The sequence below is a fragment of the Phormidesmis sp. 146-12 genome, assembly GCF_052939495.1.
The window spans coordinates 1-40696 of sequence record NZ_JBJPHS010000058.1 but is presented as its reverse complement, the minus strand read 5'-3'; the positions used below and the strand labels follow the sequence as shown (position 1 = coordinate 40696).

Genomic DNA, 40696 nt, shown 5'->3' with positions numbered 1-40696 from the left:
CCGCGTTTCTGCTTGCTTCTAGAATGACTGGGAGTTTATTTCTCCGCAAGCCCCTAATGGCTTCTACTTTTCCGTTCGGTATCAGCCGTTCTGATTCATAGCGATCGTGTAGAATAGCAAGAACCTGATTATTCACTGTCTCATGCAGAATCAAGAGCAATCAATTGTCTCTGACGAAGCGCGTGCTTCGACCTACGACACGAGAGCCGCTACTGTCTTTGACGAAGCGCGTGTTTCGACCTACGACACGAGAGCCGCTAAAGTAGCTCCACTGCGCGACACGCTTCATTTACTAACCCGCCTGGTTCTTTCTGAACTTCCTGCAAACGCGCGAGTCCTCTGTGTTGGGGTCGGAACTGGATTGGAATTGATTTATCTGGCTCAAGAATTTCCACAGTGGCAATTCACAGCGATCGAGCCTGCTACTGCGATGCTTAATACTTGTCGTCGGAAAGCGGAAGCCTGTGGAGTTGCATCCCGTTGCACCTGGCACGAAGGCTACCTCGATTCATTGCCTGCATCAGAGCCATTCGATGCAGCGACTTCCCTACTAGTTTCTCACTTCTTCATGCAGCAAGCCCAGAGACGAGAATTTTTCAGTCAAATTGCTGCACGACTTCGCCCTCAAGGGTATTTGGTGAGCGCGGATTTGGCTTCCGATATGTTTACTTCAGACTATCAAAGCTTGCGCGAGATGTGGACTCGGATGCTGAAGTATGCCGAATATCCAGATAAGGATATTCAACAATTCCTCGACTCTCATGGTCGGAATGCTGCTGTACTCCCTCCTCACGAAGTCGCGTCTATCATCGAATCTGGCGGTTTTGATTCCCCTGTATTGTTCTTTCAGACTCTTTTCTTTCATGCTTGGTATGCAAGGCGAACAGTCCTAGATTAGAAGTCTTTAACAATCGCCTAAGCGCATCTTGACTCCACGGGCTGGGGTCAGGGTGACTCCTCGACGGCGCATTAATTCGGGCTGAGAATCTACTAACTCCAATTCAGCCTGAGAAACCAGGGTGGCTAAAACCAGCTTCAACTCCAACATGGCTAGCGCATCCCCGACACAACGGCGGGCACCACTCCCAAATGCTAGAAATTCATAAGGGGAAAAGGATCGATCAAGAAACCGCTCTGGCTTAAATGCTTTCGGATCGGGATACAACTCTGGACGCTGATGCAAGAGATAAATACACCCCATGACGATCGTGTCCACCTCTAACTCATATCCGAGCAGTTCGAGGGGTTCTTGGACGACTCTGGGAAACGTGAGCATTGCAACCGGGGTAATTCTCAAGGTTTCAGAGCAGACCGCATTGAGATAGGGCAATCGGGCAATTTCAAGCGGATTTGCATTCTCGTCGAGGCTATGCAGTTCGTACCGCAGTTTTTCTCGCACCCCTGGCGTTTTATGAATCCAATAGAGTCCCCAAGCGAGAGCAGAAGCCGTGGTTTCGTGACCTGCAAGTAACAGGGTCATGAGCGCATCACGTAGGGCGCGATCGCTCATCGGCTGTCCCGTTTCGTCCTGGGTCAGCAGGAGCATTGAGAGAATATCGGTGCGATCGGGATTGGGATGGGCGCGACGATCGGCAATTTCAGCAAACAGCAAGGCATCAATTTGCTGACGGGTCTGGATAAATCGCCCCCAAGGTGTCCAGGTTCCAAAATCTTTTTGAAAGCTAGGGATAAACAGAAAGCTCGCCGTCGCAGGAGAACGGAAGAAATCCGTCAGTGCAGTCAGCGATTGTTTGAGATGGTGATATTGATCGCCGTGGGACAGTCCAAAGACGACTTGAATGATAATTTCTAAGGTGAGTTGGTGCATTAGCGTCCGGGCGAGGAAAGGTTGCTGAGGCGAGAGTTGGCTCAGTAGGGTTTGAGTTAAGCTGCAAATTTGCTGTGCGTAGGTTTGAAGCCGATTGCCGTGAAAGGGGGGGACGAGGAGTTGTCGCTGCTGTCGATGGTCTTGCCCTTCTAAAAGGAACAAAGACTGTTCTCCAACCAACGGTTGCAGGAGAGCATTGTCTTTGCCGCTTGCAAAAAACTTTGTATGGTCTTGAGTGAGAATGGCTTGAATGGCTTCGGGGTGCTGCACAAATACAAAGGTGTCTCCGAATCCAACAATTTGCGCGGTGAATAAATCGGGATACTGCTGTGCTGCGGATTCCATGTACTGAACAGGGTCAAGTATCCATTGTAGTTTTTGCAACAAAGGCGACGTTTTGAGAACGTTGGGGAGGGGCATCTGAGGGAATCTCCTACGCTTAAATAATGGCTTCAAACTCTACCAACTCATGGGTGGCGGTTGCTGATCGCCCGTCCAGTGACACAGGAATTCTCGAAATCGAACGATCGCGTGATCCTGCACATCAAACACATGCGCCCAACGGTTTTGGAAGGGAATGCCAGACTGTCGGGAGCTTCGCTGTTGCCGAAGGCAGCCGCATCCAGATTCTTCGCCTAGCACCGCTACAATTGAACCCTCCTGAATGAACTGACGCGGCTCAAAAAGATTGAATTGCCAAGTGAGCGCTAGAATGTCGAGAAAGTCTTGAACGCCCGCTCTGCCGTAAAAGGTTTGGCATTTTTTGAGCTAGATGGGACCGTTGACACACCATTCAATGTCCTCAGAACACAGGTTGGGAAACTGTTGGAGATCGTCATCTGCAAATGTCTGGTAGAGTCCTAAAATTTTAGACTGATTTGTGCTAGTAGCGTGAGCGAGAATATTAATAAACGAACAAGTAAACAGGTAGAGCGAATGTTCGGGCGAAGTTTGCGTCTACAACAGGGTAGCAACCTCGACCCATGTGGGGATGTTACTCATCAAACTTCAATGTGATAGTTCATTCGGAAGTAGACATTCAAAAAGTATTGTGATAGATGGAGGTCGCATGAGCCATTTTACCACCACCAACATTCAGCAACAGCCGCCACAGTGTTCTGCCTCGCGTCGAAATGTTCTCATTGTCGGAGGTGGACCCGCAGGACTCGCAACTGCGCTCATGTTAGCAAAAAGAGGCTGGACTGAAATCACGGTTTTAGAAAGACGAAGGGCAGCAAATGACTATGAGCCAGACAAGTCATTTAACTACTTAATTGATGCTCGCGGTCAGCAACTTACAGATTTGCTCGGTTTGACTGAGCCGCTCTCGAAGATTGGTGTTCTAGCGTCAGAATTTCAGATCACTCGCATCCAGCCAAATGGCGATCGCAAAACAATCAAGCAGTCTTTCAATGATCCAAAACCTGCCTACTGGTTATTCCGCAGCGCTTTTTTACAGTTGCTGTATCAAGAAATCGAACACCATTGGGCGCATCAGATTACAGTGTTATTCAATCGCCGCTGTGTTGCGATTAACAAAACAATCGAAGACACTGTAGAAACGCTAGAAGTCATTGTTGAATCCGAAAATTCTTCTGTGCTAGAACGATTTCAGCCAACGCTTCTGATTGGATGTGATGGGATTCAATCGATCGTTCGTTCAACCCTGAATACTTGGGATGATTCTGGCAAATTTGAAGTTCAGCAACTCCCTTCACCCAGTTCTGGCTTACGATACAAAGCATTACGCCTACCGCCAAACTTTCCCCTAGATGCGGAAGCAAAAAATCACGCCGTGTCTACTCAATCCTATGGCATTCGTGGGAAGTTTCGAGAGCGCAGACGTGCTCTGTCACTGGGATTACTGCCAATTAAAGATCAAGATGTGCCCCGACCTGCCATGTTGATCAATTGGGCAGATCACCAACTTTGGCAGTTGAAAACAGGCGAAGAAGTCCTGAATTTTCTCGAATCTGCTTTTCCTCAACTCCCACTCCGTCAATTCATTCCGCTCCAAGAAGCTGATCGGTTTGCCGAAAGCGAAGGGGGAGCGTTCCCAATCCCTCAGTTTTGTTCGGGACTCCATTATCTTCTACCTTGCCCGCCAAAACCGAATGATAGGTCTGTGTCAGGCGTTCTACTTCTAGGGGATGCGGCTCACTGCTTTCCGCCTGATATTGGACAGGGTGTCAATTCTGCCTTGGAAGATGTGTATGTTTTGCATCAAGTCCTGTCGGAACACGAGGACGATTTGGCGCGATCGCTCCCGGTCTACGAAACCGAGCGATCGCCGGATGTTGAAGGGCTGGTTCGCCTAGTTCAAATTGCGGCTCCTTGGCAATATAATCAGGCTCCACTGCGAACAAAACTTTGGTTCATGGGTTCTATGATCCGCTTCGGGTTGAGCAAAGTGTTGCCCTTTATCAGTCCCCCGATCGCGTTTTCGGTTCGCGATCCTCAATATTCGTACCGAGAGCTGTGGTTGAGCGAGCAGCGCACGTCCCGCATTCTCTCTGGAATGAGTTGGATGGGTTTCATTGGGCTTTTGGGAATTGTAGTGCAGCTTCTACAGCGCTGATTTGAGACGGCTAATCGCGATCGCTTTCTACAAAGTAACTAAGATGGTGCATTATGCTGTCACACATCCTACGAGATCAGCGATCGCTATAAATGCCTTACCTCGGCTGGAAGTGCATCCCAGTTGTTGTTACGACCATCAGTAAATCGAACGAGTGCTTCAGCGATTTCCGCTGGATCGGCATTGTCAAGGACAGACAACTGGACGGTAATGTAGTCTCCGCCAATCTGTTCAAGATGCCCGCGTGCAAATGAGCGCACGCCGCAGTGTTTGCAAAAAAGATGATGTCCGATCTTTGACCCGAACTGGTAGTCACTTAAGTCACTCTCACCGGATAGCAGTCGGAAAGCACTAGGCTTAATGAGGGCGTTCCAATTCCGCGTTTTCGTGCAAATCGAGCAGTTACATTTGTTTGTACCCAAACTCAGGTCGATGTCGGCTTCGAATCGAACCGCGCCGCAATGGCAGCTTCCGATAAAGGTTTTGATCATCACAAGCTCTCAAGAAGTTATCTCTGAAAAGTTTACAGGTTCTAACGGCGATCTTGTGTAAAACAAGTCCGAATACCGATTCTCTCTGTAGCATCTAACGACAAGTTCAACGGCTGTAGATCAAGACGGGAAGACCCTCAACAGACCGTTGCATCGATTTATGCGGTGATCGTGCCTGTTACCCAAAGCCTTATTGAAAGCACTGCTTCTCTAACATTTAAGCAAGCGTTAAGATCTCTACGCCTTCCTCTGTAACGGCGACTGTATGTTCAAACTGAGCAGAGAGTTTTTTGTCTTTCGTAATCACAGTCCAATGATCCGCGAGAAATCTAAGCTCATCAGTCCCTTCGTTTAGCATCGGTTCAACCGTAAAAACCTTTCCTAGATGCAGCTTCAACCCACTCTCTCATTTGCCATAATGAGGACTTGAAGTTATGGATTGCACCTTACCGATAACCTGAGCGGCATAACAGCAGGGACGTGTAGAACTGCATCATCTTTTTCCGTTTGCCTGCAATTTCAGCAAGGCATGATTTCTAAAATCAATCGTTTGGGCTTGCTCAGTCTCTTGCCAATTCTGTTCGATCGAGTGTCCACTCACATATTCCATGACGATCAGCGGCTGAAGGTATCTTGCTTCTGCCAGCACAGGCTTCGCCTTCTCGATGAGAGAGCGTCGCTCCAGTGAAATTAACGCATCCTGTAGGGCAACTAGAGACACAGAGGGTAACAAATTACTTTGTAGCTGTTTTGCAGTCATAGGTTCACGATGGATTGCAAGCCAATACATCACCTGCCGTTCGAGCAAAGTCAGGCGATCGAACTGTGGTTTGAGTAATCGACTAATGTCGTTAAATAACAGCGTCTCTTGAGCGAGAAAAGCCTCAATGTCGCCCCCGAATAAGTCTTTGAGCGGCGTTGCGATCACTTCAAGCATCAGTGGATTTCCATGATACCGCTCAATTAATTTCTGCATCGACTGTTCTAGACCCTCTAGCCCTTTCGCTGCCAAAATGGTTTGTCCTGCTTCAGCGCATAGCGGCTTTAATCGAAGTAATCGAATCGGGGCTGTAATCCCTTCATGCACGGCAATCTCGGTTGGAATTTCGCGACTGGTCAGCAGGACACAACTCTGATGCTGCACTTTTCCGAGCTGCCGAAACAACTCGCTATACTCTTCGTACCCAGGTCGGTAAGTGCCTACGAATTCATTGCTTGCTAGAACGGTCTCAATGTTATCCAGGATCAGCAGACAGCGTGACGATCGCAGCTTTTCCAGCAAGGGTCGTAATGCTACATTAAGTCGAGTGGGTTGTTCGGGTACAAGAGTCTGGAGTAATTCGGTTAGAAAATCAGCAGGCGGGGGCGCATGACGCAGCGATCGCCACACCACAATCTCAAATTGATCGGCGAGTTGCTGTGCCAACTGCGTCACCAGCATTGTTTTGCCCATGCCGCCCATGCCAGCGATCACAATCAATCGGCAACGTTCTTGCGTCACCCACTGTTCCAAAGTCGTGAGTTCACCCTGCCGTCCAAAAAATTGAGACACATCTACCGCTTCACCCCAATGTACTCGCCTAGCGTGTGGGATTTGTCTCTGTTGCAGAATCTGAGTCAGCGTTTCCTGCAAATTTAGCTTTGTGACTTTAGTCCCTAGCGTTTGCGAAAGTAGTTTCCATAGTTCTGCACCGACATCTTTAATATAGCTATGTTCATGATTTGATTCCCGCGCAATTTTTTGATACGACTGCTGATTCCAGGTTCTGCGGAAAATATCAATCTGTAATTCACTGAGAATTGCGGGGGATAACGCTAACTTAATCTTCTCTAAGGCTTCTTCCTGAGTCATATTACCTTCCTAGGAATAGAGCAGGGTTAAAGTACCCTATTAATCAGATGGGCGCGTTGTTAAGCAGGTTATGCAATGACTTTTGAAAAAGAATAAAAACTTTAATCTGGAGCATCAAAAAGGCTAAGAAGTCCTGCAGAATCAACGGTATAGCTCTGCACTTCGTACCCTCGAAGGAAGTATGAAAATCTGCTAACAATGTTCGTGTCTTCTTCGGACGAAGGTTCGGAAACTGTTTGGGAGCTTTATTGCTGCACTTCGTTGTTTGACAATAGACAAATTTAAGCGGCTATAGTATTGCAAGACACTAACCTCTCTTATCAAGAGAGAATTCAATCGAAGTAGCCTTCAACACTCTAATTAGGTAAGTTTCAATTACTACACAATGACTCGCTATGAATTTTGAGGCTGCATTCACAACTGAATAACGCCAAACTGAAACAATAAAGTCGGCTCATCGAATTGGGACTGAGACATTGGGACTGAGACATTGGGACTGAGACAATAACGTAAGTGCGATCGCAGATTCTTAAAGTTAAGATAAAGCACTTTTTGGGCGGTCAAGTCAGGTCAGTACGGACGTGAATTAGGCTGGAGACATAGCCTGACTGCTGATATTCAGGGCGATCAACCCCTTTATTCTCTATGAATTTTTCAACAGTTCTGTTCAAAAATTAGGGATTATTACGGTCATGCCACTAGATTAACTGGTATCTGAATCAGTTAGGGAAACGTATGGTCGGTCTTTCTACCGAAGGTGCCAGCAAAACTCGAAATCTGCTGCATGGGTGGCTATCTCAGCGCCTAACTTCCGAAGCTTTTGAGGCGCTCAGTTCTACGATCGCACAGTCTCGCCAAAATTTTTCGGAACGCACTTTTTTGACGGCGTTTAGTACCCTTCCCCGTCGAGTTGGCAAACGGGATCTGCTGTTAAACGAGGCGGAACTGCAAACCGCAAGCTTGCTGTGTCCGGGCTGGTCTCCTGGGCAATGGAGTGTGGATCAGGCAGCCCGATCGCTGCTGTTGCTCAGTCTTCCCCAAGCAGAAGAGGGTTTGCTGAGTCCCCTATTAGAAAAGCTTTACCCCACGGCAGGCATTCCAGAAGCGGTCGCCCTTCATCAGACGTTGCCGCTGTTGCCCTATGGCGATCGCTATCAGTATTGGGCATTAGAAGGATTTCGCAGCCACATTACCGCAGTGTTTAATGCGATTGCGCTCTGGAATTCCTATCCGGCTCGACAGTTTGACGAAGCGACCTGGAATCAGTTAGTGCTGAAAGCCATCTTTGTCGGTAGTCCGCTCTATCCGATTTGGGAACTGGACGATCGAGCCAATGCTACCCTGTCGCGAATGTTGATGGACTATGTTCACGAGCGGTGGGCGGCTCATCGAAACGTGACTCCAGAATTGTGGCGGCTGGTTGTTCCCTTTGTGGATGGAACAATGGTTGCCGACTTAAAGCAGGCTCTCTGCACATCCAATCCGGTTCAACAACACGCGATCGGGTTAGCTTGCATTCAATCAGGGCACTCGATCGCGCTTGATCTACTAGCTCCCTACCCTGCACTGGAAGCGCTAGTTCGCTCAGGAACTTTGACCTGGAAAATTATCTACGAAAAGCAACTAGAACAGCAAGCCGCCCTTCGCTAATTTTTCAATGTTCACCCGTTCGTTTAACGGCTCGATCGCTTACCCTCAATCCGGTCATTCTATGTTAGATACTTCTCAACCTGCGCGCTCTACCCCAATGTGGATTGATCCTCACATTCACATGACTGCCCGCACGACCTACGATTACCTTGTGATGAAGCAGTACGGAGTGGTTGCAGTCATCGAACCCTCGTTTTGGATGGGACAACCGCGCACTAGTGCTGGCACCTTTCAGGACTACTTCAGCAGTTTAGTAGGGTGGGAGCGCTTTCGAGCGGGACAGTTTGGCATCCGACACTATTGCACCATTTCTCTCAATCCCAAAGAAGCTAACAATCCAGCGATCGCCGATGAGGTGATGAACCTACTGCCCTTGTACCTCTGCAAAGAAGGCGTGGTTGCGATCGGGGAGATTGGCTATGACTCAATGACTGCGGCAGAAGATAAGTACTTTCGACTCCAACTAGAAATGGCGAAAGAGTTCGATAAGCTAGTTCTGATTCATACGCCTCATCGCAACAAGAAAGAAGGGACGTTGCAAAGCCTGGAAGTCTGTCTGGAGCATGGTATCGATCCACAGCGCGTCATTGTTGATCACACTAACGAAGAGACGGTGCAAGACATTCTCGATCGCGGTTTCTGGGCAGCTTTTTCGATCTATCCACATACCAAAATGGGCAATGAGCGAATGACTGAAATTGTTCGCCAGTATGGGTCTGAAAAAATCATTGTAGACAGTGCCGCAGATTGGGGAATTAGCGATCCGTTAGCGGTGCCAAAGACGGCTCAACTGATGATCGAACGCGGAATTTCGGAAGCTCGTGTGCAGGCGGTTTGTTATGACAATGCGCTGGAAGCCTACAGTCAAAGCGGTGAGATGAGTGAAGCGGATTGGCTGAGTCCAGACCCTGTTGATCAACGACAGTTCTATGAGGACAACTCTGTGCTGCGAGGGCAAGAACCGATCGTCGAGGGAGCCGGGTCGATCGTGATTATTTAGGTCTTTTGCGGTTTAAGTCTTTTGCACAGCATTCAACCAGAGGTGAAGTCGTGATGGCGCAAAACACAGTGAATCGAGTGGTGGCGTATCTTCAAATGATGCGTCCTGCTAATATTGTCACGGCATGGGCCGATATTTTGGCAGGCTATGCGGCAGCAGGTTTAGCGATTCTGTCGGCTGATTGGATGCTTGACCTCGCCACCCTTCAGCCTTTACTTTGGCTGCTACTAGCAACGACGGGATTGTATGGCGGTGGCGTTGTCTTTAACGATGTGTTTGATGCCAAATTGGATGCGGTAGAGCGCCCCGAACGTCCGATTCCCAGTGGTCGCAGTTCGGTGCAGGAGGGTATTGCGTTGGGTGTTGGTTTGTTGGCGATCGGCATCATTGCAGCGGCTCAGGTGTCAGCGTTGAGTGCAGGGATTGCGGGTGCGATCGCATTGGCGGCGTTACTCTATGACTCTGTGAGCAAACATTCCGCCTGGATGGGGTCGCTCAACATGGGATTGTGTCGCGGGGGCAATTTGCTGTTGGGTATCAGTGCAATGCCGACCATTTTACAAGAACGCTGGTTGTTGGCGATCGTTCCCGTTCTATACATTGCGGCGATTACGCTCATTAGTCGCGGTGAAGTTAATGGTGGCAGTCGTACCGCCGGAAGTGTTTCTCTGGGTCTTCTAACCCTCGTGGGCGGTGGATTAGTTGGGTTAAATCTGGTGCCCAATTCTATGTTGCAAGACCATACAGCTCACTTGTGGTCAATGTTGCCGTTCGCCGGATTTTGGGGTGCTTCAGTAGTTCCAGCATTTGTGAAAGCGGCTCGTAATCCTAGTTCAGACTTGATTCGGATTGCAGTGCGATCGGGCGTGATTTCTCTGATTGCCCTGGATAGCGCGATCGCTGCCAGTTTTAGCCACTGGATCTATGGATTTGCCATTTTGAGTCTACTTCCCATTTCTCGATTATTAGCCAAACAGTTCGCGGTGACCTAAATGAATCTCAGCCTGACTAATCCACCCCAATCTTTAGACGCTACTTTGCAGCCGCTACAACAATCTGTGACGGTGCAGTTCAACTACGCGGTTCACTTTACGAGTGGGCTTTTTCGGTTACAAAATCCTCTATTTGCTGATGTGTTGCAGAGTGAAAAGCTTGATCACCCTGCGGCGACGATCGTCATTGTCGATAGTGGACTCCTCCCTTCACATCCCTATCTACTAGAACAGATCGTGGCGTATACCGATCGCTACCAGAACCAAGTTAGTCTCAAAGCTAACCCATTGGTGGTAGTTGGGGGAGAAGCGTCTAAGAATGATCCAGCATTAGTCAAACAGATTCAGCAATTGATCAGTGAGGTTGGGCTGTGTCGGCATTCTTATGTAGTGGCGATCGGCGGCGGTGCTGTTCTCGACCTAGTAGGATATGCGGCGGCAACTGCCCATCGCGGTGTGCGCCTGGTGCGGGTGCCAACCACGGTACTGGCTCAAGATGACTCTGGAGTTGGAGTCAAAAACAGCGTGAATGCCTTTGGCAAAAAGAACTTTCTTGGCACCTTCACACCACCTTATGCAGTGATTAACGACTCCGACTTTCTCCTGGCGTTGAGTCAGCGAGACTGGATCTCTGGGATTGTTGAAGCCGTTAAAGTTGCACTCATCAGAGATGTCCAATTTTTTAGATTCATTGAATCGAATGCTCGTGCGTTGGTTAACCGTGACCTGTCTGTAATGCAGCAAGTTATCTATCGATCGTGTCAGCATCACCTACAACACATCGGCGGCTATGGTGATCCGTTTGAGATGGGTTCCTCGCGTCCCCTTGACTTTGGACATTGGGCAGCGCATCGACTGGAGTACTTGACGCACTATCGCCTGCGGCATGGAGAAGCCGTTGCGATCGGGATTGCGCTCGATAGTACCTATGCCTACTTTGCCGGACTGCTGCCAGCCACCGATTGGACACGAATTCTCAACACGCTGCTGTCGCTAGGATTTGACCTATCTGTTCCCGAACTGGGCGCATTCTCAAACGAGCCAGAACATCCCCAGTCTGTGTTTCGAGGGTTAACTGAATTTCGAGAACATTTGGGTGGAGAGTTGACATTGATGCTATTAACTAGCCTTGGGTCTGGTATAGAAGTCCATCAAGTCGAGGTATCCGTTTACCAGCAAGCGATCGCTTATCTGACAGCATTGAGTGAGAAGCAAGTCAGCCAATAGGAAAGTTTATGCGTAGGGTGTGTTGAGCCTTGCGAAACGCACCAAATTCAAGCGGCCAACGATCGGAATCTGTGGGTTTGACGGTTGGAATTGGTGGGTTTCGCATCGGTGAGGTTTCGCGGTTGGAATTGGTGGGTTCAATAGTTGGAATTGGTGGATTCGATAGTTGGAATTGTGCGTTTGATGGTTGAAATTGGTGCGTTTCGCGAGGCTCAACACACCCTACAATTGTTGGTTTTATTCAATCAATAATTGTTGGTAGGAAAGGTTTTATTTAATCAACAATTGTTAATAGGAGATTTTATGCTAGTTGATCAACAGTTCCATCTTACTTACTGTACCAACATTCATCCCGGTGAAACCTGGGCAGAAGTCTGGGCTAATCTTCAGGACTACTTGCCTCGACTCAAACAAGCGATCGCTCCAGATCAACCGTTTGGGATTGGTTTACGGTTAGCAGATGTCGCGAGTCGAGAATTGTTGCAGGGCGATCGCTTGTCTCAATTTAAGTCCTGGTTAGCAGCAGAAGATCTTTATGTCTTTACGCTAAATGGCTTTCCCTATGGCAGTTTCCATCATCAGGTCGTCAAAGATCAGGTTTATGCGCCCGACTGGACGGTGAGCGATCGACTGGAGTACACCCAGCGGCTAGTGCAGATTCTCGCGGAGTTGTTGCCACCCGGAGTAGAAGGCAGCATTTCTACGTTGCCGCTCTCTTACAAACCCTGGTTTTTAGACAAGCCAGAGCAGAAGGAGCAGGCGTTTCGCTCAAGTACAATGGCGCTTTCGCTGCTAGTTGTTGATCTGTTCAAACTCTATGCTGAGACAGGTAAGCTAATTCATCTCGGACTAGAACCAGAGCCAGATGGACTATTAGAAAACACCCAAGAAGTGATTGATTTCTTTGATCGCTGGCTGCGTCCCCTCGGTAGTGCCGTTCTAAAGCAACAGTTGGGAATTGCCCGCGATGAAGCCGTTGAGCATCTTTGCAACCACATTCGGGTTTGCTACGACACCTGTCATTTTGCCGTGGAATATGAGGAACCTGCGATCGCCCTGCGTCAACTACAAACCGCTGGAATTAAAATCAGCAAAGTTCAACTGAGTTCAGCCGTGAGAATTCCCATTCCCGTTGAACTAACAGAACGTCAAGCGATCGCGCTACGGCTCTCCTCATTTGTCGAATCAACCTATCTACACCAGGTGATTGCTCGCCAACAGGATGGCACCCTCAAACAGTATCGCGACCTGGAGCAAGCCTTACCGGACTTCCTGACCACCACTGCAACCGAATGGCGTACTCATTTCCATGTCCCAATTTTTCTGCAAGACTATCCACGATTGCGATCGACCCAACCCCACCTCACCGAGACATTAAACTATCTGCAAACCTCTCCCATCTGTTCACATCTCGAAATCGAAACCTACACCTGGGACGTGTTGCCCGCGGACATCAAGCTTGATCTATCTGTCTCGATCCAACGAGAATACAACTGGGTTTTACAGCAACTAAAGACAGCGATCGCCGCCTAGTAAAGTTCACCAGAAGTACATTAACCCTTTCCTCCCTCCTCCCTCATGAAAAGAACCGCCGTCCTGAATGTCGTTGGACTAACTCCAACCTGCCTGGGTGCCAACATGCCGAAATTAACAGCCTGGGCAGACCGGGGACAGCGATCGTCCATTACGCCGATTTTGCCTGCTGTAACCTGTAGTGTTCAGGCGACTTATCTCACAGGCAAGCATCCCAGCGAACATGGCATCGTGGCAAACGGCTGGTACTTTCGAGACGAGTGTGAGGTCAAGTTTTGGCGGCAGTCTAATCAACTGGTGCAGGCTCCCAAAGTTTGGGACATGGCCAGAGAACTCGATCCGACTTTCACCTGCGCTAATTTGTTCTGGTGGTACAACATGTACTCCTCGGTTGATTATGCAGTCACGCCGCGCCCTATGTATCCCGCTGATGGACGCAAACTGCCTGACATTCACACTCATCCAGCCGCGCTTCGCCCCAAACTTCAGACTGAACTTGGACAGTTTCCCTTGTTCAAATTTTGGGGCCCGGCGACCACGATCAACTCCTCCCAGTGGATTGCAAATTCAGCAAAATGGGTCGAGACAAACTTTAGTCCTACGCTTTCGCTCGTCTATCTGCCTCATCTGGATTACTGCGCCCAAAAAATGGGTTCGAGTCCAGCCCAAGATCTGCAAGAAATCGATGCCGTTGTGGGTGATTTGATTGAATTCTACGAGGCACGAAACATCCAGCCAATCATTCTCTCTGAATATGGCATTACGCCCGTGTCTCAACCCGTACACCTCAATCGAGTGTTGCGATCGGCAGGACTGCTGCAAATTCGAGAAGAGCTAGGTCTAGAACTCCTCGATGCGGGTGCGAGTCAAGCGTTTGCGGTTGCAGATCATCAAATAGCCCATGTGTATGTCAACAATCCAGCAGTGCTATCTCAGGTCAAGACGCTACTAGAGCAAACACCCGGAGTCGAACGAGTCTTGGATGAACAAGGCAAACGAGACTACCACCTCGACCATGCGCGATCGGGCGAGTTAGTGGTCATTGCGAAACCGGAGGCATGGTTTACCTATTACTATTGGCTGGACGACCATAAAGCACCTGACTTTGCTCGCACAGTGGATATTCACCGCAAACCAGGCTATGACCCGGTAGAACTATTCGTTGATCCACAGATTCGGTTTCCCAAGCTCAAGGTTGCCAAAACATTATTCCAGCGCAAATTGGGGATGCGATCGTTGATGGATCTGACACCGCTAGAGGCAGAATTAGTGCGCGGATCGCATGGGCATTTACCGAATTCTGTCAGCGATCGCCCCCTGGTGATGACACAAAGTAACCTACTACAAGACTCTTCAATATCATCGCTTGAGATTTGTGCCCTTATCTTAAACCACTTATTAGCTTGACTTGAAACACAACGCTTTCAGGAGAGCCGTTTCAACCGGATTCTCACAACTCAAATAGGATTGCTATATCAATGAGAACATAGAAAAAGATTCCAAATGAGTTCCATAACGTGTTCATAGCTCTATTGCATTTCTATTTAGACGCACATTAGACGCACAACATGATTTGAGAGCCTTCTTGAGTTTTGGTGACTTCAATTCGAGCTTGAAAGGCTTCTTTGAAATAAGGCATGTGAGTCACGGTGAGAATGCAGGCAAAATCAGGCGCGATCGCATTAATGGCCGCCACCAAGCGATCGCAACCTTCCTGATCCTGAGTGCCAAACCCCTCATCTACAATTAGCATTTGTAACGCGGTGCCTGATCGCTGAGACAACAATCTCGCCAACGCCAATCGGATGGCAAAATTCACACGAAACGCTTCGCCACCGGAATACGTTTCATAAGCACGAGTCCCACGGGTATCGGCGATCAGAATATCTAGTGTCTCAGAGAGTTTTGAAGGTTGAGACTTGGTGGAATTGCGCCCGCGCTGAGTGACAAATTGGACATGAAGCTGATTGGCACTCAACCGAGAGAGAATTTGATTCGTCGTCGCTTCAAGCTGCGGCAGCACGTTCTCGATCATGAGTGCTTGAATTCCATTTTTGCCGAATGCTTGAGCTAACTCTTGATACACTCGCGTTTGTTGTCTGGAGATTTGTAATTGAGATTTGAGTTCTAAATTCTGTGTACTCAGTTGTTCTTGCTGCTGTTGTTGTTGTTGGAGACGACCCAATCGAGACAACTGACCATCCAGTTCTTGACGCTGTTGTAAAAGATGTTGTTCTAGCGTTTGGATTTGGATTGCACAATCAGGCATCTGTTCTAGACAGTGAATCAATTCTCGCATTTGTTGACTGACGATTTGTAGCTCATTCAGCCGAGCCTGAAGGGTTTGATCTAGCTCATGGAGCCGTTGATCGACTTGAGGAAATTGCTGCTGTGCCTGACAGAGTTCTTGATAGCGGAGTTGCCAGGGTTGTGCCTGACGCAAGGCTTGACGCAAAGCATCGTGCTGTTCTAAGTGATAGCCGATCGCGGCAATCTGACGATCGTACTCGCCCAGTCCAAAAGCTGTCTCTTGATTGATCCGCTCCATCTGTTGCTCAAGGTCTGCAAGCTGTGATTTGAGTTCGGGTTGACGCGCCTCGATTTGAGCCTGTCGCCGCTTTGCCTGCTTGACTTCTGCCTGTTTGATTTCTGCCCAACGCCAGCGATCGATGGCTCCCCGCGCCAGGGCGTGATCTTTTTCGTCATAGTTGATTTGTTGAAGACTGCGATCGAGTAGCTGCAATTCTTCTTGAAACTCGGTGGCATAGTCACCTGATTTAAGTTTTGCTTCAAGCTGTGCGGCCTCAGCGTTGAGTTGTTCCCAACTTTTTTGCACATCGGCCGTCACTTGAAGCTGTTCCTGTAGCTGGCCACGCCGTTCTAAAACAGTGCCGTACTGCGTCAGCTTTTCTTCTAGCTCGCGATACTCTCCCCGCAAAATCTGAATCTCTCGCTCAGAGACGGCCAGTTGCTCTCGAATCACCCAAATTTGATCGAGAACTTCTTGCTGTTGCTGCTGATGTTTTTCTAAAACGAGATTCCAGTGATGCTCATCCAGGGGACGATCGCACAGCGGACAAGGTGGATAAGACTCTTGAATCTTAGGTCTGTTTTGAAGGGTGACTGAACTTTTTTCTAAGCCAGCCTTCTGATCTTCTCGAAGATTCAAGGCTGAAAACTCATAGCTCTCTCCGCCACACACGCCTTGCCTCAACATGCGAATCTTTTGGTCGAGTTCGGCAAGTTGAGCTTCGTGATCGCGCTGGTGGGCCTGCAATCGTTCCATAAAGCTGCGTCGCTCTAATCCTTTCTCACGGACTTGTTCTTGATAAAGTCTGATTTTTTGCAGTTCTTCAATGCGAGTAGCAATCTCGACGGCCGCTTTTTGAAGTTTAGGCTGACGTTGTTGCTGAGTTTGGAGTTGATAGGCTGAAGAACGAACTTCATCCAAACGGGCACTCAAGCGAGTGGAAGCACGATCGACCTGACTTTGTAGCTGTTGTCTTCGCTGAATTAGAGGTGCTGCTTGCAGTTGCAGTTGATCTAATTGACTGAGATAAAGTCTTGCCTGGCGCAACTGTTCCATTCCCGCTTCGATATCGGCCGCCTTGCTCAACGTCCGCTGAATTTCTTGCGTTTGTTGAATGAGAGCAGCGTCTTGAGCCTGGATTTGCTGTTGACGATTGTGTAATTCGCTGAGGTTTTCAGTTTGCTGCTGCTGATATTTTTGGCGTTTGGTTTGAGCAACTTGATGAGACTGAAACTTGGTAGCTAGAATTTCCTCTTGCGATTGCAGCATTTGCCATTGCTGATATCCCAAAACAATCTGATTTTGTTGACCAAGAAGTGTCTCCAGCGTTTTTTTCTGGTGATCGGTCTGAGAAAATTCCTGTTGTAGACGTTGACAATCTTGGCTGAGATTGCGTTGTTGCTGTTGTTGCCAGGTTAGTTGTTGCTGCCAGGTTTGGCGTTGTTGTTGTCTTGCTTTTAGCGTTTGCAATTGGGCTGTTTTAGCAATCTGCTGCTGTTGCATGTGAGCTAGATTGAGTTCTAACTCGGCGCATTCTTGAGCGATCGCTTCTCGTCGTTGTAGCTGTGACTCATTGGTCGCCAGATTTCTCTCTAGCAGTTCCATTTGTCCTTTGAACTGGCGCGATTTATCTTTGGCTTGCTCTGCCAACTGATCGTATCGTTGTAGCTTGAGCAAGTCAGCGAGAATCTGCTTGCGCTCTGCCGGACGACGCAACATAAACTCATCGGCGCGTCCCTGTCTTAAATAAGCAGAGTTGACAAAGGTTTCATAATCAAGCTTCAAATGCTCCAAAATTAGCTGCTGAGTGGCGCGGATGCCTTTTTCGGTGAGCGATCGAAAGCGCGTTTGTTCCAATTCTGCCCGATTTTCTCCTTGAGCAATTTGAAACTCCAACACGACACCCTGTCCCCGTTGTCGCGTCCGAATCACTCGATAAGTCTGCTGGTGAATGCTAAAAATAAAATCAACTTGCGCTTCCTTAGTGCCGATGTGAATCACATCATCTTCGAGCGCAACGCGACTCTCTCCCCAAATCACCCAAGAAATGGCTTCTAACAATGACGACTTGCCCGCCCCATTTGACCCACAAACGCAAGCCGTGTGCAGCCCTCTAAAATCAAGCGTGGCCGCACGATAGCTCAAAAAATTCTTGAGAGTTAGCTGTTGAGGAATCATGACAATGCGATCGCGGGCAGCCGTTAAATTCGTTGCTCAAATCAACACGTCAGCCATAGGGCGGAGCGTAATTCAGTACAAATGCACGAAAGTACAGTCGCACTGTATTGTAGTCTAATCGCTAGAAGGGCTAATCTGTAAAGGACTTTCGATCAAACATGGGCTAACTGCCAAACTTCAGGGTGATTTGGGGCTTGATGCACACTCGCACTTACCAAAAATCATGAAAAAAGTCTTATTCATCCTGAGTGAGTTGATTGATGCTGATATTGATTGGATTGTGTCGATCGGAACCCGCCAATCCATTTCTCCCAAAACGGTTTTGATCCAGGAAGGGCAGCCTGTCAACACGCTCTACATTTTGCTAGAAGGCGAGTTATCGGTCTCAACGGGGGCGCTCGGAGGCCGCGAAATTGCCCGTCTCGGTCAGGGCGAAATCGTCGGTGAAATGTCGTTTGTCGATTCTCGTCCGCCGTCTGCCACGGTGAGAGCCGCCCAAGCTTCACAAGTCTTTGCAATTCCTCAAGTTGATCTCGCTGAGAAACTCAATCTCGATGTCGGGTTTGCTTCTCGGTTTTATCGAGCGATGGCCATGTTTTTGTCTAATCGGTTGCGATCGACGGTCGGCCAATTAGGAGATGTTGGAGAATCTGCATCCGAAGTCAGCGAGATTAACCAAACAGCCCAGGCTCGATTAACGATGCTGCTCAAACGCCTGCGAGAAAAGTGACGAAAAGCAGCCGTTCCTAACTGAATAGATGCTCTCAAGTAATTAAAACCGCAGTGATTCAAACAAACTGTGGACTCATTCAACAGACTGTCTTTTTAGCGTTAATGCAATGATTTTTTTCGCTTCGGTGTTCAGCGCCTCTGCCCCCAATCCCTCATTCTGACGGACTTTAAAGCAATTCCGGTTTCAAAGGCCCTGACTCGTGAGGGATTTAGGAGGCTGCCCGGATTAATCACCGTAGCAAAAGATTTCATCGAATCCATGTCTTTTTCCATGTCTTTTGAGGAGGCTCACCTTAGAGAGATAGCTCACGATCGCTCACTCAGTCCAAAGGTAGGTTTTGTAAGTTCAGGAACCTTGTTAAAAATTCTCTAGTCAATAAAGACATCGCTACTAGAACACGACCTGAAGGACAGACCCATGTTGAACTTAAAGAAATTTCAAGCAAGTACCGCGCTCGCACTGACTTTGGGCGTGACTTCGACGAGCATCGCCCCCATGATCATGATGGGAGCCGCTAACGCCAATCAAGCACCCCAAAAAGTTGCACAACTCTTCCCGTCTCAGCGCACTTCACCCAGCTATGGTGTGAGAATCCCTGCGGGTGCCAGCTTCCCCGTAGTCTATGACAAAGCCGAAAGAATTGTAATCGCGCCAGCCGAAACAGTGCCCATGACGCTGACGATCGCCCGCAACATTCGATCGTCTTCTGGAACGCTACTCATTCCTGCTGGAAGCCAGGTTGAAGGTGAATTTCGACCCGCAGAGAACAACAACTCCCAATTTGTCGCCAGAACGCTAATTTTGACCGATGGCACACGCTTGCCGATCGATGCTCGTTCTGATGTTCTCAGCCGCAAAGAAAACATTCGCCAGGGTGTCGATACCGGAGCGATTTTGAAGGGAGCGGCGATCGGGTCAGGTGCGGCAGCAATCATCTCAGGAGTGACGGGTAAAAAACGCATCACGCTGGGTAGAGTTCTGATTGGGACGGGGGCCGGTGCCCTGGGCGGACTGCTACTCGGACGCAAAAACAATGAAGTCGTCGTCGTCGAGCCTCGCACCGATAATCTCTCTCTAACACTCAATTCTTCACTGGCGTTGAATCGTTAGAGACGTTAGACAGCCAGAGACGTTAGACATTGAACCGAAGATAGAAGACTTTCAAGGCTGCTTAGTCTAGAGTCCAAAGTCTGAAGTTCAAGTCAGCCATAATCGTGACCGATTCCAGTTGGGGTTTGTCACGATTTTTAATAGCAATCATTTGTTCTTTACTCAACGTTAATGTTCGCTTACTGACTCATTAATTACAAAGCTGATAACCTGTTCACAGATTCATTAAAAAACAACTTTTCTCAAGGCTGCCCTCTATAAAGTTTTGAGTCGCCTGGGCGTTTACATTCATGATGCAAACTTTTTTAAGTCATGTATGAAAATAATTCAGTAACCTGATTCCAAGCTTTTTAGATTCCATTCATTGTTAACCTCTCCCTTGTACTCAATTAATCTGAATGACGATCGCCCTTAAGCCACAGTCTACCAACCTTCCTAAATTGCGTCCTTGCTTCTGTGGCCTACTGCATTCAAACGATTCATCTGGTCAAAAGATGCAGGTGATTTCAATTGCGTTAGTCCTTTTAGCCAGCCTGTTTGCAACTGAATTAGCGATCGGCACCTGGAGCCATAGCCTCTCTTTACTGGCTGATGCGGGGCACCTTTTAGCCGATGTAACCGCCCTGAGCATGACTTTGGGAGCCGCCTGGTTAGCACAGCGTCCTGCGAGCGATCGCGCCACTTTTGGACACCAACGAGTTGAGATTCTCGCCGCCTTACTCAATGGCTTGGGACTGCTGGCGATCGCTGCCTTTGTCACCTGGGAAAGTTGGGAACGATTTAACTTACCGCAGACCGTTTTGGGCTTGCCGATGCTGCTGGGAGCCGGGATTGGGTTATTGGTCAACAGTTTGAATATTCTTTTGCTCTATCAGCGCAGTCAAGATGATCTCAATCTCAAAGCCGCTTTTTTGCATGTGGTGGCGGATGCGGCTAGTTCGGCGGGCGTGATTGTGGCGAGTTTGACGATCTACTTCTGGCATTGGATGTGGATGGACACGACGGCTAGTTTGATGGTCGCTGCTCTGACGAGTTTGAGTGCCTTACCGTTGATTAAGCAAAGTCTGGAAATTCTTCTAGAATACGCGCCCGCGTCGATCGATCCCACCGAAATCGAAGCCACTTTGCTGACCTTTGAATCCGTCCAACAAGTCGAAGCGCTGCGAATCTGGAGCATTACGGCCGATCAGGTGGCGCTGGTGGCTCAGATTCGAGTTGAGAAAGCCTTGGAGAGTGGAGAACGCGATCGCTTACTACAAAAGATACAAACTCACCTTCAAAAAACCTATCAAATTCAGGAGACTATTCTCCAACTTAAGGGAGATGAAACGCAAGCTGAAACGGGCTTTCATCCATTGCTTCATCAAAGCTTAACAGAGCATGTCTTCAGGAAAACACGGAGTTCATCAAGTTAGAGATTACTCTATTGACAGAACCTCTGAAACCCTGCTCATCTATTCATCCCAAAGACAAATTATGGGTTTACGTCTGCAAAATTGGGTGATTTCAGCCCTCTTGATTGGATCAATGGCGGCTCCCGCTCGTGCCGAAAGCCGTCAAATTGAACGCTTACTCAACGCGGAAAGCGGCGATTTTGCAACCTTGATGAAGCAGGCAGACACGATCGCCACCGACCTGATCAATCAAAGCTTTGCCGATCCGACGACGACCAAAGTCTCGCTCAAAGTCCTGGGAGAACGGGAAGGTCAGATCGCCCCGCTGCTGTCTGTCAGCGTCTCTCGGCAGGATTGGCAAACCCGTTCAAGCGTTCAGCAATGGGCGCGTTATTTTGGAGGATCTACCACATTACTCGGCTTTGATCGATCGCCCGATACCACTCAAGTCGCTGCGTTTACGCCCCCGGTTCCGGTATCAGAAAACGAGCCAAACTTTTACGACAATCGATGAGCCGTTCTTTCTAGTTTTTGTTTAGCGTTCGTTTTAGTGTTTACCTTAAATTCAGGATCTTTGCATGATGCGTTTACCGTTCCATAAATCTGTGCGTTGGCTGACTCTCTTTCTGGCGGGTTTTTGCGTAGCACTCATCACAGCCGTGTGGTCTTTGTCTCAAGTCGCAACGGCGACCTCTTCGATTTACCCGCAAGGGGTTGAGCCTTCCGTCCACACTGCACAGCCCCAATTTTCTGCCCCAGTCAACCAGTTTGCTCAAGAAGTCATTGACAGCCATCGGGCCCCTAACTTCTATCAGTAGAAGACAGGCGTAGTAAAAAATCTGGCGTTGCTGAATCAGGGGATGAATTGCCCCCAAGCGGCGGGAACCCCAAGGTTCAAAGTCCCCCATTTTTGGGGGATTTAGGGGGCGAAAAGATGGACACTTCCCACAGAGTCATCCCTCCAATCAGCAACGCCAAAAATTTCTGTCACCCCTTCTCAAATCCAACCGGGATTCGCTCCAAGCTGAGTTCCACAGATTTTTTGTGCCAAAAAGCCGGACTTTGTTGCGAAGGAATAAACCATGATTCGTTTTTTTGACAGCATCACCCTACTCCTTGTGGGTAGCTCGAAGCGATCGTTTTCTCTCTTTCTCGCCTGCCTTTTCTGTCTCCTAAATGTCACCTTTTCTCCCCTCAGCACACCTCCTGCCCTGGCCGAAGGAAACGGAGTTAATGTCATCATCATGATCGGTGATGGGATGGGCTGGAACATGGCACGGGCGGCTGCGGCTGCGAAAACAGGCACCCTTTACAAAGCAGGAAAGGGGCAAGGGCTGAACTTTCAAAAGCTAAAGGGCTACACCTACACGACGACCTATGGAACGACGATCGACGCGACTAATGCCACCACAGGCGCAGTCACATCTTCAACGGGCAACTCGGCGCTAGATAACTCCAATCCGATTACGGGGCAGAGTCCCATTCGTCCAGGGTTCCAATTTAATCCGGCAATCAACCCCGGCACCCCCGCTCGCGACTTGACCGCCACCGCCAACCAACCCTGCCGCAACGGAGGCGACCCCGGAAAAGGCAACATTGTCGGCTACGAAATCGCCAAAGGCGGCCCAACTCCCTGGATTCCTCTGTCTCCGGCGGTTCCTCAAGGCACCGATCCTGAGTACATCAAGTGCAGCTATCCTGACTCGGCCAACACTGCTTCGACCTTGTACACCGGGGTTAAGAGCTACAACAACGCCATGTCAGTCGATATCTACGAGCAAGCCGATAAAACCATTCTGCAAACCGCACGAGAATTGGGCAAATCAACTGGACTGGTTACTTCAGTTCCGATTACCCATGCGACTCCTGGTGCGGCTGCTTCAAGTGTTAACCGTCGCAACAAATACGATGCTGACTTCCCGGCTTTAGACAACATTTTGCAAGAAGCGCTGCGTGAAGACCAGGGTTACCTGCCCACTGTTTTGCTGGGAGGTGGACACCCGCTCGACTTTCTCAACACCACGGCAGCCAGCACTGTCACTCCCAAGGGCTTTGAATACATCAAGCAGTCTACCTATGAAGAACTGCGCGACAAGCCGACTAATAATCGCTATGGCTACACCTTTGTCGAACGGGATACCAGAGTTACCACAACAACCCGATCGGGCCAAATTAGACTGGGTGGCAAAACCTTGCTCGAAACGGCGAAGAAGCTTGATCCCAATCAGGGCGATCGTCTCTTAGGTTTATTTGGGGCCCGTGGTCAAGATGGCAATATTCCCACGCTGTCCGCTAATGGTGACTACAGCCTAACGGGGTTGTCTAACTTCTCGGTTTACTCGACGGCTGCGGCTCCGACCAATGCGACGGGAACCCCTATTAACAACGGCACTCAGATTCCCAAACCTGATACAGTGCGTCCTTTGGCAACGGCGATCGCTGAAACCAATGAGCAGTTCATTGCGAAAGAAGTCCGGGCAAATCCGACGCTGGCCCAAATGACGAGAGCCGCTTTAGAAGTGTTGGGTAAGGACAAAGATGGTTTTTGGCTGATGGTTGAAGGCGGCGACATTGATTGGGCTGCCCACGACAACAATCTAGATAACCTAATTGGGACGATGACCTCTTTTGACAATGCGGTGAAAGAAGTAACCAACTGGGTGAGCAAAAACGGCGGCTGGAAGAAAAACGTTCTGATTGTCACGGCTGACCACGACCACTATCTGACACTCAACGACAACTATGCTGAATTGGTCAAAGCCAACGGTGCAGAAGCGTTGACCTTCAATAAAAACACGCCAGCCGAAGCGGGTCACTTCTGGGGTTCTGATCCGGCTATCAAGTATGGCTGGGGCAACCACAGCAACCGATTGGTGCCTGTTTACTTCCAGGGCGACACCTTCAAGCTGCTCGATTATGTTGGAAGCAATGTTGAGTTTGTAGACAGACCACCGGGAGGCACTGCTAAGACTTACCAGATTCCTGGTGTACCGGGGGCAGTTGATCAGTCACACATCTATAAAGCAATGTTAGCTGCATTAAAGTCCTAGTTACGATGTGATTCACAGTCTGGATACCTTCTAGAAGCTCGATCGACTCAGTGCGATCGGGCTTTTTTTGCACCGAACACAAGAACTCTGGACTAGAGACAGGGCAAGTTTCAAATCCGGCATTGCTAAATCGTGGGCTGAACTGCCCCAAAGCCGCAGGAACCCCAAGGTTCAAAGTCCCCCAATTTGGGGGATTTAGGGGGCGAAAAGACGGACACTTCCCACAGAGTCATCCCTCCAATCAGCAACGCCAAAAATCCAACGTCTAAAGTCCAAAGTCTGCCCTACAAATCATCCTTCCAAACGAATCTTTGAAACTGCTAAAGTTCTCATATTGAGAAAGCCTTTGAAACATTGAGAAACCGGATGAAGACAAACGCCGTCCGCATTTTGGACAATCTTGGCATCCATTACGACCTGCGCGACTACGACGTTGACCCTGATGATCTAGCCGCCGAAAGCGTCGCTCAAAAAATCGGATTGCCCCCCGAACAAGTGTTTAAAACATTGGTAGCTAGAGGCGATCGCACCGGAATCCTCTTAGCCGTCATTCCAGGCAACACCCAACTGGATCTCAAAGCACTGGCGCAACTGTCGGGCGATCGTAAAGTAGAAACCGTTTCGCTTAAGGAAGTCCAACCTCTTACAGGCTACATTCGCGGCGGCGTGACGGCTCTAGCTTGCAAAAAAGACTATCCCGTTTATGTAGACGAACTCATTGAAATTTTTGATCTCGTTTCGATCTCTGCTGGCATTCGAGGAACACAAATTTTGTTGCATCCCAGTGATTATCTTCGCGCTGTCAAAGCCGTTGTCGGCATGATTTCACAAGACAAACTCTGAGCCGAAAATCTTACTTCAAAGTCCCCCAGAATTGGGGGGTTGGGGGGCAGAAGCGCTAAACATCGAAGCGAAAAAACTCGTCGAATTCACATTATCTTCAAGGCTTAATCTTCCTCAGTTCAGGCAACAAGATCTCGAACGCTCTGCCCCGGTGACTGACCTTGTGTTTTACTTCGGGCGGCATTTCTGAAAACGTCATTCCTTGCTCAGGCACATAAAAAATCGGATCATACCCAAACCCGCCTTCTCCTCGCGGCTGCGTCAAAATTTCACCGGGACAAATGCCTTCCGCTTGCAGGGCGATCGTGCCATCCGGTCGAGCCAATGCGATCGCACAGACAAACTGAGCCTTGCGATCGGAACAATTGCCCAATTCTCTCAGCAGTCGGTCAATTCGATTGGCATCAGTCGTCCCATAGCGTGCAGAATACAATCCGGGTGCCCCATTCAGCGCATCGACGGCTAAACCGGAATCATCAGCGATCGACCATTCCCCCAACGCCTTGGCAACCTGAGACGCTTTGAGCGCAGCATTTTCAGCAAAGGTTGTCCCCGTTTCTTCAATATCCAACTCATCTGGCTTGAGCATCAATTCCCAATCCAGCCCGACCAGATACGCCTGCATTTCTCGCAGCTTGCCAGGATTGCCCGTCGCTACCACTAATTTCGTCATATTCAACCCCAAAACCCCAATCACCCAATCCAATCCCGCAGCGCCTGCCAACCTAAAAGATCTTGCAGCAGCGTTTGATAGCCCATTACGTTAGGATGCAGCCCATCTTCGGTCAACTGCGTCTGACACCAATCTATCCCTCGCGACATCCACAAATCAAACAAGTCGAGATAAGGAATCTGTCGCTTTTCGCAGGCTAGCCGTGTGGCTTCTTTGTAGCGATGTTGGTCAACATGATTGTAGTAGAGACAGTTGAGAAACGGCATTTTGGCTTGATTGACAGGCACCATGCCCACAAAAATCACTGGACAAAGCCGTTGAGAACGATCGAGCAAATCAGCGATCCCCATCTCAAAGCCCTCAAACTCGGTCAAGTTTTTGCCATCCAGTCTGGCTAATCGAGGAGAATCATTCACGCCCACCGAGAGAATAATCAAATCTGGAACTCGATTCCGCAGTTCGCCTCGATTGTGAAACTCAGCTTCAAGCCGTCGCGCCACCTGCCGAACGCCATCTCCCCGCACTCCCAAATTGTAAAGCGCATGATTGGGGCCACCCGGAGTCATCCACTGTCTGCGAAGTCGCTCAACCCAGCCGCCCCCCACCGGATCGCCAAATCCATAAACCAGGCTATCTCCTAGCGCTAACAGCCTCAGCGACGGGGGAGTGGGACGAGCATCTAATCCAACAGAGGGCGGGTCGATCGTTTGCATGAAACCGTATAATCTTGAATGGTCTACGCTATTAATAGAAGGGGGCTAGACTGAAAATTTAGCATTCAAAGGCGAAGATTTTCAAATCTTTACAACAACCCTATCTCAAAACAGCATCATTCGCGATCCGTTTACAGACTTACGCCCTCGACCACTTACCCAAGGCAACATTTATGGCAAAATCTGGCTCCTTACACAAGCGTCCTACCTTTGACACAACTCAACTGATGCGCCGCGCCGATGAGTTGATTAACGCTGCCTCCAACCGCTATCGGATCACTGTCCAGGTTGCCAATCGCGCCAAACGCCGCCGTTTTGAAGATTTTGATAGCGGAGACGACCCGATGATGAAGCCAGTGATGCGGGCGATCGTTGAGATGTCAGATGAGCTAACCCAACCCGAAATCATTGGTGAGTAGCGCATTCTAAGGAGATCGGGGGTGTTTGGCGCATCCCTATCTTCTCCTTCAACGCTTCTTTTTCTTGGGTTTTTTCTTGGAGAAACCTTTCTCTTCAAATTCGTTAACCGAATCCAACGGACACGATCGACTCGCATGAGCAACCAATTTGATAAACGACGCACAAGACGATTTGGGCTGATTGTGGGCACGATCGGGCTGATTGGCTTGCTGACTGGAGGAACGATCGCTGCCGAACCTTCTACGCCCACGACGACGAGATCCAGAGTCCAAGATGCCTGGTCAAAGGTTTATCAGCAGTTACCAGACCTACCGCTCGAAAATCAATACATCAACCGCGAGACGGGCAAACCTGACCCCAACAACACGCTCGTCAGTCGCATGGTGCGCTATCACCAATATATAAAAGGCCGTCCCCTTGTCTATCGTCTCGACTGGAAGCTGACGCTGGGCGATTATCTGGGCATTAATGAGCCGATGCTGGAATCGAGCTATCCAGGCTTTGACAATTTGCGAAAAAATCCATTGGAGAGCGATCGGGCTGCCATTAGTCGCCTCACTCGGAGACAGCGAAATGCTCTGGTTCAGGCGCTAGTCAACGTTTTTAATCCGTCCGCCAGTCAACCGATCGCGCCCTCTGTTGCCAAACCAGTTGCCAAACCCCAACCGACCCCGACTCCGGCCGCTTCGCCTCAGACAGGGGGTGCCCGGTTACTATTGCCCTGATGGGACGGTTACTCAAAAGTGGCGCTGGCTGGCGGCTGGGATGGGATGCAGACGCTCCAGAATTTCGGGGACTGATCGGAGGAGACGACTGGGCGATCGAGCTAACAGAGTCCGAACTGTCTGATGTCATCCGATTAGCCGACCAACTGAGCCGCACCATGCTTCAAATGGCAGGAGAACTAATGGACGAAGAAACGATCGCCTGTGAAGCCGAAAGCGACCTCCTGTGGCTCGAAGCAGAAGGCTATCCTCACGCCTACAGTCTGCGTCTGATTTTGCGGTCTGGGCGGCGTGGTGAAGGCTTTTGGACTGAGGCCGTGGTTCCAAAATTACTGGAGGCGCTGCAAGCTCTGCAAGTTTTCTGAAGATTTGGTCGAACAGGGCACATTATGTTATGCTGGTTAAGCAAGTTCGGGGCGTAGCGCAGCTTGGTAGCGCACCACTTTGGGGTAGTGGGGGTCGCACGTTCAAATCGTGTCGCTCCGATCAGATAGAGGCCAGTCATTGTACTGGCCTTTGTCGTTTTTGGATCAGGGTTGCGCGCTCAAGCAATAGTTGGTAGCTGGGGTATGTCGCCGTCGGTCGCCCCTTGCAACCTTCCACCAATTGCTACCGTTGTACCAAAACATTCACTTTTAGTCGCTTAATCGACCTTAGCTCGGAATCGAAAGAAGCCATAAGAGGTTGACGGCGTACTGGTTGCGTTGGTGACGGTTCCGACTTGGATTCGGACTGCACCGCGCCCACTGTTGATGCCCGTACAATCAACAGGGAATGTAGCCGTGTAAAACCCACTTCCTGGGCCAGCACCAGAACCTTCAGTAACAGCAGTGGTAGTCCCGCCAAAGTTAAGTTGGATCGTTCCAGGAACTAAGGTTTGTTTAGCGGGCACAAAGTCACAAAGGTTGACATTGTTTGCATTGATCGTGCTGTCGGATAAAAAGTAAATGGTGTACTCCACTTCGTCTTTGGGAGCAGGGGCACCTGGATTCGGGGTCGGGATTTGTGTGCCGTTAATAGCTCCTAGAAGGTAAGTGTTGCTGCCGCCCGGCCAATTTACACCAGGGTTATCGTTATTATCGGTGGCTAAGTTGTTGTATCCCCCGATCGCAGTCACAGTCGCGCTACCCTCCTTTTTGATACCCGTAATTCGTTTGACCAGACGCAGCCGAGGGCGAATCGGAGTTAGCGTCGGATCGTTAGGGGCCGGAGTGCCAGGGTCGTTACTGGGCGCATTGGCAAAACCCGTACTAGAGACAACTGCCTGGTTTAAGAGTTGAGTTGTTCCTGCTGGCAATGGGTCATTAATTTTAACGCGGAATTTAACAGTGGTTGTATTGTTGGCAGCCGTCGTTCCTAAACTCCCACCTGCCGAACTCGTTGCCCCTGTACCTAATCGGAAAACAATCTGAGAGCCATTAATCTCAGCTTGATCGTCTGTGACCGCATCGGTTTTGTTTCCCGTATTTGCTCCAGCAGTAATTTGTAAGGAACTAGGAACATAAGCGGTGTTGGTGGGAAGCGGATCACTCAAAATCACGTTATTGACTGAGGTGGTAGTGCTAGTATTTCTGACCGCCACCGTGTACTCCAAAATATCACCGGGTGTCGTGCCGCTTGAGTTGTCGCTATCTGCCGCTAGAGCGACTGTCTTATCGACTTGCAGAGGGCTAACGGGTACGATCGTCACATCTTCTGCTGTATTTGCAGGTGATGTACCGTTGTATGTCGAAGTGACTGCGGCGCTGCCTGTCGGCGCACTGGTGACATTTGCGCTTGTATTGCTGTACTGTGCGGCTGCCGTGGCACTGTTGTTGTAAGTTCCAGAAGTGGTGCCGTTGGCAATGTTAACGGTGAACGTAATAGCAACATTGCCGCCTGGTGGAATCTTGAACCCTGACCAGGAGGGCTGAGAAGCAGTTCCTCCGGTTGTCACGGTTGCTGGGCCGGTCGCTCCTCCTGAATAAACGGGAGTCACCGTGGCTGAACTGTTGGTAAACCCAGTGGGCAACCCTGAATCCGCAATCACGACGTTCTCAGCGGTCGATCGATTTGTTCCCGTGGGATTGCTGGCAGTAATGGTGTAGGTTGCTGTTCCGGGTGCGACCATCGGCCCGGGAGTTGAGGTTGACTTAGCGGCAGAGATGATACAGCTTGCTCCTGAAATGCTTGTTGTGGCATCTGCGGGAGTCACTGAAATTGGAGCAGTCACTCCATCCCCTGCGGTTGCTCCCCCAAAGTTGGTGGCATCATTGTTAGTCGTTCCGGCTGCCCCCCCGCTCACATTCGTGGTTGCGCCAGGGCTAAAGAGAACGACCCCACCAGAACCGCCCCCACCGGGCCCATGAGGAGCGCCGCCCCCTGTGTTAGTGCCCCCTCTGCCACCGCTTACATTAATACTGAGACCAGTTGAACTTCCCGTTTGCGAAATAACGAGAACACTACCCCCCGCTCCGCCCCCACCACTTGCGTCATTGGCAGGAATGGGGGCTGGAGTGGCACCTTTGGCACTGATCGTTCCTGTCCCAGCGATCGTTCCTGTCCGCAGCAGAACTATTCCCCCCCCAGGGGCACCACTACTGGCTAATCCAGCGCCAGGAGTCCCAGTCCCGTTGTTTGTGGTGCCAGCCCCGCCACCCCCACCCAAAATCAACCGACGGGCAGATGCTACTGAGAAAGGGGCACCTCCTGCGCCCCCGTAGGGCAAGACGCTATTCCAAGTTCTGCCACCTCTACCACCTGAACCGCCATTGCTACCGCCACCGCCGCCAGCGTTTTCATCGTTAGCGCTGGGTCTCCCGTCTGTACCGCCGCCGCCAGCGTTTCCGGGGGCACCACGACCATAGCTTCCATTGGGATAGCCTTCTTGCGTGTTAGTGATTAAGGCATTCGTAGTGGGGTTAAATAGGTATCTGGGTGTCCCGGCGACTCCCTCCCCCTTAGAGGCGTTGTTGTTGATAGTAGAAAGGGAAACAACATCTGTGTTTGCGCCAGCGCCTCCTCCCAACTGACGACCGCCGCCGCCTCGAAAGCCTTGCCCATCTACATTAATTTGGCCTGCACCTGTAAAGGTCGTGCTACCCACCACATCGATCGCTACCACACCGCCCGTTGATCCATTCCAGGGAGTTGCTGCGATCGTGCCACTCACGGTCAGGTTTGCATACTGTGGCACTCGAACTACCTGAAATCGCTTTTGCCCCTGGCTACTTCCACCCGTATTATCAGCATTCACATAGCTATTTACTAGAGAAGAACTGAGGGTAATTGTGCCGCCGCTAGTTGCAACAGTGTTAGTTGCCACAACGTACTCAAAGTTTCCGGCAGTGAAGTTGGTCGCCGTGTTGCCATTGACAGTGCCATCTGTTGGAAAGTTTGGCAGCCCTGTCGAGCCATTGTTGCTAGAGTCACCATCCCCATAGGCACCCGTATTGGTACTATTAATCTCTGCACCTTGCATTTGGATGACTAGTAGCAAGTCACCTGGCTGAATCGGGCTGCTAAATCCTGATGATGTTCCTACGGTAATGCTATTGGTTCCAGCACTCGCAGTGACTCCAGCCGCACCAGGATAGTAAGTGTTGGCTACACTCGACCCCACAGTTGGACTCCCATCTTTACCGGGAACTGCACAGATGGTGCCACCGCCCCCTATTTTGTCCGCCCTTGCGGGGGAGGTAAAGAACCAGAGATTTTGTGATACGAGCAAAACGGTAGCCGCATAGAGGGGACTAATGCTACGCAGTGATCGCGCCCAGAACGGCGATCGTTCAACATAAGGAGAGATTAAATTACGCTTCATGGGGTGGCACCTTGGACACTGGGGGGACTGACCGGAGCAGTTGAAAGGGTTGCTTCTGGTTTGGGCTGGTTGGCTGGAGTCGGCTTCTGTAAGCCAAAGCCGCTAAATAGTTCGTTGAGTTTGATGGTTAGCCCCAGGTAAGGGCCGCCTGCCGATCGACTACCGTCAAAGTCGCGATCGTTAACTCGACCAAAGCTATATCCTGCTGCCAGTCTAAGATTGGGCGTGAGATAGTAGCCTGCCTCTAGCAAAAAGCCTGTTTCACTAAATCCAGCACTGGGCTGAGTAATCCAACGGGCTTCTCCAACAAGATCCCAGCTATAACCCAAACGATAAGTGGCTCTGAGTTGGGCGAGAGAAACCGTGCTAGTGCCTACTAGGTCGCTGGCAAGAGTCGTAGAGCTACGACGCATGGCGTACTTCCCGTAGAATTCCCAGCGCCAATTAGGGGCATACAGACCTTCTAAAGCGATCGTGTGATCTTCGGAGCCAGTGCCACTCCCAAATAAAATTGTGTCAGGAATCGTCGAGGGATTTTTGCGGTACTCGTAGCGAAATAGAGCATTGAACTTGTCGTCATTGGGATTGCGGTAAGCTAACCCTACTTTCAGGTTTGCGGTATTTCCTAGTCCAATCAGCGTTTGGTTCGCCGCGTTGGCTTGCTGGTAGCGGACTAGTGCTGTAAGTGAGGGAGAAATCTTTCCGGTTGCCGCCGCCGAAATCACTGTATTGCTGCCGCCCGAAGAAGTCCGACGCTCGTAGCGGGCACTCGCCTGAAAGTCTTTGCTGCCCGTATATTCTAGCCCTACGCTGTAGTTACTTCCTCCCTGCAAGCCGATCGCCGAGGCACTCTGACCGACCGCAAAGGGTTGAGCAAACTGTGTCCCAACTCCAGTAGTACCAAAGAAGCCACCAAACAGATGTTCGTAAGCCAGATTCATTCTCAAACCAGGGGCGATCGTCAGTCCTTGATTGATTCCGATCGCGCCTTGGGTTGTCCAGCTACTTGCTCCGCCGATAATGCCATATCGAGCCGATAGGGTCGTGTCTGAGCCAAACTTATACTCACCGCGAATCCCCAGGTTGGTAATTGATTGTCCAGCGAGTTGTCCCCTGGTATAGAACTGTTGACTCAAGCCCAAATTAACCCCTGGCATGAGTGCCCAATCTAAGCCAACGGCAGTGCGATCGGAGTAGACTGCATCGGTATTAGCAGACAGTGTAGTTTCGTTGAGCGCCTGGAAAGTCAGGTTCTTTGCCAGAGGCATTGTAAAGCGCGATCGCAGCTGATCCGAGGAGCCACTCGATTCGGGAGCAAGGCGATCGTCTCGCTGGCGATGGAGTAGATCAACATTCAGATCGGCACTCCCAAAACGTTGTTGAACTCCGACAGCGATCGTGGTTAGTGAATTGTCAACCTGTGTTCCTGGAATCGCTTCTGTCCTGGGAGCAAACAGATCTTGAAAGGTATCAATTTGTCGCGGTGCAACGCCTACATTGTCTTCGCGATCGTACTGCACTCGTAACTTTGTAGTCGGCGAAACACTGCCCGTGACTTCCGCTCCATAGCGGGTCTGACCCGGAACAAAGCTCACTGTTGCATCGTTGGCAAAGCCAGTATCTGTTTTGCGGTAGTAGGCCCGCGCATCAATGCTATTAGTAATTTTGGCGTTGGCTTCGATGCGGTAAGCTGAACCACTCACTAGACCAAGAACATCCGATCGATTGCTAGAGTGAGCATATTCTGCAATCACACTGCCGTTGGCAAACGAGAATAGTGCATCGGTGCCATATAGTTCAAAATCACGAACGCCTTGATTTTCTCTCAGATAAGTTGCGCCAATCCAGCTTTCTTGTCCGGGTGTGTTTGAGAAGTGATAGCGAGCGCGACCTGCATAGATATTGCTCTTGTCGCCCTGCTGATTTTCGTACTGGTAGGTTGTAACAATCCGACGAACAAGAACCTGCCCCGCTTGATCAACATCCGTTCTCAAAATTGGTTGTTTGAATAACAGCGTGCCGCGATCGTAATCAATGTCGTAGTCTGTCCCCCGTACCAGTGGCTTGCGTTCTAGTACAGTGCCCGGACGGTTCAACTCTTCGACTTCTAGAAAGACATTTTCACTGCCGCCAATCACCAACCGTCGAGATAAGAAGTAGAAGCCACTTGTCCCATCAGGCGCGATCGTATCTCGCTGAAAGCCTTGCACATTGTTGCCGTAGAAAGCACTGAGTTGTAGCTTGCCAATGTTGTAGTTGCCCTTAAAGCCATGAAGCTGACGGCTAGTTGCGCTAAACTGCTGCGATCGAGTTGCAAACTCCTCGGTGTTGTAGTCGCCCCACATAAAGGAATCAATGCCGTTTGAGGTGGGGGAAGTGCGTTCAATTTTGAAGTACACACTGTCTGTTGAGGGAGTCAGAATATCAACCTTTGAGCTATCACCATAGACGGGATAGTTCTGATCACAGAACTGCTGGTCTCGAAATAATCTGGACGTTCCATCACAGGTTTCATTAAGGGCACGATCGCTGTTGTATGCACCAGTAACTAACCAGTCTCCTACTCGTCCCGTCGCAAACACTGCCCCGCTCGTCGATAAGCCATAACGATTGTCTCCATCGGGCGGCAAAAAGTCTCGAAAGCCGCGATAAAAATCAGTGCCCCGTCTGCCCAACCGTAAGTTAATTGAACCTGTGACGATCGACGATCTCAAATCAGTTTCAAACTGCACTTGAGTAAAGGCTTCTAAGTCCTCTAGTTTTGCTTGAATTCGTACCGTTTGGGCTTGAATACTCGATCGCAGGGTGGCTCTAAACTCTCCTTGAATGGCTTTGACTTGATAGCCGGGTTGATCAGGACTGACATCAGGTTCGACAAATTCGCCTGCGGTGGGTTTGAGGGTCACGATCGCGTCTCGATTCGAGCGGTTGCCTTGTGCGTCGAGCAGTTGTCCCAAAAGGGTGATGGTTGATCGTCCGTCTGCGGGTACGCGAGTTTCTGCGGTCTTCAGAGTTAGTTGCTTTGCAGTTCCTCGCACTTGTACTTGTATGGATGCAGTTTGTTCAACCTGACTATTGGCAAATAATTGAACTGCGATGGTATTGTTGCCATCCTGCAACGGAACACCATACCAGGTTTGAGTGATTTGTTTAGTCGCTTTGTCGGTTTCGGTGCGTCCGATGAGCGAAGAACTCACGACATTACCATTAACTCTAAGTTCAACTTTCTGATCGCTTGGAAACTTGAGAATGACTGATGTGGCTGGTACATCTACGATCGCATTGGGCAGTGGTGAAACAATGCTAATTCCTGAAACAGTTGTCTGAGTGGGAGCCGCAGGAACGGGAGTAGACTGAGCAATCAAAGACTGCGTTGGAATGATTCCAGTCGAAGGTTGTGCAGAGGCTTTAATGCTCGGCTGAGTAGACAACAAGGCTGTTTCTACAGGAGTTGCAATGGCACGATGACATAAAGTTGCCAACAGTACCAGGCTGATCGTCTCAGCCGTAATGCCCAGCGTCTTCAAACAAGCAGTGAGATATTTGTAATTACGATTCATGGTTTGCCTGCCTCCGAAGCTGCGGGCGTGACGGCGAAATTCATGCGGACTAGACCACTCGGTTCAAGACGCACCAGACGCGATTGGCTGTTGCGCTCTTTGAAGTAAAGATTGGGAGCAAAGGTGTAGCCAGGAACGCTGCTCAGATCCAAAACACCTGTGCGATGTCCAGCTAGAACATTGGCGACAGAAAACAGTCCATTGACATCGGTTGTGATTCGAGTACCGTCATCCAAAAAGACGACTGCGTTAGGAATTCCAGGTTCACCAGGTTGCTGTTCGCCGTCAAAGTTTTTGTCTTCAAAGACTCGTCCGATGATGGTTCCGCAATCTGAGACAATGCCAGGACGAATCCGAATTCGATACTTGGAGGGGCCATCTCTGAGAATCGCGTTGGTGTCGGATCGACGAACGCTAACACTTGCGATATTTTCACCTGATCCACGAACAGAGTCGGGACTGAGTTGAACTGCATAAGCAACATTCAAAACTCCATCTGGAGAAATGCTGCCGTCAAACTTAAAGGTAATATTTGAGCCATTGTGCGTTGCAGTAACCGGAACAACGATGCCACCAATCTCACCGCGAACACTTCTGGGTAAGAAAGAGAACCCGATCGGTAACACATCGGTAATCTCCATTTGATTTGCGGCTACTGTATTTAAGTTCCGCACGCTCAATCGATAGATCACGGTATCTCCAGGTTCGGCGGCGGCGCGATCGGCAGTCTTGATAATCTGAACGGGCTGCGCGACTCCCACACAAATCGGCTGATCCAATAGACTCACAGCAGACAAAACTAGCCCCGTCCCGGCTGCATCATTAACTGGAACGGTCGTCGAAAAAGAAGCTGGATCGCCGTCTAAACTAATGCCTCGACCATCTAGAGCAGTCGCCGTATAAGACACTGTGTTCGCAATGTCATCTTGTGCAGTAATCACCACTCGAATTTGGCGTTGGCTATAGCGTCTTGACCCAGCAGGCGGATTGACAATCAGAATGTATCGTTTCCCGACTTCTAGTTGACCTGTGCTGCGATTGAGAAAGAAGTTAAAGCCGCCTTTTGGCTCATCATTCGCTAGAAAGAAAGGATTACTGTTTTGAACATTGGGTTGTAAGCCTGTAAAGCTGGTTCCTGCCCCTGTTCTGGGGATCGAAACAAGCGCGATCGGGGTATCATCTGCACTCGCGTCATATAGCCCCACACTAAACCCTGCATAGTCTGGTAAGACTTCTCCACCACAGCCACGAATGCGCCCAAAGGGATCAACTAGCTCTTGTTTGAGTTGATTAGTAATGCCTTCAACCGTGTTTTTAGCAGCATCCTGAAACGAATAGGAAGCTGTGTTGAGAATGGTTGTTTTTGCGTCAGCGATCGACTGAAACAGCAGACTGGCTAAAAGAAACGCCGCCAGTGGACGACATCGTTTGTGGTGAAAAAACATGGGAAGCCAAACCGGGTATAAAACAGATGCGATGATTAGCTAACACAATGACCAGAAGGACTGTTGATGCTTGTTTTCTGGTAGAAAGAATTGATTGAGAACGCTTATTTTCTTATTGAGCATTGGACGATCGCGCTACAACCAAAAATCGTCCAACACTCAATTCTTAGCCCAGCTACTAGCGAACTTTGACTTGATAAGCAGCCGCCACGCTTGCATTGGGAGAGAGATCTTGAGCGATCGACCAGCGCACGTGAGTGTAAGCTGTAGCTGGAGCAGGACGCTCTTCGACCTTGCCGCCGGGCAGCGTCACTTTGACCATTGGACGCACCACAAAAGTCTTGCCTTGATCAATGCTGTAGGTGGCTGTAATCCCTTGAGCAACCGTCGCTGTGCTTAGTTCATAAACGGTTCCTTTGGGTACTGGCTGTGTAATCACAAAGTTCTTAGCTTCGCGAGTCCCTTCATTTTCGCCTGTCACCGTAAAGCGAAACACATCCCCTGACTTGGCTTTGACTTTACCATCGACAGGTCGCCAGCTTGTCATTTCTTTGCCCTGAGCATCTTTTTTGACAACCTTCTGATCTGCCACCAGATTCAAGTTAACCTTGGGCTGACGGAGTACGTTTTGAGCGATCGTCGAACCTGCATTAAAAATCTGAGCGATCGCAGGCGAACCATTAATCGGCAATACCGAAACGACTAGTGCTGCACTTGCACTAAGTAACCAATACTTCTTCATGACCAATCCTTTTGTAAACACTCGCTTGAACAATGAAATGGTGGAAGGGATTACCTCTCAGATGTTTGAAAAGAACAATCCCCCCAGACTTACTTGATCTTTCGCTGAAAGATAAATGTCCCCGCCGCAGCACCCGGAGGAACACTTAAAACGGTGTTTCGGTACTCTTGAATGTCTGCCGGAGTGCCACTCGTCGTGACCGCGATCGTTCCATTCGCATCTAACGCGGAACCGACCCCACCCGTTGTTGGAAAGGCTGGATCGATCGTGATGCCAAACCAATTGCTCGTATTGTTGGCGGTCGGTACTCCACTTTCAACAATCACCAGATTGTTTGCAGGCAGCGTGACGTTATTGGTACCCCCGCTGGTTGAGATGTTTCTGTAAGTAATGCGGTATTCGATGATTCTGCCGGGAGTGGCTGCTGCGCTCAGATCTGTCTGCACAGTGGTGAAGCTTCCTGCTGCACCCGATACAGCAGCACCGTTGGCTTCTAGAATTCGAGCTTCTTTGACCAGGCTTACATAGTTGGTGTAGAGACGATCGAGGGTAATGTTGCTCGGATCATTCACCGGACTACCATCATTATTCGTATCCACAAAAGCAGTGATCGGAACTGGGAACCCAGTCAGTTGAGGAGCCGATGGTAGGTCAACGATCGCCTGATAAGGAGCCGTGTCTCCTCCTGGAACCGTGATTCTCACGGGAACCGTCGCACTCGTACCGCCCGTGCCTGATTCAAAGATGAAACCGCCTGCTGAGGTGTAGTTGTAGGTTGCGCTGGTGCCCGTCGCTGGATCAGTAATCGTCACCTTGGTATTATCAGGCAGGGCTGTCGGTGTTGCAGGCGGAGTTGGCAATAATGAAATCGCTTGAGAACTGCCGCTTGTGTTTTGCACCGTGTTGTTGAAGGTGAATGGATCGGCATCGATCGCTTGATTAGGTGGCGTGTTAGGAGGAATGACGATCGACCTGTTAGTAAAGTCATCATTGGTATCCGTTGGCCCAATCGCAGCAGGTTGACCACTTGGGCCATTTAGGGGAGTCGCGGCGATCGTAAACACAGTGTCTTCACCGCCCAAAAGTTTGGTGCCTGCGTTGGTTCCTGTATCAGGGCCCTGGTTGGTGTTGCCTGTGTTGGACGGATCGTTACCGGCACCCGGATCAGTTCCATCCGCAGTTGGATTAGCGACCCCATCTGTAATGCCGCCATCGTTTGCGCCTGCGCCTCCCGAAGTCGAATCGGGATTGTTTCCGACTAACCCGTTGTTGGTCGTCTGGTCACCTGACTCGTCGTAAACAATCTGGGTAGCCGTTCCAGGGGCGATGGTTCCCGGTTGAGATTGCCCAAAGACCTGTGCAATGTTAGCCACCTGACCGCCTGTGAAGCCTGCGATCGGTGTCATTGTGAAGGTAAAGCCAGAAATCGTATTGCCTACACCAGTTGTCCCTTTTGAAAGCGGCGTGGTGGTTGTGTCGTAGATGAAGCCGATCCGAGTAATGGCGGCTCCTGCGGTTGGGCGAGTTGTACTCCATCTTGCACTCAAGGCGCTTGTCGTCAGCGGATCTTGGGTGTAAACGGGAGTCCAGCTTGGCGGAGCGGTAATGGAGGCCGTTGTACCTAGTTGTAACCCCGTCGGAATCGCATCAGAGACGAGAACGTAAGGAGTCGCGGTGCTGTTGTTGACGTTGAGTAGCGTGCCATAAAGGTCAGAAGCAACCAGTCCAGTAGGGAGCGGCGTTGGGTTATCAACCTTCAAAGATAGTCGATAGGTCAGCGTGTCATCTGTGAGGTTGTTGGGTGTGCTGTTGTTGCTGTAGCCCCCGATCGCTTTGAGAACGGCCGCAAACGCCTGCAATCTGGCTGCCACAGTAATTGTGCTACTGGTTGCCATTGCTTCTCGCGTTCCATTTGTAGGAGGCGTTGCATTGGTTTCGCCCCCCAATCCATTAGCGTTATCAACCGTGAAGATGTCTGCTGCGCTGATGTTGCCTGTGCGATCGGTGTTCTGTCCATTAACAGGAGTTGTGTTACCCAATGACACAGTTAATAAGCTGCCTGCGGTTGCGGAGGCGAGTACCTGAATGGGAACGCGAATGGTGACGGTTCCGGTGGTGCCTGTACCAGGGTTGGCTGGAATCGTTGGATTTGCCAACAAGTTAGCGGTCGAATCTCCCCCATTCGGCACATTGACCGGAGTTCCTAGCGGGGTGCCGTTGACAGCAATAATTTGAATCTGTCCGTTTTGAGCAAAGGCTGTGGTGTTAGAGAGCGTGGCGGTGCCAGGAATAGAGAATTGAGTCGGGTCGTTACCTGTGTTGGTGACCACGAAATCAACAAATAGCGTATCGCCTGCGTTGGGATTAGGAACACTGGGGGTTTGAGCCGTTAGTGTAATGCCAGCAATTTCTGAAACCTCGATCGTCACTTCGTTAGAAGTCGTATTGTAGGTTGTCGTTCCGTCTGAAAATGTCCCAGTTGCGGTGTTTCTGATGGCAGTTCCGGCGGCCGTACTTTGCGCTAAGGCTGGAAAAACGAATTGCAAAGTGCTTCCGATCGCCAGAGTTGCTGCTAGGAGATGTCGAAAGCGAGAAGGCGGACAGGTGTTCATTTCGGGTAGCTTTGGGTAGTAACAAGCAAACAAGAGAGACGCTGCTGCTGAATGAATAACAACAGGTTTTGTAGATTCAACCTGTGAGAGTTGAGGTTCAGATTCTAATAGGCGTTAGAAGCGGAATTTTGCTCAAAAAATGATTCCTCAAATTCACAGGTGGTGTGAAAATACTGATTGAGAGAATCTTGTCTTTTGGGATTAAGATTATGCTTCCCTAATCCTTTGAGAGTCAAACATCAGGTTATAAACTCTCTAATTTTCTGCTGCATTTATGTAGGGGCGATGTTCTACATTAAGGCTTAGTAACCAACAGTAACTATTAATGAAGGTAACTATTCTCAGCCCGTATTTCTTGAGATAAGTAACCAAGAAAACAAAGCTAAAAACCTCAAGCTTCTAGGCTCTCTAACTCAATAAAGTAAGCTAGAAATACAAGTTATCTACTTGATAGCGAGGCTACTTAAGCAAACGGCTTCTCAGGAAAGATAAGGGCGGCAAAAGCTTCAGCGTGTTGACTAATTGGTTTGAAAGCTTCACCAGAATAGAGGGTCGCGATCGCGCCACAAGTCAACATCAAGGGCAACAACTGAGAGCAATTTTGATCGACCGATTTGTACGAATCCTGTCAAGCGAGCTTTAGCCGCGATCGTTAAGCTTGTACACTTTTACAATCAGGCTTGTTCTTGTAAGGTAAGCAAAGATTGTGACAGTCTTGTGAAAACCAGGCAGATCGGTAAAAGATTTAAGGCGTGCCGAACAATCGCTCAGACCGTTCAAACAGTTCACCAGACGTACAAACACAATGATGGCGCACAATGATGGCGGTTGAATAAATCTAAGTTTTAACCTTTTGAATCTAACGCCGATAAATTAGACTAGCGCTGGTGAAGACTTGTCCCCAAAAAATTAAAGAACTCGTTGGCACTGCCCACGGTTGTTAAGTGAATAGATTTAAGTGAACGTCAGTTCGATGAGAGTGACTCGCTTCGTTTCACTCGGCTTCAGCCCCCTA

General features: G+C 49.7%; 30 protein-coding genes and 1 tRNA gene. 19 read left to right on the top strand and 12 right to left on the bottom strand.

Annotation, left to right across the window (positions count from 1 at the left end; translation table 11 throughout):
- The first annotated feature begins 142 nt into the window (after window positions 1–142).
- Window positions 143–898 carry a class I SAM-dependent methyltransferase gene (locus tag ACKFKF_RS21930; protein WP_446869682.1) on the top strand — a complete coding sequence of 252 codons (756 nt, stop codon included), beginning with the start codon at window positions 143–145 and terminating at the stop codon, window positions 896–898.
- A gap of 6 nt (window positions 899–904) precedes the next feature.
- On the opposite strand, the gene ACKFKF_RS21925 is transcribed toward ACKFKF_RS21930, so the two are convergent.
- Window positions 905–2248: a cytochrome P450 gene (locus ACKFKF_RS21925; protein ID WP_446869681.1), complete on the bottom strand. Its 1344-nt coding sequence runs from the start codon at window positions 2246–2248 to the stop codon at window positions 905–907.
- Window positions 2249–2287: 39 nt separating this feature from the next.
- The gene (locus ACKFKF_RS21920) at window positions 2288–2470 is read right to left on the bottom strand and encodes a hypothetical protein (RefSeq protein ID WP_446869680.1); all 183 of its coding nucleotides are present in this window, start codon (window positions 2468–2470) and stop codon (window positions 2288–2290) included.
- A 427-nt stretch (window positions 2471–2897) separates the two neighbouring features.
- On the opposite strand from ACKFKF_RS21920, the gene ACKFKF_RS21915 reads away from it, so the two are divergent.
- The gene (locus ACKFKF_RS21915) at window positions 2898–4406 is read left to right on the top strand and encodes an FAD-dependent oxidoreductase (RefSeq protein ID WP_446869679.1); all 1509 of its coding nucleotides are present in this window, start codon (window positions 2898–2900) and stop codon (window positions 4404–4406) included.
- Window positions 4407–4492: 86 nt separating this feature from the next.
- On the opposite strand, the gene ACKFKF_RS21910 is transcribed toward ACKFKF_RS21915, so the two are convergent.
- Window positions 4493–4897, bottom strand: a complete 405-nt coding sequence (locus tag ACKFKF_RS21910) for a GFA family protein (protein ID WP_446869678.1) — start codon at window positions 4895–4897, stop codon at window positions 4493–4495.
- A gap of 493 nt (window positions 4898–5390) precedes the next feature.
- On the bottom strand, window positions 5391–6749 hold the full coding sequence (locus ACKFKF_RS21905; protein ID WP_446869677.1) for an NB-ARC domain-containing protein: 1359 nt from the start codon (window positions 6747–6749) through the stop codon (window positions 5391–5393).
- A 735-nt stretch (window positions 6750–7484) separates the two neighbouring features.
- Between ACKFKF_RS21905 and ACKFKF_RS21900 the strand changes: the two genes are divergently transcribed.
- The 6 genes from ACKFKF_RS21900 to ACKFKF_RS21875 all read left to right on the top strand — a co-directional run bounded on the left by ACKFKF_RS21900 (window position 7485) and on the right by ACKFKF_RS21875 (window position 14558).
- A complete protein-coding gene (locus ACKFKF_RS21900; RefSeq protein ID WP_446859676.1) occupies window positions 7485–8399 on the top strand; it encodes an EboA domain-containing protein in 915 nt (304 codons plus the stop codon).
- A gap of 7 nt (window positions 8400–8406) precedes the next feature.
- Window positions 8407–9399, top strand: a complete 993-nt coding sequence (locus ACKFKF_RS21895; protein WP_446869676.1) for a TatD family hydrolase — start codon at window positions 8407–8409, stop codon at window positions 9397–9399.
- A gap of 53 nt (window positions 9400–9452) precedes the next feature.
- Entirely contained in the window at window positions 9453–10391 is a 939-nt protein-coding gene (eboC, locus tag ACKFKF_RS21890) for a UbiA-like protein EboC (RefSeq protein WP_446869675.1), read from the top strand.
- A complete protein-coding gene (locus tag ACKFKF_RS21885; RefSeq protein ID WP_446869674.1) occupies window positions 10392–11618 on the top strand; it encodes a 3-dehydroquinate synthase in 1227 nt (408 codons plus the stop codon).
- Window positions 11619–11921: 303 nt separating this feature from the next.
- Window positions 11922–13151, top strand: a complete 1230-nt coding sequence (eboE, locus tag ACKFKF_RS21880) for a metabolite traffic protein EboE (protein ID WP_446869673.1) — start codon at window positions 11922–11924, stop codon at window positions 13149–13151.
- Between the two features lie 45 nt (window positions 13152–13196).
- Window positions 13197–14558, top strand: a complete 1362-nt coding sequence (locus tag ACKFKF_RS21875; RefSeq protein WP_446869672.1) for an alkaline phosphatase family protein — start codon at window positions 13197–13199, stop codon at window positions 14556–14558.
- Window positions 14559–14706: 148 nt separating this feature from the next.
- Here ACKFKF_RS21875 and ACKFKF_RS21870 read toward each other — a convergent pair whose 3' ends face one another.
- A complete protein-coding gene (locus ACKFKF_RS21870) occupies window positions 14707–17859 on the bottom strand; it encodes an AAA family ATPase (RefSeq protein WP_446869671.1) in 3153 nt (1050 codons plus the stop codon).
- Window positions 17860–18082: 223 nt separating this feature from the next.
- Between ACKFKF_RS21870 and ACKFKF_RS21865 the strand changes: the two genes are divergently transcribed.
- From ACKFKF_RS21865 to ybaK, 7 genes are all read left to right on the top strand, one after another.
- On the top strand, window positions 18083–18589 hold the full coding sequence (locus ACKFKF_RS21865; protein WP_446869670.1) for a cyclic nucleotide-binding domain-containing protein: 507 nt from the start codon (window positions 18083–18085) through the stop codon (window positions 18587–18589).
- A 420-nt stretch (window positions 18590–19009) separates the two neighbouring features.
- Window positions 19010–19702 (top strand): hypothetical protein, encoded by a 693-nt coding sequence (locus tag ACKFKF_RS21860; RefSeq protein ID WP_446869669.1) that lies wholly within the window; start codon window positions 19010–19012, stop codon window positions 19700–19702.
- Between the two features lie 494 nt (window positions 19703–20196).
- Window positions 20197–21117: a cation diffusion facilitator family transporter gene (locus ACKFKF_RS21855; RefSeq protein ID WP_446869668.1), complete on the top strand. Its 921-nt coding sequence runs from the start codon at window positions 20197–20199 to the stop codon at window positions 21115–21117.
- 61 nt (window positions 21118–21178) lie between these two features.
- The gene (locus ACKFKF_RS21850) at window positions 21179–21610 is read left to right on the top strand and encodes a hypothetical protein (protein ID WP_446869667.1); all 432 of its coding nucleotides are present in this window, start codon (window positions 21179–21181) and stop codon (window positions 21608–21610) included.
- A 64-nt stretch (window positions 21611–21674) separates the two neighbouring features.
- Window positions 21675–21914 (top strand): hypothetical protein, encoded by a 240-nt coding sequence (locus ACKFKF_RS21845; protein WP_446869666.1) that lies wholly within the window; start codon window positions 21675–21677, stop codon window positions 21912–21914.
- Between the two features lie 264 nt (window positions 21915–22178).
- On the top strand, window positions 22179–24146 hold the full coding sequence (locus tag ACKFKF_RS21840) for an alkaline phosphatase (RefSeq protein ID WP_446869665.1): 1968 nt from the start codon (window positions 22179–22181) through the stop codon (window positions 24144–24146).
- Between the two features lie 366 nt (window positions 24147–24512).
- The gene (gene ybaK, locus ACKFKF_RS21835; RefSeq protein WP_446869664.1) at window positions 24513–24989 is read left to right on the top strand and encodes a Cys-tRNA(Pro) deacylase; all 477 of its coding nucleotides are present in this window, start codon (window positions 24513–24515) and stop codon (window positions 24987–24989) included.
- A 97-nt stretch (window positions 24990–25086) separates the two neighbouring features.
- Here ybaK and rdgB read toward each other — a convergent pair whose 3' ends face one another.
- Complete coding sequence (gene rdgB, locus ACKFKF_RS21830; RefSeq protein WP_446869663.1) at window positions 25087–25662, bottom strand: RdgB/HAM1 family non-canonical purine NTP pyrophosphatase; 576 nt, start codon at window positions 25660–25662, stop codon at window positions 25087–25089.
- Between the two features lie 20 nt (window positions 25663–25682).
- A complete protein-coding gene (locus tag ACKFKF_RS21825) occupies window positions 25683–26375 on the bottom strand; it encodes a GDSL-type esterase/lipase family protein (RefSeq protein WP_446869662.1) in 693 nt (230 codons plus the stop codon).
- A gap of 173 nt (window positions 26376–26548) precedes the next feature.
- Here ACKFKF_RS21825 and ACKFKF_RS21820 point away from each other — a divergent pair, with 173 nt between their 5' ends.
- The 4 genes from ACKFKF_RS21820 (at window position 26549) to ACKFKF_RS21805 (ending at window position 28006) form a co-directional block, all read left to right on the top strand.
- Complete coding sequence (locus ACKFKF_RS21820) at window positions 26549–26794, top strand: DNA-directed RNA polymerase subunit omega (protein WP_446859692.1); 246 nt, start codon at window positions 26549–26551, stop codon at window positions 26792–26794.
- A gap of 135 nt (window positions 26795–26929) precedes the next feature.
- The gene (locus ACKFKF_RS21815; RefSeq protein WP_446869661.1) at window positions 26930–27520 is read left to right on the top strand and encodes a hypothetical protein; all 591 of its coding nucleotides are present in this window, start codon (window positions 26930–26932) and stop codon (window positions 27518–27520) included.
- Window positions 27520–27885: a DUF1818 family protein gene (locus tag ACKFKF_RS21810; protein ID WP_446869660.1), complete on the top strand. Its 366-nt coding sequence runs from the start codon at window positions 27520–27522 to the stop codon at window positions 27883–27885. The genes ACKFKF_RS21815 and ACKFKF_RS21810 overlap by 1 nt, the downstream gene beginning before the upstream one ends.
- Before the next feature lie 47 nt (window positions 27886–27932).
- Window positions 27933–28006: transfer RNA gene (locus tag ACKFKF_RS21805), tRNA-Pro, on the top strand.
- Window positions 28007–28163: 157 nt separating this feature from the next.
- Here the strand turns inward: ACKFKF_RS21805 and ACKFKF_RS21800 are convergent.
- From ACKFKF_RS21800 to ACKFKF_RS21780, 5 genes are all read right to left on the bottom strand, one after another.
- On the bottom strand, window positions 28164–31322 hold the full coding sequence (locus ACKFKF_RS21800) for a beta strand repeat-containing protein (protein WP_446869659.1): 3159 nt from the start codon (window positions 31320–31322) through the stop codon (window positions 28164–28166).
- Window positions 31319–34882, bottom strand: a complete 3564-nt coding sequence (locus tag ACKFKF_RS21795; protein ID WP_446869658.1) for a TonB-dependent receptor — start codon at window positions 34880–34882, stop codon at window positions 31319–31321. Before ACKFKF_RS21795 ends, ACKFKF_RS21800 begins: the two co-directional genes overlap by 4 nt.
- On the bottom strand, window positions 34879–36327 hold the full coding sequence (locus ACKFKF_RS21790) for a hypothetical protein (protein WP_446869657.1): 1449 nt from the start codon (window positions 36325–36327) through the stop codon (window positions 34879–34881). Before ACKFKF_RS21790 ends, ACKFKF_RS21795 begins: the two co-directional genes overlap by 4 nt.
- A 178-nt stretch (window positions 36328–36505) precedes the next feature.
- On the bottom strand, window positions 36506–37069 hold the full coding sequence (locus tag ACKFKF_RS21785) for a hypothetical protein (RefSeq protein ID WP_446869656.1): 564 nt from the start codon (window positions 37067–37069) through the stop codon (window positions 36506–36508).
- Between the two features lie 89 nt (window positions 37070–37158).
- Window positions 37159–39681 (bottom strand): beta strand repeat-containing protein, encoded by a 2523-nt coding sequence (locus ACKFKF_RS21780; protein ID WP_446869655.1) that lies wholly within the window; start codon window positions 39679–39681, stop codon window positions 37159–37161.
- Window positions 39682–40696 lie beyond the last annotated feature (1015 nt).

Excerpts from the sequence above, each read along its gene's own strand:
- ACKFKF_RS21895 (WP_446869676.1), top strand. The coding sequence starts at position 8,407 with ATGTTCACCCGTTCGTTTAACGGCTCGATCGCTTACCCTCAATCCGGT.
- ACKFKF_RS21885 (WP_446869674.1), top strand. The coding sequence starts at position 10,392 with ATGAATCTCAGCCTGACTAATCCACCCCAATCTTTAGACGCTACTTTG.
- ACKFKF_RS21780 (WP_446869655.1), bottom strand. The coding sequence starts at position 39,681 with ATGAACACCTGTCCGCCTTCTCGCTTTCGACATCTCCTAGCAGCAACT.
- ACKFKF_RS21800 (WP_446869659.1), bottom strand. The coding sequence starts at position 31,322 with ATGAAGCGTAATTTAATCTCTCCTTATGTTGAACGATCGCCGTTCTGG.
- ybaK (WP_446869664.1), top strand. The coding sequence starts at position 24,513 with ATGAAGACAAACGCCGTCCGCATTTTGGACAATCTTGGCATCCATTAC.
- ACKFKF_RS21915 (WP_446869679.1), top strand. The coding sequence starts at position 2,898 with ATGAGCCATTTTACCACCACCAACATTCAGCAACAGCCGCCACAGTGT.
- ACKFKF_RS21875 (WP_446869672.1), top strand. The coding sequence starts at position 13,197 with ATGAAAAGAACCGCCGTCCTGAATGTCGTTGGACTAACTCCAACCTGC.
- ACKFKF_RS21815 (WP_446869661.1), top strand. The coding sequence starts at position 26,930 with ATGAGCAACCAATTTGATAAACGACGCACAAGACGATTTGGGCTGATT.
- ACKFKF_RS21905 (WP_446869677.1), bottom strand. The coding sequence starts at position 6,749 with ATGACTCAGGAAGAAGCCTTAGAGAAGATTAAGTTAGCGTTATCCCCC.
- ACKFKF_RS21925 (WP_446869681.1), bottom strand. The coding sequence starts at position 2,248 with ATGCCCCTCCCCAACGTTCTCAAAACGTCGCCTTTGTTGCAAAAACTA.
- ACKFKF_RS21845 (WP_446869666.1), top strand. The coding sequence starts at position 21,675 with ATGATGCGTTTACCGTTCCATAAATCTGTGCGTTGGCTGACTCTCTTT.
- ACKFKF_RS21900 (WP_446859676.1), top strand. The coding sequence starts at position 7,485 with ATGGTCGGTCTTTCTACCGAAGGTGCCAGCAAAACTCGAAATCTGCTG.
- ACKFKF_RS21910 (WP_446869678.1), bottom strand. The coding sequence starts at position 4,897 with ATGATCAAAACCTTTATCGGAAGCTGCCATTGCGGCGCGGTTCGATTC.
- ACKFKF_RS21850 (WP_446869667.1), top strand. The coding sequence starts at position 21,179 with ATGGGTTTACGTCTGCAAAATTGGGTGATTTCAGCCCTCTTGATTGGA.
- ACKFKF_RS21795 (WP_446869658.1), bottom strand. The coding sequence starts at position 34,882 with ATGAATCGTAATTACAAATATCTCACTGCTTGTTTGAAGACGCTGGGC.
- ACKFKF_RS21790 (WP_446869657.1), bottom strand. The coding sequence starts at position 36,327 with ATGTTTTTTCACCACAAACGATGTCGTCCACTGGCGGCGTTTCTTTTA.
- ACKFKF_RS21840 (WP_446869665.1), top strand. The coding sequence starts at position 22,179 with ATGATTCGTTTTTTTGACAGCATCACCCTACTCCTTGTGGGTAGCTCG.
- ACKFKF_RS21860 (WP_446869669.1), top strand. The coding sequence starts at position 19,010 with ATGTTGAACTTAAAGAAATTTCAAGCAAGTACCGCGCTCGCACTGACT.
- ACKFKF_RS21785 (WP_446869656.1), bottom strand. The coding sequence starts at position 37,069 with ATGAAGAAGTATTGGTTACTTAGTGCAAGTGCAGCACTAGTCGTTTCG.
- ACKFKF_RS21820 (WP_446859692.1), top strand. The coding sequence starts at position 26,549 with ATGGCAAAATCTGGCTCCTTACACAAGCGTCCTACCTTTGACACAACT.
- rdgB (WP_446869663.1), bottom strand. The coding sequence starts at position 25,662 with ATGACGAAATTAGTGGTAGCGACGGGCAATCCTGGCAAGCTGCGAGAA.
- ACKFKF_RS21870 (WP_446869671.1), bottom strand. The coding sequence starts at position 17,859 with ATGATTCCTCAACAGCTAACTCTCAAGAATTTTTTGAGCTATCGTGCG.
- ACKFKF_RS21865 (WP_446869670.1), top strand. The coding sequence starts at position 18,083 with ATGAAAAAAGTCTTATTCATCCTGAGTGAGTTGATTGATGCTGATATT.
- ACKFKF_RS21810 (WP_446869660.1), top strand. The coding sequence starts at position 27,520 with ATGGGACGGTTACTCAAAAGTGGCGCTGGCTGGCGGCTGGGATGGGAT.
- eboE (WP_446869673.1), top strand. The coding sequence starts at position 11,922 with ATGCTAGTTGATCAACAGTTCCATCTTACTTACTGTACCAACATTCAT.
- ACKFKF_RS21930 (WP_446869682.1), top strand. The coding sequence starts at position 143 with ATGCAGAATCAAGAGCAATCAATTGTCTCTGACGAAGCGCGTGCTTCG.
- ACKFKF_RS21825 (WP_446869662.1), bottom strand. The coding sequence starts at position 26,375 with ATGCAAACGATCGACCCGCCCTCTGTTGGATTAGATGCTCGTCCCACT.
- eboC (WP_446869675.1), top strand. The coding sequence starts at position 9,453 with ATGGCGCAAAACACAGTGAATCGAGTGGTGGCGTATCTTCAAATGATG.
- ACKFKF_RS21855 (WP_446869668.1), top strand. The coding sequence starts at position 20,197 with ATGCAGGTGATTTCAATTGCGTTAGTCCTTTTAGCCAGCCTGTTTGCA.